The organism is Nocardia vaccinii NBRC 15922 (assembly GCF_001613305.1).
Classification (GTDB): domain Bacteria; phylum Actinomycetota; class Actinomycetes; order Mycobacteriales; family Mycobacteriaceae; genus Nocardia; species Nocardia vaccinii.
The window spans coordinates 1-57671 of the sequence record NZ_BDCC01000010.1 but is presented as its reverse complement, the minus strand read 5'-3'; the positions used below and the strand labels follow the sequence as shown (position 1 = coordinate 57671).

The window sequence follows — 57671 nt, the reverse complement described above, 5'->3', positions numbered from 1 at the left end:
CGGGCAGCTGACCGGCGATGATCGCGCTGAAAACAGAAGCCATGGTCTGCATTGTGCCCTGTCCTGTGCCGGTCACCTAAGCTGTGCTGCGTGCGCGTACTCGTCATCGGTTCCGGAGCTCGTGAACACGCCTTGGTAGTGGCCCTGCGCCGGGATCCGGGGGTGAGCGCGGTCTGCGCCGCGCCCGGCAACCCCGGCATCGCGCAGCAGGCCGATGTGCGGCCGGTCGATCCGTGCAGTGCGGAGGCCGTGGTCGCGCTGGCCACCGACTACGCCGCCGATCTGGTGGTGATCGGGCCCGAGGTGCCGCTGGTGCTCGGCATCGCCGACGCGGTGCGCGCGGCCGGTTTCGCCTGTTTCGGGCCGTCTGCCTCGGCCGCGCGGATCGAGGGGTCCAAGGCGTTCGCCAAGGATGTGATGGCCGCGGCCGGTGTGCGCACTGCCCACAGCGAGATCGTGGACCATCCAGGTGAGCTCGATGCCGCCCTGGACCGCTTCGGACCGATCTGGGTGGTCAAGGACGACGGCCTGGCCGCGGGCAAGGGCGTGGTGGTCACCGCCGATCGGTCCGCGGCCCGCGATCACGCCGCCGAACTGCTCGAGCAGGGCCATCCGGTGCTGTTGGAATCCTTCCTGGACGGGCCCGAGGTCTCGCTGTTCTGTCTGGTCGACGGTGAGACGGTGGTGCCGCTGCTGCCCGCGCAGGATCACAAGCGGGTCGGTGACGGCGATATCGGTCCCAACACCGGCGGCATGGGCGCGTACACGCCGCTGCCGTGGCTGCCCGCGGGCGCGGTCGGGGAGATCGTCGAGATGGTCGTGAAACCCGTTGCGGTGGAAATGGTTCGGCGCGAGGCGCCGTTCTCGGGGCTGTTGTACGCCGGGCTGGCGATGGGGCAGGCCGGGCCGGCGGTGGTCGAATTCAATTGCCGCTTCGGCGATCCCGAGACCCAGGCGGTGCTCGCCCTGCTGGACAGCCCCCTCGGTGCACTGCTGAACGCCACCGCGACCGGGACTCTCGCACAGGCCGAAGCCCCGCGCTGGAAGGACGGCGCTGCGATCACCGTGGTGCTGGCCGCCGAGAACTACCCCGCTCGCCCCCGTACCGGCGATGTGATCACCGGTACCGGTCCCGAGGCCGCCGAGCCGAATACCGAAGTGCTGCATGCCGGTACGTCGCTGCGCGCGGACGGCGCCCTGATCTCCGCCGGCGGCCGCGTCCTGAACGTCGTCGCCACCGGCGCCGACCTCGCCGAGGCCCGCGCCCACGCCTACGCCCGCATCGCCGCGATCAAACTCGCCGGCAGCCACTTCCGCACCGATATCGCGCTGGGCGCGGTCGAGAACCGCATCGTCATACCGTCCGAGGCGTAGTCGCAACCCGGCTGCCCGGCCGCGCTGTGACGGACTTCGTCGGTGCATACGTTGCGGCACATCGTGACTCGATTCCGCATCGCCACATCTGCCGGGGCAACATCCTCACCCGGGCGGTCGGCGAGCGCGTCATGGGCGATATGTATGCCGTGCGGGCCGTTTGGTCCGCTTTCCCGTGCTGGGTCGATCGGGACGACTTGTGCTGGGACAGCTTCGGCAGGCCGGATGTGAAACTAACCGACCCTGATGCCGTGCAGCGCGAGCCAGGGTTGCGGGTCGACGTGTCGGCCGTTGATCAGGATCTCGAAATGCAGGTGGGGCCCGGTGGAGTCGCCCCGGTTGCCGACGCGGGCGATCTGCTGACCGGCGCGGACGCGTTCGCCCACCGAGACCGAGAAGTCGTACATGTGGCCGTAGACGGAGATGGTTCCGTCGTCGTGCCGGATGCGCACCCACAGGCCGAAGCCGTCGGCGGGACCGGCGTCGATGACGGTGCCGTCGGCGACCGCGTAGATGGGCGAACCGATCGGCGCGGCGATATCGATGCCGTAATGGAAAGTGCCCCAGCGTGATCCGTATCCGGAGCTGAACACGCCGCGGGCGGGCAGCGCATATCCGCCGATACCGGCCTCGGGCCCGCCGGGCAGCGCGGTGCCGGGTCCGCTGAGCAGCGGTGAGGGTTGTCCGGCCGCCGCGGCGGCGGCCTCGGCCTTGGCCCGTTCCAGGGTGGCGCGGGCCGCGGCGGCCACCACATCCTGTTCGCGCAGTCGCTCGCCGTTGTCGATGGCGGCCAGATCGCGGGCGCTGGTCGCTGGATCGGCCTGCACCTGCAGCGGATAGGCCACCGGAATACGTTGCGCCACACCGGGAGCGGGCGTGGAGTCGACCGTGTGCGGTGCGATGGCGTCTCCGGCGGCGAGCAATCCGACGGTCACGACGCCCCCGACGAGCACCCGGTGCGTGCGGACGAAGCCGCGTCCCCGCCACCACGCTCCGCGCACCTCGCCGGGCCAGTCCCGGCGCAGGAATCCCCGCCAGTCGAGGCTCGCGATCATCCGGACCATCCGCCGGATCGCACCCCGGGCACGCGCGAAGCCGCGGCGAATCCGCGAGGGACGTTCCCGATGCAGGTCGGTACGCCAGTCGGGGCGGATCACCGTCCGGGAGCCCCCGGAAATCGTCGCGTGGCGTGCCTCATCGGGCATTCGCCGACGATAACAGGGCCGTGCTCGGGTCCACCGCTGACATGATCGACCGGCGTGGTCCGCTGCCGAGCTCGCAGGCGATATCGGCGGCGGTGCTCGTCGGCGGTCACGCCGCGTGTTCTACCGTCGTCGGGTGCGCAGTGAATCCCGCCGGTCGACCATTCCCGCCTTCTACGTCATGGATGTGTGGAAGGCGGCCGCCGAACGCGCCCGCACCCACGGCGACGTCCTGGTGCTGGCCGCGGGGCAGCCGTCCACCCCGGCGCCCGCGCCGGTCCTGCGGGCGACCAGGAATGCCCTGGACGCCGAACTGCTCGGCTACACCGAGACTTTCGGCACCCCCGAGCTGCGCGCGGCCATCGCCGCGTATCACCGCGACGGCTACGGCATCGAGGTCGACGCCGAGGACGTGGTGGTCACCACCGGATCCTCCGGTGCGTTCACGCTGATCTTCCTGGCCGCCTTCGATGTCGGCGACACCGTCGTGGTGGCCCGCCCGGGTTATCCGGCGTATCGGAACACGTTGTCGGCCTTGGGATGCCGCGTGGTGGAGCTGGACTGTGGTGCGCAGACCCGGTTCCAGCCGACGGTCGAGATGCTCGAGGCACTGCCCGAACCGCCCGCCGGGCTGATCGTGGCGAGTCCGGCCAATCCGACCGGGACCATGATCGCCCCGGCCGAACTGGCAGCCCTGGCCCGTTGGTGTGATGTGCACGGGACGCTGCTGATCTCCGACGAGATCTACCACGGGATCGTCTACGAGGGGGCCTCGGACTCGACCGCGACATCCTCGGCCTGGGAGACCTCCCGTGAATCGGTGGTCATCGGATCGGTCTCGAAGTACTTCTCCATGACCGGCTGGCGGCTGGGCTGGATGCTGGTGCCGGCGGGCCTGCGACCCGCCCTGCAGCGGCTGGCCTCGAATATGACCGTCTGCCCGCCCGCGATCTCGCAGTTCGCCGCGGCGCACGCCTTCGACGCCGAGTCGCGACGCGAGCTCGACGGCCACGTGCGCCGCTACGCGCGCAACCGCGAACTCCTGCTGGACGGCCTGCCCCGGCTGGGTATCGCCGATCTGGCCCCGGCCGACGGCGCGTTCTACGCCTACGCCGATATCGCACACCTCACCGACGACGCCACGCGCTGGTGTGCGGATCTCCTCGCGAGCACCGGCGTGGCCCTCGCGCCGGGCACCGACTTCGATACCCGCAACGGCAGTCATACGGTCCGGCTGTCCTTCGCCGGGGCCACCGCGGATATCGAGGAGGCGCTGGCCCGCATGGGCCGCTTCCTGGGCGTTTGACCAGGTGACCGAAGCGGATTGTGCCGCAAAGACTTTCCCCAGACATCCACCGCGACGACCGCGAACGGTGTAGAAAAGCCATGGTTGTATTTTCAACACCTGCACGTTTGCCCACTCGAACTGGATTCTCACAGATCGCACCGATTTGGCACGGATGAACCGATGATGACTGGCACGATGACACGGTGATCACCGCGACGACCCCGAAAGGTGAAAGGCGTCGCCAAGCGTTGGTCGCGGCTGCCGCCGAGTTGCTACTCGAGGGAGGATTCGACGCAGTGCGCCACCGCTCGGTGGCCACTCGCGCGGAACTTCCCCTCGCCTCGACAACCTACTATTTCGAGTCGCTCGAGGATCTGATCGCCCGAGCGGTCGAGTTCAGCGGTAACGCGGAGCTCGAGACGATGCGCCGCCGGGTCGGCGATGTCCCGCACCGCCGCCGCGGCACCGACGCGACCGTCGACCTGATCCTGGATCTGCTGGTCGGCGCGGACGTCTCCGACGAGTCGGCTCGGGGCCGGCTGATCGCCCGCTACGAGCGTTCGGTGGCCTCGGCCCGGCATCCGGAACTGCGCGACGTGCAGCTACGACTACGCACGCAGCTCGAGGAGTTGCTCGCCGAGGCGCTGCGCCGATCCGATCGGGTGGTGCGCGCCGAACAGCTGCGACGGCTGGTGGCCATGGTGGACGGTGCGGTCGTCGCGGCGCTGACCGAACTGGATCCGCAGCCGCGGCGCACGGCCCGCAGTGCCCTGCTCGAGCTGATCGATGTGATCGCCCCACCCGCGCCGCAGCATCCGATTCCGCCGCATCCGATGGCCGCGCACACGATCCCGCCGCATCAGGTCCCACAACACCAGGTCCCGCAACACCAGGTCCCGCAACACCAGGTCCCGCAACACCAGGTCCCGCAGCATCGGGCAGAGCCCCAGCAACTGGACAGGCACCGATCGCTGGACTGACGGCGAACATTAGACTGGACGGCCGTGACCATCGTTCCGAACGTCCTCGCCACTCGCTATGCCAGCCCGCAACTGGTGCGGCTGTGGTCGCCCGAGCGCAAGATCGTGCTGGAGCGCCGCCTGTGGCTCGAGGTGCTGCGGGCGCAGTCCGAGCTGGGAATCGAGCTGCCCGACGGGGTGCTCGCCGACTACGAGCGGGTGCTCGAGCAGGTCGACCTCGCCTCGATCGCCGAGCGTGAGCGGGTCACCCGGCACGATGTGAAGGCGCGGATCGAGGAGTTCAACGCCCTCGCCGGACACGAGCACATCCACAAGGGCATGACCAGCCGCGATCTCACCGAGAACGTCGAGCAGTTGCAGATCCGGCTCTCGCTCGAGCACGTTCACGCGCACGGTGTCGCCGTGGCCGCCCGGCTGGCCGAGCGGGCCGCGGAGTATCAGGCGCTGGTGATGGCCGGCCGCTCGCACAACGTGGCCGCCCAGGCCACCACGCTCGGCAAGCGATTCGCTTCCGCCGCAGACGAAGTGCTGATCGCGCTGACCCGAGTGCGGGAGCTGATCGACCGGTATCCGTTGCGCGGCATCAAGGGTCCGATGGGCACCGCGCAGGACATGCTCGATCTGCTCGGCGGTGATGCGGGCAAACTCGCGCAACTGGAACAGAAGGTCGCGCGGCACTTGGGGTTCGCCACGGTGCTCACCAGCGTCGGGCAGGTGTATCCGCGCTCGCTGGACCACGACGTGCTTTCCGCGCTGGTCCAGATCGGCGCGGGCCCTTCGTCTTTCGCGCACACCGTCCGGTTGATGGCGGGGAACGAACTGGTCACCGAGGGTTTCGCGCCGGGCCAGGTGGGCTCCTCGGCGATGCCGCACAAGATGAACACCCGATCCTGCGAGCGGGTCAACGGCCTGCAGGTGGTGCTGCGCGGGTACGCGTCCATGGCCGCGGAACTGGCTGGGGCGCAATGGAACGAGGGGGATGTGTTCTGTTCGGTGGTGCGCCGCGTCGCGCTGCCGGACGCGTTCTTCGCCGTCGACGGCATGATGGAGACCTTCCTGACGGTGCTCGCGGAATTCGGCGCGTACCCCGCGGTAATCGAGCGCGAGCTGAACCGCTACCTGCCGTTCCTGGCCACCACCCGCATCCTGATGGCCGCCGTGCGTGCCGGGGTCGGCCGCGAGAGTGCGCACGAGGTCATCAAGGAACACGCCGTCGCGGTCGCGCTGGCCATGCGCGAACAGGGTCGCGAACCCGATCTGCTGGACCGCCTGGCCGCCGATGACCGCATGCCGCTGGACCGCGCCGCCCTCGATGCGGCCCTGGCCGATCGCTCGGCCTTCATCGGCGCGGCCCAGGCCCAGGTCGCCGATGTCATCGCCCAGGTCGAGAAGCTGGTCGAGGCGAATCCGGAAGCCGCGCACTACGCCCCCGCGCCGATCCTGTAACCGGATCTCTCGCGGCCGATCCGGGATGCCCTATAAACGGATAATGGATCCCTACACGATTTTCGCCGATATCGTTGCCGGGCGTGCTCCCGCGTCCGTGGTCCACGAGGACCCGGATGTGCTGGCGTTCATGGATATTCGCCCGATGACGCCCGGGCATCTGCTGGTGGTGCCGAAGGTGCCCGCGCGGTCCCTGGCCGAGCTGGATCCCGAGATCGGCGGCAAGCTGTTCCAGGTGGGGCAGCGACTGGCGGCGGCGCTGCGGGACAGCGAGGTGAACTGCGCCGGGGTGAATTTCTTTCTCGCCGACGGGGTCACCGCCGGCCAGGAGGTGTTCCATGTGCATCTGCACGTCATTCCACGTACTCCCGGCGACGGGTTCGGGCTGCGCGGGCGGCCGCGGACCCCGCCGCGGGCGGATCTGGACTATCTGGCCGGGTCGATCCGCGGCGCGCTGCGGCGATCGGCGTCGGATTAGTTCGCCGGCGGGGCGGGAGCGTTCGCTCGGGCCGGATGGATTACCTGTAAGGAGCTGATCGGTCGAACCGCCCGTGAGCGTGTTCCGGGAGGTTATGTTGAATGCGCTGGTTTCATACGGCCGATGAAGGTGGGGATATGCGGCACGGCTCGATGGCTGCTGTGGTGCTTGCCATGGTTCTGGGGGTTTCGGCAACACTGATCGGACAAACGCGCGCCACCGCGGCCCGGGTGGTGGGGATCACCCAGCTGGGGTCGACCAGGTCCGCCCTGTTCATCGACTCGCCCGCGATGGGCCAGGTCATGCAGGTGCAGGTGCTGCATCCGGGCGGAGCGCACCCCCGCCCCTCCTACTATCTGCTCGACGGTCTGGATCCAGGCCGGGAGCAGAGCACCTGGACCAATGCCACCGACGCCGAACCGTTCTTCGCCGACAAGAACGTCAACGTGGTGCTGCCGATCGGCGGCGAGGCAAGCTACTACACGAACTGGCAGCGCGACGACCCGAATCTGGGCCATTACCAATGGGAGACCTTCCTGACCCGGGAGTTGCCGCCGATCATCGACAGCACGTTCGCGGGTAACGGCGTCAACGGGATCGGCGGACTGTCGATGGGCGGGATGGCGGCTTTCGTGCTGGCCGTGCGCAATCCGGCTCTGTACCGCGCGGTCGTCGGCTACAGCGCGTGCCCGGACATGGGGATGGCGCAGGGGCCGATCATGTTCTCCATCGCCAATCGCGGCGGTGATCCGGCCAATATGTGGGGCGCGCCCGGTAGCCCGGACTGGGGTGCGCACGATCCGGCGCTGCTGGCGAATCGCCTGCGCGGCAAGACCATCTACCTGTCCGCCGGTTCGGGAGTGCCCGGACCGCACGAGGGTGAGCTGAAACCCCAACTGGCGGAGAACATCCTGACCGGCGTTCCGATCGAGGCCGCGGTCGACATCTGCGTCACCGCGTTCGCACGACGCCTGCGCGCGTCGAACATTCCGGCGGATATCGTCCAGAGCCCGGTGGGCACGCATTCCTGGTCCTATTGGAAGGACGACCTGCACACCTCCTGGCCCACGGTATCGCGGGCGCTGGGCGTGTGAGCGGCGAGGCGTAGATCAGGCTCCGGGACGGTTGAATTCCCCGTCCTTGGCCCCGGCCACGAAGGCCCGCCACTCGCCGGGGGTGAAGATCAGCACCGGACCATCGGGATTCTTGGCATCGCGCAGGCCGATGTTGCCGGTGGCCAGGAATGCCACCTCCACGCCACCGGTCTCGCTGCTGCGGTGCCAGACGGCGTCGGGGTTGATCTCACGGTTCTTCGCTTCCACGGATACTCCTGTGCTGGTTCGTGACGCGGTGAAAGGTGATAGCTGCTAATCGCTTTCGCGGTGCCCGGCCGGTCGGGCCGACTCTCCTAGACCCTAGCGGGGGTGCGGCGCATCGTGAAACGAACCGATATGAACCGCAGGAAAATAGTGATGTTCAACACCTGAGACAAAAGCGTAATTCCCGATCGGAATATCCCGGTCAGGTTGGTCTGAACTACATCGGATTGGCGTTATTCCGATGTGAACGCGCACCTTCCGGAATAGCAGTACCCCCCGTGCGCCCGGGAAGTACGCGCCGATCGGCCCGGATGCGCCGCACCGCTCCCGCGCCGCGCCCGGCGGACGCGCGACGTGCGCCCAGGGCAAGCGATTCAGCAGGTAGCAATAGGTTTAGATGATCAGCGAGGTGGTATTCACACGCGCCTCGAAGGGTGACCGGCGCGCTGTGCGGAGTGGCCCAGGGGGTGTCCGATCTGTTCGGATTCGCCGCAAACCGGGCGGTCGAACTGGTATGTGGACGAAATTTGGGGTCGTTCCGTACGGCATTCGGTGGACGACGGGCATTTCTCCTGTGTTGTCCGGCTCGTTTGGTTTATCCGGCAAGCTGAGCGGAAACCCAGAACTTTGTGGCGGGAATACAGCGTCCACCGGCCCCCGGAGGACCGGCGCCCGCGCCGCTGCACAGCACGGCACGACAATGGATGGAGCACCGCATGGCACCCGTCTTCGACAGTTGCGCGGTAGTGCCCCGGCACCTTACCGTCGAGCAGGCTCACAACATCTTGCGTATCCACAACACTTGCCCCGCCGACCAGTGTCTGCGTCGCAAGGCAGCCCTGTACTTCCTGATGGATTCCCGCCGCGCGACTCGCGGCGTGGTCGGCCCGCGCCTGCCGGGGCCGACGCCGCGCGCCCAGGGGATGTCCTAGCGCGCCCAGGGGACGTCCTGGCCCAGAAATGTCCCAGCCCAGGGATGTCCCAGCGTCGACGCACCGCTTCCGGATGCGGCATCGGCCTGCCGCACCGGGCCCGACCGGCCCTGTCGGACCCGCCCACTACGGTGGAGCGTATGGCTCTCGACACTGGCACCGGCCCGATCCGCAACGCCGCCGATCCGTCCGTGGTGACGCCGCCGATCGCGAAGCGGGTCCCGGCGCAGCGCGTGTACCACGGCGACGTCGTCGTCGACGAGTACGAATGGCTGCGCGACAAGGAGGATCCGGAGGTCATCGCCTACCTCGAGGCAGAGAACGCCTACACCGAAGCCTGCACGGAGCAGCTACAGCCGTTGCGGGAGAAGATCTTCGACGAGATCAAATCCCGCACCCAGGAGACCGATCTGTCGGTACCGGTCCGGATGGGCGATTTCTGGTACTACTCGCGCAGCTTCGAGGGTAAGCAGTACGGCGCGCACTGCCGGTGCCCGATCGGCTCCGCGGACGACTGGACCCCGCCCACGCTCGATGCCGCCGCCGAGGTCCCCGGTGAGCAGGTGCTGCTGGACAGCAATGTACTGGCCGAGGGCCACGAGTACTTCGCTGTCGGCGCGTACTCGATCAGCCACGACGGCACCCTGCTCGCCTATTCGGTGGACACCGTCGGCGACGAGCGATACGTGCTGCGGTTCAAGGATCTGCGCACCGGCGTCGACCTCGCCGACGAGATCGCGGGCACCGTACCGGATGCGACCTGGTCGCTGGACGGTACGCACGTGTTCTATCAGACCTACGACGAGGCCTGGCGCTCGGACACCGTCTGGCGGCACCGGCTGGGCACGCCGAACGAGCAGGATGTCCAGGTGTTCCACGAGCCGGACGAGCGTTTCTCGGTGGGTATGGATACCACCCGTTCGGAGAAGTACCTGATGATCGGGGTGCATTCGAAGATCACCACCGAGATCCGGGTCCTGGAATCCGATGATCCCGAGGGTGAGTTCCGGGTGCTGCTGCCGCGCCGGGAGGGGGTGGAGTACGTGGCCGAGCACGGGGTCATCGGCGGGCGGGATCGATTCCTGATCCTGCACAACGGCGAGGTGCCCGCGCCCGGCGGCGGCACGGTCAAGGCGGAGAACTTCGTACTCGCCGAGGCGCCGGTGGACGACCCGGCCGCCATGACCACCCTGATCGAACATCGCGAGGATGTGCGACTGGACGGCGTGGACTGTTTCGCCGACCATCTGGCGCTGTCCTATCGTCGCGGCGCGCTGCCGCGAGTCGCCGTGTGGCCGTTGACCTCCGACGGTTACGGCGAACTGCGCGAGCTGGAGTTCGGGCTCGAACTGTTCTCCGCGGGCGTGCTGGGCAATCCGGAGTGGGCGCAGCCGACGTTGCGGGTCGGCGTGACCTCGTACATCACACCGGGACGGGTTTTCGACTACCTACCCGCCACCGGTGAGCTGCTGCTGCGCAAGGAGCAGCCGGTCCTGGGCGGCTACGACCCGAACGACTACGAGCAGCACCGTGATTGGGCCGTCGCCGCGGACGGCACCCGGATTCCGATCTCGCTGGTGCGCCGCAAGGATCTTCCGGCGAACGGGCCGAAACCGTTGCTGCTCTACGGATACGGCTCCTACGAGGCCAGTATGGATCCGGGTTTCTCGGTGGCTCGGTTGTCGCTGCTGGATCGCGGCATGGTGTTCGCGGTCGCGCACGTGCGCGGCGGCGGCGAGATGGGTCGGCTGTGGTACGAGCACGGCAAGACGCTGCGCAAGAAGAACACCTTCACCGATTTCGTCTCCTGCGCAAGGCATCTGATCGATACCGGCGTCAGCGCGCCGGACCGTCTGGTCGCCGACGGCGGCAGCGCGGGCGGCCTGCTGGTCGGCGCGGCCGCCAATCTGGCGCCCGAGCTGTTCGCCGGCATTCTGGCGGCCGTGCCGTTCGTGGACCCGCTGACCTCGATCCTGGATCCGTCCCTGCCGCTGACCGTGACCGAATGGGACGAGTGGGGCAATCCGCTGGAGGATCCGGCGGTGTACGAGTACATGAAGTCGTACTCGCCGTACGAGAACGTCCGGGCGGTCGACTACCCGGCGATTCTGGCCACCACCGGCCTCAACGACACCCGCGTGCTGTACGTCGAACCGGCGAAGTGGATCGCCAGGCTGCGGGCCACCGCGACCGGCCACTCGCGGCTGATGTTGAAAACCGAGATGAGCGCCGGTCACGGCGGCGTCAGCGGAAAGTACGAGAAGTGGAAGGAAGTGGCGTTCGAATACGCCTGGGTGCTGGACACGCTCGGCCTCGGCGACCGCTGAGGTAGCGGCGACGATGCGGCGCGCTCAGCGAATGCCGCAGGCGTGGATCAGTTGCAGTAGTTGCTGGTGCTGCCGGCCTTGGACGAGCTGGTAGCCGGGCACTTTCGCGGCCATCATCTGGTCGTAGCCGTCGGCGACCTGGTCCGGAGTGGCGTTCGGATGCTGTGCGCGCACCGTATTCACGATCTGCTGGGTGTTGTCGCACATCTGGTCGGGAGTCGGGTTCAGATTCGGGAGCAGGGGCGCCGCCTGCGCGAACGCGGGAGCGAAGCACAGGAGAGAGGCTGTCAGTGCGGTGAGTGCTGCGGCTTTCACAGGGGCGGAGCCTATTGAGGTGACGGAGCGTGTGTGGATCGGTTGCCATCAAAGAATGTGCGCTCCGTCACCTTCTCCAGGCTAGGCCAGGTGGCAGCTCGAGATGTGGTCCAGGATGTATTCGCGCTGGCGATCGCGGGCACTGGACGGGAGATTCTTGAACGCGCCCTTCTGGTCGAGGAACGTCATGTAGCCGTCGGTGATCTGCCGCGGAGTCGCATGCGGGTTCTGCTTGCGCTCCATGTCGACCACGGCCTTGGTCGCCTCGCACTCCTGCTGCGGAGTGAAGATGTGCGGTGGATCTGCTTGTGCCACAACAGGTATGGCGATGAACAACGGAACTGCCAGTGCGGTCAGTAATGCTGCTTTCACCCGGTCGATCCTAGGTGAGGCGGTGGCGGGCAGCCGCGATTACCGGACGGTATGTCATGCGACCGGACGGTATGCGCGCGAATCGGCTCGCGCACTGGTCATCCGATGATGGTCCGATTCGGTGGCGCGAATTCGTCGGCGCGTCACCGGGACTGCACGGTGCGGACACCTCCCGCGCGCATCGTAGGGCTATCAGCGGCATCGGCAGAGGGGCGCGGGTATGCGTGCACAATTGATCGTCTCGGTGTCCGGTATTCGGGATACCACCCGCGGGCAGGCGCAGGCTTTCGCCGCGGAGATGGACCAGCGCGGGATTCCGCTGTCACTGCTGGTCGCCCCGCGCCTGAAGGGGAAGTACCGGCTCACCGACGACGCCCGCACCCAGCAGTGGCTGCGGGAGCGTCGCGAGGGTGGCGACGCGATCGTGCTGCACGGGTACGACCAGGCCGCCACCAAGCGCCGCCGCGCCGAATTCGCCACGTTGCCCCGGCACGAGGCGCGGTTGCGGTTGATGGCCGCCGACCGCGTCATGGAGCAGGTGGGCCTGCGCACCCGGCTGTTCGCCGCGCCGCGCTGGAACGCTTCCGAGGGTGCGATGGCCGCACTGCCGGATGTCGGCTTCCGCCTCGCGCTGAGCCTGACGACCGTGCACGATCTGGAACGCGATGTGGCACAACGATCTTGGGTGCACGGCATGGGCGAGGGCTTCCGCGCCGAACCCTGGTGGTGCCACGCGCTGGTGATGAGCGCGGCCCGCACCGCACGCCGCGGCGGCGTGCTGCGGCTCGCGGTCTCGGCCGCCCAACTCGGCCGTCCCGGACCGCATCAGGCCGTGATCGATGCGGTCGATCTGGCGTTGTTCCACGACGCCCGGCCCGATGTGTACCGCTGGGAGCCGTACGCCACGGGCGCTACCCGCGCCGCCTGAATCCCGTTCGGCTACCGTGGCGCGGTCTGCCGACGCCGCAGTTCGCCGGTGGGCACCTCGGCCGTCGCGTTGTGGGTGAAGCCGCCGGACTCCTCGCGAGTCAGCGAGCTGCTGGGTGGGTGCTTGTCGAGTTGCGCCAGGGCGCGGTCCATATCCGCCAGCAGCAGATCGGCCATGTCGTGGCTGAAGCCGTGCCGGACCAGGACGCGCATGATCGTCTCGTCCTGGCGATCGGCGGGCAGCGGGTAGGCGGCGACCAGCCAGCCGCGGGTGCGCAGCCGGTCCGACAGGTCGTAGAGGTTGAAGGTCTGCTCGCCGGTCAGCCGCCACGACACCGCCGCGATACCCCGCAACGGGTCGCCGTCGTGGATGAGTTCGAACGGCCCGAGTTTGCGCACGCTCTCGGCCAGGCGCTGGGCCACCGCGTAGGTCGTGGACTGCACCCGGGTGTATCCCTCGCGGCCGAGCCGGATGAAGCCGTAGTACGAGGTGATGACCTGACCGCCGGGACGGGAGAAGTTCAGGTTGAACGTGGCCATATTGCCGCCGAGATAGTCGACGTTGAAGACCAGCTCGTCCGGCAGATCCGTGGCCTCGCGCCAGATCGCCCAGCCCACGCCGAGCGGCGCGAGACCCGTCTTGTGCCCGGAGGCGTTGATCGACTTGACCCGCGGCAGCCGGAAATCCCACACCAGATCGGGCGCGGTGAACGGCGCCATGAATCCGCCGCTGGCCGCGTCCACGTGGATCGGGATGTCGAGGCCGGTGCGTTCCTGCAGCTCGTCCAGCGCCCGGCTGATGCCCGCGACGTCCTCGAACAGGCCGGTGAAGGTCTGCCCGAAGGTCGGCACCACCATGATGGTGTTCTCGTCGCAGTGGTCGGCGATATCGTCCGGATGCAGGGTCAGCCGGTCGCCGCGCAGCGGAACCTGCCGGATCTCCACATCGAAATAGCGCGCGAACTTCTCCCAGCACACCTGCACCGGTCCGCAGACGAAATTCGGGATTCCGCGTCCGCCGCGCGCCCGCCAGCGGAATTTCGCGGCCAGTCCGCCGAGCATGGCGGCCTCGCTGGAACCGGTCGTCGAGGTGCCGCGGGTTCCGGTCGGGTCGGGGGAGTGCCACAGGTCGGCGAGCATCCGCGTGCACCGGGACTCCAGTTCGGCGGTCTGCGGATATTCGTCCTTGTCGACGATGTTCTTGTCCAGCGATTCGTCCATCAGCCGCCGCTCCTGATCCTCGACCCAGGTGGTACAGAAGGTCGCCAGATTCATTCGGGAGGCGCCGTCGAGCATCAGTTCGTCGTGTACGAGCTGATAGGCGGCCTGTGGAAGGATTTCCGACTGTGGGAATTGCGACTTCGGCGCACCGCCTCGGAGCGGGGATGTCGCGAACAAATCCTCGGAATCGGGTGATTCGGGCATCGTCATCTCCTGATCATCGCAACGTGACGAATTCGCGGACGGTCGCCAGCATCTCACAGCGCGGGGGGACCGCGGCGCAGGGGCGAATATCGGTCGCGGTCGGACGGGCAGTGCGCGTCACGTGACGACAACCTCGCGATCCGGCAGGTGGGGTGTCGTGGAAGAGTGATGACGACAATGGCGCTCGGCGGCGTAATCGTGGGCGCCCGACGGTGCAGAATTGCGATGAGAAGACGAAATGAGTTGATATGACGGACGATTCACCGACAGCTACGTTGCGCGCACAGGTGCGGGCGCTCATGGGCCGGGCGAAAGACGATCTGGCGGAACTGGTTTCGTATCGATCCGTGTACGATCCGCGGCAGTTTCCGGTGCAGGAGTGTCAGCGGGCCGCGCGGTGGGTGCTGAACGCCTTCGCCGAAGTCGGTCTGACCGATGCGGGGCTGCACGAGACCTCGGACGGAAGTCTGGCCGTGGTGGCCAGGCATCCGGCGCCGGCCGGTGCGCCGACGGTATTGCTGTACTGCCACTACGACGTTCAACCGCCGCTGGATGAAAATGCTTGGCGCACACCGGTGTGGGAGCTCACCGAGCGTGACGGCCGCTGGTACGGGCGCGGGGCGGCGGACTGCAAGGGTAACGTCCTGGCGCATTTGACCGCATTGCGTGCATTGCGGCAAAGCTTGGGCGGCAAGGAGTTTCCGGTCGGCATCACGTTGGTGTGCGAGGGCTCGGAGGAGCAGGGCACCGGTGGGCTCGAGGCATTCGTGCCGGAGCATGCGGATCTGTTGCGCGCCGATGCCCTCGTGATCGGCGACTGCGGCAACGCGGCGGTCGGCGTGCCGACCTTCACCCAGACCTTGCGCGGTACGGTCAATGTCATCGTCGCCGTGGAAACCCTTGCCGGACCGATGCATTCGGGCATGTTCGGTGGGCCCGCGCCCGATGCGCTCGCCGCGCTGATCCAGCTGCTGGCGACGTTGCGCGACGAGCACGGCAATACGACCGTCGCCGGTCTGCCCGCCGACCAGGTCTGGGACGGCGCGCAGTATCCGCCCGAGCGGTTCCGCGCCGACGCCGGTGTGCTGGACGGTGTCGACCTGCTCGGCGACGGTACCGTCGCCGATATGGTCTGGGCGCGGCCCGCGGTGACCGTGCTGGGCATCGATGCGCCGAGCGTGGTCGGCTCGGCCGCGGCCGTACAGGGTTCCGCTCGTGCGCGGATCAACCTGCGCATTCCGCCCGGTGTCGAGCCGGAGACGGCGTTGCGGGCCCTGACGTCACATCTGGAATCGAGAACGCCGTGGCACGCGCGGGTCACCGTGGAACCCGAGGCGGCGGGTGCGCCGTTCCGGTCGGGCACCGGCGGTCCGGCCCGCCGGGCGATGGAGGCCGCCCTCGCCGCGGCGTATGGCCGGGAGGCGACCACGCAGGGGCAGGGCGGTTCGATCCCGCTGTGCAACGTGTTCGCCGAGACCTACCCCGAGGCGGAGATCATGCTGATCGGCGTCGAGGAGCCGAGCTGCCTCATCCACGCGCCCAACGAGAGCGTGGATCCGAGCGAGATCGAGCACATCGCACTGGCCGAGGCGCTGTTCCTGGCCTCCTATGGTTCCTGACGCCGCCCGCGTCCCGGCGGCACACCCGCCGGGACACTCGGGAATCGCTTGGTGCGCACTGTAATGCGTCTCGCGGAGTCGGCGCGGAGAATGCGGCCGGAATCCGTTGCGGTGCTCCGGAATCCGAGGAGTGATGTGGATGTCCGCAGACGGTGAGCTGGAATCGATTGGAGTAGATCAGAATTCGGCGTCGGTTTCCGGTGCGACAACGGCGAGTTCGGTATCGGCCGGGCCCATCTCCTCGAGGCGGCCGAAGTAGATGCCGCGGGCCGCGGGTTCGATGATTCCGTAGTGAATGGGCATGGCGGTGCGCGGGGCGACCGCGCGCAGATAGTCCACCGCTTCGCTCAGGCGCATCCACGGGGCGGCCGCCGGTATGGCCAGCACACCGACCGGCGAGGGCGGAACCCACAGCGAATCGCCCGGGTGGACGAACCGCGCCGGATCCTGCGGGGTGCCCAGCTGGAAGACGGTGTTGTCGATGACCGGGATGTCCGGATGGATCACCGCGTGCCGCCCGCCGCCGCCGGTGATCTGCACCCCGCCGACGCTCAGCACGTTACCGGCGTGCACCGCCTCCCACGGTTCCTCGCGCAGTTGCGCGGTCTGCGGATCACTCAGCAACCGCGCCTGCGGATTGTTCTCCACCAGCGCTCCGATCCGCGCGGGATCGATGTGATCCGGATGCTGATGCGTGATCGCGATCGCGTCCAGCCCGGTGAGCCCCTCGAAACCGTGCGAGAAATTACCGGGATCGAACAGGATCTTCACTCCGTCGATCTCGACCAGGACACAGGAATGACCGAAGTGAGCAATGCGCATGCGGTAATTCTGCCTCCGCTTCGCTCCGGCGTGTTGGTGGCCCCTTCGGGTCTCGTCGCTCGGACCCGTGCCGGGCACTCGTCTTGCGCCCTGCGGCCTCCGCTTCGCTCCGACGGTTCGCGGCCCCCGAAGTCTCACCGCTCGGCCCCGTGTCGGGCACTCGTGCTTGCGCCCGTGGCCTCCGCTTCGCTCTGGCGGGTCCGCGGCCCCCGAAGTCTCACCGCTCGGCCCCGTGTCGGGCACTCGTTCCTCGCACCCGCCACGCGTCCGAGCGGCGAGACGGGCCGCGCACTGTGATGGAATGCTTTCGCTGCGCTCCGGCTGTCCGATTGCCTCCGCCGGGGCCGGAGGTCTCGAACCTGGTGTCGGTGTTCTACGGGTCGGCGGAACCAGGTGGGAGGGGCGCGGTTTCCCGCGCTTGGCGACCGGCTCGAGCGCGCCCCGGCGGGGCGTATGCGAGCTGCGGCGATTAGGCTGTGCGGGTAATCCCCCACCAGCCTGAGGAGTAGCGCGTGGCACGAGTCGTGGTCGAGGTGATGCCGAAGGCCGAGATCCTGGATCCGCAGGGTCAGGCCATCGTCGGCGCACTCGGGCGCCTGGATATTCCGGGCGTGTCGGATGTTCGGCAGGGCAAGCGATTCGAACTCGACGTAGACGACAGCGTCAGCGATGCGGAGCTCGAGAAGATCGCCGAATCACTGCTGGCCAACACCGTCATCGAGGACTGGAAAGTGGTGCGCCTGTAATGTCCGTGCGCATCGGTGTCATCACCTTCCCGGGAACGCTGGACGATGTGGATGCCGCCCGCGCGGTGCGGCTGGCCGGCGCCGAGGCGGTCGGCCTGTGGCATGCCGACGCCGATCTGAAGGGCGTCGACGCGGTGATCGTGCCCGGCGGCTTCTCCTACGGCGACTATCTGCGGGCCGGCGCCATCGCCCGGTTCGCGCCGGTGATGGGCGAGGTCGTCGAGGCCGCGCGCCAGGGTATGCCGACCCTCGGCATCTGCAACGGCTTCCAGGTGCTGTGTGAGGCCGGACTGCTGCCCGGCGCGCTGACCCGCAACGAGGGCCTGCACTTCGTCTGCCGCGATCAGTGGTTGCGCGTGGACGCGACCGACACCGCGTGGACGGCCCGTTACGAGCCCGGCGCGCAGATCCTGATCCCGGTCAAGAACGCCGAGGGCCGCTATCAGGCATCGCAGTCGGTGCTGGACGAACTCGAGGGTGAGGGCCGCGTGGTCTTCCGCTATGCCGGTGACAACCCGAACGGTTCGCAACGTGATATCGCCGGAATCGCCTCGGCCGACGGCCGCATCGTCGGGCTGATGCCACATCCCGAGCACGCCACCGAGCCACTCACCGGACCCAGCGACGACGGTTTGGGCATGTTCCTGTCGGTGGTGGACACGCTCGTCGCGGCCGCCTGAACCGACCGCGCACGGGTTCAGTTGGCCAGATTGTCGAGGACGTGCAACTGCACGCCCTCGGCGCGGGCGATCAGCCCATCCGCCCGCACTGCCCGATCTCCTTGGAAAACCTTTCCGCCGGAAGGGGTTTCGAGCCGCAGTCCGTCGGCGAGGGCCGCGCGCATGCGCGGCACCTCGAGTGAGCCGAGGGTCCGCGCCATCGAGCCGATCAGGTGGATCGCCTCGTAACCGGTATTGCTGAAGAAGGTCAGGGCGGGCGCGAACCGGCCGTGCATGCGGTGATACCGCGCCAGCCGATCCGGATCGCCGACCCGATCGGGGAAGAAGGCCGAGGCGACGTAGAGATTCTCGTTGGCCGTCGGACCGGCCGCGAGCAGGACGGTCTCATCGATCGCCGGACTCACCCGCACCTGATGCTCGGACCGGCCGGTATGTGCGAACTGCTGATTGAACCGCACGGCGTCCGTGCCGACCAGCAGCAGGACGACACCGTCGGCTCGATCCAGCCGGGGATCGTTCAGGAACGCCGAGAAATCCTCGGTGCCCAGCGGCACGAAGCGTTCCAGCACGACCGCACCCGGATACGCCGTCCGCACCGCCCGCGCGGTGGCCAGCGGCCAGATGTAGTCGTTGCCGATGATCGCCCAGCGCCGGGTGCCGAACTGGCGGTACAGCCAATCGATCGCGGGCAGGACGTTCCCGGCCGGACTCTCGCCGACCATCAGGACCCCGGGCGGCTCGTCGGGCAGATCCTCGTGAATGGTCGCGAACAGGTAGGGGACCCGGCCGTCGGCGGCGCGCGCGACCGCGCGGCGTACCGCGGAGATATGCCAGCCGGTGATGGCATCGATCATTCCGGTGGCCAGTAGCGCCGAGACCTCCGCGGCGACCTCGGCGGGGGCGCGGCCGCCGTCCACGGTGGTCACGCGGACCTCGCGTCCGAGAACTCCGTCGCCGTCGTTGATTTCCGCCACGGCCAGCGCGACGGCCGCCTCGCAGGAAGGGGCCACGATTCCACCGGAACCCTGCAGTGGAACGATATTGAGGACTTCTATCACATCGTCCGCGCCCTCGTGGAACGGCGGCATTCGGTACCCTTCTCCTCGTCGGAGGAAAATAGGAAATGGGCGGAAGAAATTACTATGTCGACCATTGTAAGCGGATTTTCCACGCTGCACGGCGCACTGCGCGCAGCGGAACGCGGTTGGCTGCGTCACCTCGAAACCGCCTTGTCCGCACGGCGTCTCTCGGCGGACCACTGGGCGATGCTGTCCAATTTATCCGATGAGGTCGGCATCACGATGACCGAATTGGCGTGCCGAGCCCAACTCCCGCCCTCCTCGGCCACCCGCCATGCCGACGCCCTGGCCGAACGTGGCCTGATTTTCCGTATCGCCGCCGAGGACGACCGCCGCCGAATTCTCATCGGCCTCAGCAAACGCGGTGTCGAGATCGTCGAGTCGCTCCGCGCGGAGGAACAACGCGCCGAGGAGCAATTGCGCAGGCGCATCGGCGCCCGCAATCAGGCCGAACTCCTGCGCCTGCTGGAACTGGTCGCGCAGGTGCCCGCGTGCGACCGCTGAGCTCGGCCGGATGACCTGCACCCGGTGACACCCACGAGCACCACCTCGCAGCTCATTCGGTCCCAGTGCTCCGCACCGAACGGGACACCCGGTTCCGCTTGCCTCGGAAGACATCGACTCCAAAGGCCGCGGCCCGGGTCGATTCCGGACTGACGGAGTGGAGGAGGGAAGAATCGACCCTTCGGGGGCCGCGGCCCGCCGGAGCGAAGCGGAGGCCGGAAACACCGCCCGTTAATATCGGGTGATGCCCGTTTCGACCACCGCTACGCCGTCCGGACTGTGCGCCTTCGTCGACGCCTCACCCTCGCCGTTCCATGTCGTGCACACTGTCGCGAACGAGTTGATCGCCAACGGATTCAGGGAACTGCCGGAGTCGCAGCCGTGGGATCTGCCCGCGCAGGGGCGGTATTTCGTGGTACGCGGAGGCTCGTTGGTGGCCTGGGCGGAAACCGGTGCGCCGCAACCATTTCGAGTAGTCGGAGCGCATACCGACAGTCCGAATCTGCGAGTCAAACAGCATCCGGATCTGGCCTCGGCCGGATGGCAGCTGGTCGGGCTGGAACCCTACGGCGGCGCATGGCTCAACTCCTGGCTGGACCGGGATCTGGGCATCTCCGGCCGGATCGCGGTCCGCGAGGGGAACGCGGTGTCCGAGAAGCTGATTCGGATCGACGAGCCGCTGCTGCGGGTGCCTCAGCTGGCGATCCACCTGTCCGAGGACCGGCGCGGGGTGAGCCTGGATCCGCAACGTCACGTCAACGCGGTTTGGGGCGTGGGCAGTTCGCCGCGTTCGTTCCTGGGGTATCTGGCCGAGCACGCCGGATTCGATCCGGACGCGGTGCTGGGCTGGGAATTGATGACCCACGATCTGACCCCGAGCGCGCCGGTCGGTCGCGATCTCGACCTGATCAGCGCACCCCGCCTGGACAATCAGGCCACCTGCTATGCCGGTCTGCGCGCCTTCGCGGCGGCGGTGGCCGGGCCCGGTGCGGCCGCGCCGGTGCTGGTGATGTTCGATCACGAGGAGGTCGGCAGTCAGTCCGATCGCGGCGCGCATTCGGATCTGCTGCCCTCGATCCTGGAGCGGATCGTGCTCGCCCGCGGCGGCGGGCGTTCGGAATACCTTGCGGCCCTGTCGGGTTCGATTCTGGCCTCGGGCGATATGGCACATGCGACGCATCCCAACTACCCGGAACGGCACGAACCCGCGCACTCGATCGAGGTCAACGGCGGCCCGGTGCTGAAGGTGAACCAGAATCTGCGCTACGCCACCGATGCGGTCGGCGCGGGGGCGTTCGCCCTGGCCTGCGCACAGGCGGAGGTTCCGTTGCAGCGCTATGTGCATCGCGCGGATCTGCCCTGCGGTTCCACCATCGGCCCGATGTCCGCGGCCCGCACCGGGATGACCACCGTCGACGTCGGCGCACCCCAGCTGGCCATGCATTCGGCCCGCGAGCTGATGGGCGCGCGCGATGTGTCCGCCTATTCGGCGGCGTTGGCGGCGTTCCTGACTCCGGCCGAGGTCACCGCGCGGTAGATCGGCCGATAGGCCACGACCGCGATGACCAGCATCGCTAACGTCACCAGCACATAGCTCGAACCGATCAGCTGCTCCCACAGCGCCCAGTGCTGTTCGTGATCGCCGCCGTGCGGCAGCAGCCATTGCGGCCCGACCATGAACATCACCGCGATCGCGGCGGTCGCGAGCAGATAGGGCCGGCCGCGACCGCCGCGCTCGACGGCGTCGGCGGCCACCAGCGCGGCCGGCGCCACCCACACCCAGTGATGCGACCAGGAGACCGGCGAAACCAGCAGTATCGCAGTCGCATTGACGGTCAGCGCGGCGAGATCCGCGGCGGCCGAGGCGGGTGCGGGTGCGTCCGGGAACTCGTGGCGGCGGGCGAACGCGGCGTCGTCGAAGAGTCGTTTCATCAGGATCGCGGCGAGCGCGAGCGCCACCAGCGAGGTCGCGAGCCATACGATCGTCGCATCGGGCGCATCGAGTCCCAACCGGAAGGCGAGACCCTTGAGCGACTGGTTACCGGCGTAGTACGGCGGCCCGATCCGACCGGTGTCGAGCAGCGTGTGGAACCAGTACTGGGCCGATTCGCGCGGGAACAGCGCGAAACCCACCGCGATCGCACCCATCGCCGAGAGCGCCACGGTCAGCGCCGAACGCCAATCGCGGCGCAGCAGGAAGTACAGCAGGAATCCGCCCGGCGTCAGTTTGATCGCCACCGCGATGCCGATGAGCATGCCGCGTGGCCAGAATGGCTTGCGCACCAACAGGTCCAGCGAGATCGCCGCCATCAGCAACAGATTGATCTGTCCGAAGTTGTAGGTCTGGCGGATCGGCTCGGACAGTCCCAACAGCCCCGTCGCGCCGATCACCAGGGACAGGGTGAGTGTGCGGTCCAGCCGCGGCCGCAACCGCCGCAGCACCAGCCACACGGTCAGCGCCAGGGCGGCGATGTTCAATGCGAGTACCAGCCATTCGGCGGGCAGCAGCGGCAGGAGCGCGAGCGGGGTGAACAGCAATGCGGCCAGCGGGGGATAGGTGAACGGCAGACCGAGCCCGCCCACCTTCGGCATCGGTCCGTACAGATCGCCGCCCTCGAGCCAGACGTGCGCGCCGTTGCGATAGACCTGCAGATCGATGTAGCCGCGCCATAGTCCGGCCGCCATGCAGACGATCGCGGACACCACGAACAAGGCGATCGCGATCGCCACCATGCGCCGTCGTCCGGTCACCTGATCAGGACGCGACTGGTCCACCGAGTTATTCGGGGGCAATTCGTCCGGATCCGCGACCTGGGATCGCTCGTTCACGCGCCAACAATATCCGGTGGGCCGAAGTGCGCAGCGCAACACGGTGCGCGGCGTCGTTTCGGCACGCATTAGACTCGCGGGGTATCCGCCTTTTCTCCTGCATTGGGGCTCATGGCACTCGCATGCCCGCCGAAAGGACCCTGGTACTCACCGTGACTGTCCACGTCGACACCGTCAGCGCCGCCGCGGCAACCCCGGAAACCCCGCAGCCGTACAAGGAGCTGGGTCTCAAGGACGACGAGTACACCCGGATCCGGGAGATCCTGGGCCGTCGTCCCACCGACGCCGAGCTCGCGATGTACTCGGTGATGTGGAGTGAGCACTGCTCGTACAAGTCCTCGAAGGTGCATCTGCGGTATTTCGGGCAGACCACCACCGACGAGATGCGCGCGTCCATGCTGGCCGGTATCGGCGAGAACGCGGGCGTGGTCGACATCGGCGAGGGCTGGGCGGTCACCTTCAAGGTGGAGAGCCACAATCACCCGTCCTATGTGGAGCCTTATCAGGGTGCGGCGACCGGCGTCGGCGGCATCGTGCGCGACATCATGGCGATGGGTGCGCGGCCGATCGCGGTGATGGATCAGCTGCGATTCGGCGCGGCCGATCATCCCGACACCCGCCGCGTGGTGGACGGCGTGGTCCGCGGTGTCGGCGGCTACGGCAACTCGCTGGGCCTGCCGAATGTGGGCGGCGAGACGGTATTCGATCCGTCCTATCAGGGCAATCCGCTGGTGAACGCGCTGTGTGCGGGTGTGATGCGGGTGGAGGATCTGCATCTGGCCTTCGCCTCGGGCGCCGGTAACAAGATCATTCTGTTCGGCGCGCGCACGGGCCTGGACGGTATCGGCGGCGTCTCGGTCCTGGCCTCGGACACCTTCTCCGGTGACGAATCCGGTACCGGACGCAAGAAGCTGCCGAGTGTGCAGGTGGGCGACCCGTTCACCGAGAAGGTGCTCATCGAGTGCTGTCTCGAGCTGTACGCGGCCGGTCTGGTGGTCGGCATCCAGGACCTCGGCGGTGCCGGATTGTCCTGTGCCACTTCCGAACTCGCGGCCGCAGGCGACGGCGGCATGCACATCGAACTGGATCAGGTGCCGTTGCGCGCGGCGAATATGACGCCCGCGGAGATCCTGTCCAGCGAATCGCAGGAGCGCATGTGCGCGGTGGTGACGCCGGAGAACGTGGACGCGTTCATGGCCGTCTGCCGCAAGTGGGACACCCTGGCGACGGTGATCGGCGAGGTCACCGGCGGTGACCACCTGGTCATCACCTGGCACGGCGAAACCGTGGTGGACGTTCCGCCGCGCACCGTCGCGCACGAGGGCCCGGTCTACGAGCGTCCGGTGCGGCGCCCGGACTTCCAGGACGCGCTCGTCGCCGACACCACCGCGAGCCTGACCCGCCCGAAGACCGGTGAGGAATTGCGCGCGACGCTGCTGAAGATGATTGCCAGCCCGCAGCTGAGCAGCCGCCGCTGGATCACCGAGCAGTACGACCGCTACGTGCGCGGCAACACCGTGCTGGCCGAACACGCCGACGCCGGTGTGATCCGCATCGATGAGTCCTCGGGCCGCGGTATCGCGCTGGCCACCGACGCCTCGGGCCGCTACACGAAACTCGATCCGTACACCGGCGCGCAGCTCGCGCTGGCGGAGGCGTTCCGCAATGTCGCGACCACCGGCGCCACCCCGAAGGCGGTCACCAACTGCCTGAATTTCGGTTCGCCGGAGGATCCGGGCGTGATGTGGCAGTTCCAGCAGGCCGTGCGCGGACTCGCGGATGGCTGTGCGGCACTGGGTATTCCGGTCACCGGCGGCAATGTGAGCTTCTACAACCAGACCGGGCAGACCGCGATCCTGCCGACGCCGGTGGTCGGTGTGCTCGGCGTCATCGATGACGTGCACCGCCGCATCCCGACCGGCCTGGGCCTCGAGCCCGGTGAGACGCTCATCCTGCTCGGCGACACCCGCGACGAGTTCGATGGTTCCATCTGGGCGCAGGTCGAGCACGACCATCTCGGCGGCGTCCCGCCCCGGGTCGACCTGGCTCGCGAACAGTTGCTGGCCGAGGTGCTCACGTCCGGATCACGGGACGGATTGATCAGTGCCGCACACGATCTCAGCGAGGGTGGCCTGGCGCAGACCGTCGTGGAGGCCGCGCTGGCGGGCGAGACCGGCTGCCGCATCCTGCTGCCGGAGGGCTTCCAGGAAGGCACAGGTCCGTTCGTCTTTCTCTTCTCCGAATCCGCCGGCCGCGTCCTGGTCGCGGTCCCCCGCTCGGAGGAGACCCGATTCACCAAGATGTGCGACGCTCGCGGATTGCCGTGGGTGCGTATCGGTGTCGTGGATCAGGGCTCGGATTCGGTCGAGGTGCAGGGCCAGTTCACCGTCACCATGACCGAGCTGCGCGCGGCCCACGAAGCCACCCTGCCCCGTCTGTTCGGTTCGTCCGGCCACTGAGTTTCCCTGCGCCCCAGGCGATGTCAGCGGATATCGCCTGGGCGGGAGGTCGTCCGACCCGCTGAATCGTCCGTACTCGCCGCTGAACTCTCGCCCATTGATGCGGCGACCGGGTGTCGTTCGGGAAGAAGAGTGTCTGCGTTGCCCGCTCGCCGAAGATTCAGCACCTGGGTGATCGCGGTCGATGTGAAGCGGTGTCCGAGACCCGCGTCGATCCGGCCGACGAAAAGGAATCGGTCTCGTTCGATACGGTCCGCCATGTGTTCGGCAGCGGGCCGTGAGCAGTGGCGGGCCGCGGGTTCAGGCCGCGCGGAACGGGTCGTGTTCGGCCATCAGCTTTTCCAGGCGGGCCTCGTCGATACGGTGGTGGACGCGCGCGGCCTCGTGTTGGTCGCGGACGACCTTGGCGAGCGTGAACGTGCTGCTGACCAGGAACAGCATGGTCATCAGGAGGAAGCCGCGCTGCCAGATGTCCAGCGGGAGGTAGATGATGCCCGCGGCGGTGGCGACGAAGGCGACGCCGAAGGCGATGGCGGCCTGGGCCAGGAAGGCCGAGGTGCTCTTGCTCGTGGTTTCGGGATTGCTCATGGATCGAGTGTGCCGACCGGCGGCGCGACGGACCTGCGTACAACTACTCGAGACGGGCAGGTAGTTCTCGCCTACGGTGCGCCTCCTCCCATGATTTCGGTGAGCCGACGGCCATACTTGAGGAGTGCTCGACACCGCCGAGACTCTGACGACGCTACGTTCGCGCGGCGTCGACATCGCTCGCCGGGGGTCCACGCTGCTGCACCGCCTGGAGAAGGACGTCATCGATCTCAACTACGCCGGGCTGGTCGTCGCGACGGTGTTCTTCGGCTGGTCGGTGACGCCGTCGCTGCTGCCGCGCGACTGGCTTTTCCAGGGCTTGATCAGCGGTTTCAACGCCGTCATCGGATACGGCGTCGGCTGCGTGTTCGACTGGGCCTTCCGCCGGTGGATCCGGCCGAAACTGCCGTGGCCGCCGCCACCGCTTCGGGTGCGGTACGCGGTCAAAGTCACCGTACTGGTGCTGTGCGTCCTGACCGCGGGATACATGCTGGTGCTCTCGGCGGACTGGCAGCGGCAGATCTACGCGCTGATGAATATGACCGGCACCACCACCTCGGGTTATCTGCGTACCGGTGGGCTGAGTCTGCTGGTGGGCACGGTGGTGGTCACGGTGTACCGGACGTTGCGGATCATCGTGCGGTTGCTGGCGCGGCTGCTGAGCCGCTGGGTGCGGATCCCGCCCAGGTTCGCGCCGACGGTGGGTACCGCGCTGCTCGCCGTGCTGACCGTGTCGCTGTTCAACGGCGTTGCGACGCGAGTGTTCTTCACGGCGGCCAATTCTGCGTTCAGTGTGCGCAACGACAAGATGACTCCCTATGCGGTGCAGCCGCAGGAGCCGGAACGTTCCGGCAGCCCGCAGTCGCTGGCCGCCTGGGACACCCTCGGCTCGGAGGGGCGCTGGTTCGTCTCGCACGGGCCCGACGCCTTCCGGATCGCCGCCGTCACGGGAAAGCCCGCGCTGGAGCCGATTCGCGCCTATATCGGGCTGGCCTCGACGAAAAACGATGAGACTCAACAGGATCTGGCCGTGGCCGAACTCGAGCGGACCCATGCGTTCGATCGCAAGGTGCTGGTGGTGGTCACCACGACCGGTACCGGCTGGGTGAATTCCATGACGGCCAACGCGATCGAGTACATGTACGGTGGCGACACCGCGATCGTGGCCTCGCAGTATTCGTATCTGCCCAGCATGCTGTCCTTCCTGGCGGACCGGCAGAAGGTGGCCGATTCCGGGCGTGCGATGTTCGACGCGGTCTATCGGGTGTGGTCGCAGCGCTCACCGCAGTCCCGGCCGAAACTGCTGGTCTACGGCGAATCACTGGGGTCGCAGGGCTCCGAGGCCGCCTTCTCCGGGCTGGCCGATCTGCGTGCGCGGGTGGACGGGGCGCTGTGGGTGGGGCCGCCGAATTCGAATCGGTTGTGGAGCCAGTTCGTCACTCGGCGTGATCCGGGATCGCGCGAGGTCGAACCGGTCTACGCCGACGGACTCGTGGTGCGTTTCGCCTCGAACGCCGCCGATCTGTCCAAACCCTCGCCCGACTGGCGGCGGCCGCATATCGCCTATCTGCAACACGCGTCGGATCCGATCGTGTGGTGGTCGCCGGATCTGATCTTCTCCCGGCCGAATTGGCTCTCCGAACGTCGCGGTTCGGATGTGTCCACGCAGATGCGCTGGTGGCCTTTCGTCACCTTCTGGCAGGTCGCCGCCGACCTCACCAATGCCCAGGGCGTCAGCGACGGCCACGGACACAACTACGGCACCCTGGTCCTGGACGGCTGGGCCGCGGTGCTGCCGCCGCCGGACTGGAATCCGGACCTCGAAAACCGCATCCGTACTCAACTCGAACTGTCCGAAGCCCTCGAACGCGCTGTCAAATGACCGTGCGAATCCTTGTCGCCATGGCCCTTCCGATGCTGTGGAACAGTTGGCTGCTCCCGCGTCTGCGTCTCGGGGTGCGCGGGCGCACCGTCGCGAATGCCGCTTTCGCTACGGTCTATGCCGCCGGATTCGGTGTTCGCGGGTGTCACGGCCCGCGGAGGCTGCCCGATCGCCGATCGGGCAGCAGAGCTCACGTTGCTGGTGAATTATTCTGGGGCTCGCTACTTTTCTGCGGTGTCACCGCGGGATATGCGGTCGCACTGCGCATTCCGCCGACGCGCAGCGCCTTGTCCGAACTCGGCGCTCGCGGCCCGGAAGTCGGCATATTCGAATGGGTGGGCGTGCACATCCCGATCGGGACCGTGTACAGCGAGGAACTGATCTTCCGGTGTTCCCTGGACGCGCTGCTGGACGAGACGGCCGGCTCGGGCGGGATCTGGCTCGGCGCAGCATCTTTCGGCCTCTGGCATATCGGTCCCGCTCGTGCGTCCGGTGACGGTGTGCTCGCGACGGTCGCCGCGACTGCCGTGGGCGGCCTGGCGCTGGGCTGGTTGCGCCGTCGCACAGGAGGTGTGGTCGCACCGGCACTGCTGCACCTGGCCCTCAATGCGGTCGGCGCGATCGCGTCCCGGTCGGCGCGGCGGTCCGTTCCGCGCTTCGGGCCGCAGTGGACGGGAACGGGGGCGGGCCGATCCGGGACCGCGGGCGACAATCTTTCGTGAACATTCTCGCCGAGGGTTCCCAAGGGATGGAAATGGGCTCGGGCCGGATTGTCTGAATTCGGGTACAGTACCGGCGTTCCTCGCATTTCCGATCCTCGTGCCGACGAAAGGTTGCCGATGGTGTTGTCTGCCTGCTAGGTGATTCGTCGTATCCGGCTGAGAAAATTCGGCGAATTCCACGGGAGCAAATCGCGTGATGTGGCCGACTGATCGAATTCGGAGCGCTCTGGCCGGGCTGACGTGCGGGGAATTGGCAGTGACCGGATGCGGTATCGCGGTGGCCGCGGTATTCGTGTCCGGTGGTTCGCGCGTATTCCGCTGTCCTGGGATCCGATTTCGAATTCCGTCCGGACCGGAGAATTATCCGCTCTCCTGCGCAATTCTGGGTTGCGTCGGACGGTGGTATTCCGTAGGCATCCGCTCCGGCGGTGCGGATTTCAGGATGCCGCGCGCGGATTTGTCGTCATCTCCCTCCCTACCAGCATTTTCGTTCGTCAACCGATTCGTGCAGGAGAACGTCCGATGAAGACCATGAAGAAGTTCGCCGCCACCGCCACGCTCGCGATCGCGACGCTCACCGTCGCAGCGGGCACCGCGTACGCCGACACTCCGGCCGCGAACGCCCCGGCCCCCACCGGGCCCGGCACGACCGTGAGCACCGATGTGCTGCCCGGCATCCACTACACGGCGAATGTGGTGGACCACTCGGTGGTGCTGCGCACCGATGCGGGCCGGCTGGTCACCCGCGGCAATCAGTTCGAGATCCTGGACGGCAGTGGCCGTCTCGCATTCGGTATGCCGCTCACGTATCAGCTCGACCGGAAGGACTGGCCGATCGCCGCGAAGATCGACGCCGACGGCCGAACCGTGACGCTCACGCCCAGCCGCGACCCCGCCGACGCGATCACCTCCACCCAGCCGGACCTGAAGCCGGTCTTCTCCCAGGACGAGTTCAACGACGCCGTCGGCGTGGCCGCGAATCAGGTCGGCCTCGCAACCGGCATCGGCGTCCTGGTCGGCACCGCGCTCGGGCTGGTGGGTGGATGTGTGGCCGGAGCGGTCGTCGGCACGGCGCTGATGCCGCCGCTGTTCCTCGCCGGCGCCCCGGGCGGCTGCCTCGCGGGAGCCGTCGCCGGCGCCGCATTGGGCGTGGCTGCCGGCACGGTGATCGTCGGCGGCCCGGTCGCGGTGGTCTCGGTCATCCAGTTGTTCAACACCGTCACCGCGGGCCACAAGTGACCAACCTCCCGCCGTCCCCGTCCATCGCGGCGGGGTCGGCGGGTCGGAGGTCACTCGCACGTCCTCGAATCGGCCACGCGCCCACCGCTCTCGCGCCGCGGGCGATGTGGGCCGGTCGCCCGGGTGATATCGCTGGGTAGGCTCGCAATCGTGGCGCGACGAGGTGCGGTGGATCCGGCGGAGGTGCGGGCGGCGGTGGTGGCCGTGAGCGAATGGCTGCGCGAGGAGATATCGGCTCCGGCTCGGTCCGAGCTGGCCGCGGCGGTGCGCGGGACGGCGCGCACACTCGCGGCCAACGCGCCGGGCGCATCGGTCGAGGTGCGGGTGCCGCCGTACGTTGCGGTGCAGTGCATCGAGGGGCCCAGGCATACCCGGGGTACCCCGCCGAACGTCGTCGAGACCGATCCGCGCACCTGGTTGCTGCTGGCGACGGGTCTGCTCACCTATCAGCAGGCCGTCGATTCCGGGGCGTTGAGCGTGTCCGGGATCCGCGCCGCCGAACTCGCACACTGGCTTCCGCTCATCCCGCTCTGACGCCGTGCGTTCGTCAGACGGGCTGCGCGGTGCGGTTCACCGGCTTGCGCTCGAGTCCCTTGTGGTCGTAGTACCGGGTGATGCACAGCCCCAGCACCAGTCCGATGGCCAGTCCCAGCGCGGCCATCCAGAATCCGCGCGCGAGTCCGGCATCCGCGCTGCCGTTGAAGTAGAGGATCGAGCGGGTGCCCAGGAATACCTGGTGCATCGGCTCGAACTCGGCCAGCCAGCCGAAGTACCTCGGAGTCGCCTCGATCGGGATGGTGCCGCCGGAGGACGGCAGACCCAGGATGATGAACACGATCATGTTGACGATCAGGCCCGAGGTGCCGATCGCGGCGAGCACCGCGGTACAGGTGAAGCCGACCGCGATCATCACGAACGCCCCGTAGAGGAACAGCGTCAGCGGCTCGTCGATCTGCATGCCCAGCGCCTCGCTGATCCCCATCAGCACCGCCGAGACGATCACCGACATGGTCGTCACGGCAGCCCATTTGAGCAGCAGCGTATGCGTCCGGGAGATGCTCGCGCGCGGATAGTGCAGGTACCACGGACCCCATTCGGTCGGCAGGAAGCCCAGTGCGGAGTCGATCAGCTGATGCACGATCATCGCGCCGATCATGCCGACCAACAGCAGCAGCAAACCGTAGAAGAAGGCGGTCAGGCCCTGGCCGGAACCGCCGGGCAGCGGGCGGAACTGGTCGGTCACGATATTCAGCGGATGGGCCAGCACGATGCGCGTCGCACCGGACAGCGCGGGCGCCGTGCCGCCGCCGGGCGGGGTGAGCTGGGCCTGCACCTGTTCGGTCAGCTGTTTGCCGACGGTGTCGTCCACCTGCGTCAGCGCCTGATTGCCGAAACGCTGCACGATCTGCGTGGCGAACGCGCCGGTGCGCGGATTGGTCTGCAGGGTGATGATCGGACGTTCGATATCGCCCGGGACGACACTGCCGGCACCGAGGATGCCCAGACGTTTGGTGAAGTCGCTGGGGATGATGACCGTCCCGTACACCTGCCCGGCCTGCATCTGCAGCTGCGCCTCGTTCAGGCCCAGCACCCGCAGGTCGATCTCCTTCGCGGGTACGGCCTTGCGCAGTCCGTCCTCGACCTGATCGCCGAAATCGACGTGCTTGCCGCCGATGGTGTCGCCGACGTCCTGGTTGACCAGTGCGATCGGGAAGTCGTGCAGGTTCTTCTCCGGGTCGATCACGTAGTCGAGATACATCACACCCAGCAGCGCGCCCAGCAGGGTCATCACGATGATCGGAACAGCCCATCTGACCGGGCTCAGCCGCCGGGGGTTCTTCGGCACTTCCGCACTGTCCGTAGACGCCACTCGTGGCACGGTAGCAGCAAACCGCGTGCCATCCGGGTGATCCCGGCGGAGGTTTCGTGCGGATGACCCGTAGAATGATGGAAGCCACCAGCCCGCCGAACTTGGAGCAAACGGTGACCAACGACGATCTGTCGGTCGAGAGCCAGAATCCACCCGTCGAACCCGACTCGGATCGGCCCGAGAACGAGCCGCGCGAGGAGTGCGGCGTCTTCGGTGTCTGGGCTCCGGGCGAGGATGTGGCCAAGCTCACCTATTACGGTCTGTATGCATTGCAGCACCGCGGTCAGGAGGCGGCGGGCATCGCGGTCTCCGATGGTTCGCAGGTACTGGTGTTCAAGGATCTGGGCCTGGTGAGTCAGGTGTTCGACGAGCAGACGCTGGCGGCCATGCCCGGTCACGTCGCGGTCGGTCACTGCAGGTATTCCACCACCGGCGCGGTCACCTGGGAGAACGCGCAGCCGATCTTCCGCACCACCTCCGTCGGTACCGGAATCGCTCTGGGGCACAACGGAAATCTGGTCAACACTGCCGAACTGGCTTCTCGCGCACGAGAATTCGGCCTGATCAACCGGATGCCGGGCTCGGTCGCGGCCACCTCGGATTCGGACGTGATGACCGCCCTGCTGGCGCACGCGGCCACCGACAAGAGCATCGAACAGGCCGCGATGGAACTGCTGCCGACCCTGCGCGGCGCGTTCTGCCTGACCTTCATGGATGAGCACACCCTCTATGCCGCCCGCGATCCGCACGGTGTGCGGCCGCTGTGCCTGGGCCGGCTGGATCGTGGCTGGGTGGTTGCCAGTGAAACCGCCGCACTGGATATCGTCGGCGCGTCCTTCGTGCGTGAAATCGAGCCGGGCGAACTGCTGGCGATCGACGCGGACGGGGTGCGTTCCTCGCGCTTCGCCAATCCCGAGCCGAAGGGCTGCGTTTTCGAATACGTCTACCTGGCCCGTCCGGACAGCACCATCTCCGGACGTTCGGTGCACGCCACGCGCGTGGAGATCGGCCGCCGCCTCGCCGGTGAACATCCGGTCGAGGCCGATCTGGTCATCCCCGTCCCCGAATCCGGCACCCCGGCCGCGGTCGGGTACGCCCAGGGATCGGGCACGCCCTACGGCCAGGGGCTGATGAAGAACGCTTATGTCGGGCGGACGTTCATCCAGCCCAGCCAGACCATCCGCCAACTCGGCATCCGGCTCAAGCTCAACCCGCTGCGCGAGGTGATCCGCGGTAAGCGGCTCGTCGTGGTGGACGATTCGATCGTGCGCGGCAACACCCAGCGCGCGCTGATCCGCATGCTGCGCGAGGCCGGGGCGTTGGAGATCCACGTCCGCATCGCCTCACCGCCGGTGAAGTGGCCGTGCTTCTACGGCATCGACTTCGCCTCGCGCGCGGAGCTGATCGCCAACGGGGCCGAGTGCGAGGGTTCGGTCGAAGAGATGGTCGAGAACGTGCGCCGCTCGATCGGCGCGGACACTCTGGGCTACATCTCGCTCGACGGGATGGTCGCGGCCACCGAACAGCCGCGGTCGCGGCTGTGCTGCGCGTGCTTCGACGGCCAGTACCCGATTCCGCTGCCGACCGAGGCCGCGATCGGAAAGAATGTCCTGGAGACGCTTCTCGGCGACAAGTCCGAGTCACAGCTGCTGGGCGAGAACGCGAATGCGAGCGCCCTGAGCCGACCGTAGGTCCGCGGGATTTTCGCGCAGACGACTAATTGTTGCGAAACGCAACATATCCGCAACGCCCTGGCGGTACTGTCCCGCCATATCGAAGTTGGCGCGGCCGCACCCGTCCCGTGACCCGGGACGGAGCGCGTCGCGTGTGCGAGATGAGGGACAGTCATGCGGTTAACGGCGACACAGGCGTCGGCGGCCCGATCGGGTCGAGTGAAAACTATTGCGGCAGTAGGAATGGCGGGACTCGCGCTGGTCGCGGTCGCCGGGTGCGGTGCCGGCCGCACCAACGGCGGCGGCAGCGGCAGCGGGCTGGTCATCGGGACCACGGACAAGATCTTCTCGCTGGATCCCGCCGCGGCCTACGACCAGGGCTCGTATGTGCCCGAAACGCAGGTCTACCAGCACTTGCTGAACTTCGCCCCGGGGGCGACCAATCCGACCCCCGATGCGGCGCAGAAATGCGAGTTCGCCACGCCCACCACGTATTCCTGCACGTTGAAGCCTGGACTGAAGTTCGCCAACGGCGATCCGCTGACCTCGGCCAGCGTGAAGTTCTCCTTCGACCGGATGGTGAAGATCAACGATCCGAACGGACCGGCCTCACTGCTGGGCAATCTGGATCACACCGACGCCCCCGATGCGAATACGGTGACCTTCACCCTGAAGAACGCCAACGACCAGACCTTCCCGGCGATCCTGCCGACCCAGGCGGGCCCGATCGTGGACGAGAAGGTGTTCCCGGCGGACAAGGTCATGGACGACGACGCGATCGTCAAGGCGAAACCGTTCTCCGGGCCGTACACGATCACCAGCTACGACAAGAACAAACTCGTTCAGTACCAGGCGAATTCGGCGTACAACGGGATTCTGGGCACCCCGAAGACGGCGACGGTTTCGGCCAAGTACTACGCCTCGGCCGATAATCTCAAGCTCGACATCCAGAACGGCAACATCGACGTCGCCTATCGCAGCCTGAGCCCGACCGATCTGGAGTCGCTGCGCAAGAACGACAAGGTCGAGGTGCACGAGGGACTGGGCGGCGAGCTGCGCTACATCGTGTTCAACCTGAACACCATGCCGGGCGGCACCCCCGAGCAGAAGCTCGCGGTGCGCAAGGCCGTGGCCTCCAGCGTCGATCGTGACGCGTTGTCCACCGGCGTGTACAAGGGGATGTACCAGCCCGCGTATTCGACGGTGCCGCAAGGCTATGCGGGCGCCACCGAACCGTTCAAGGATATCTATGGGGCGAAGCCGAACAAGGCCGAGGCCGCCAAGTTCCTCGCCGACGCCGGAGTGCAGACGCCGGTGCAGTTGAATCTGCAGTACAACCCGGATCACTACGGCAGCAGCAGTTCCGAGGAGTACGCGGCGATCAAGAACCAGCTCGAGGCGACCGGGCTGTTCACGGTGAACCTGCAGTCCACCGAGTGGGTGACGTATCAGAAGGAGCGTGCCCGCGACGGCTACCCGGAGTATCAGATGGGCTGGTTCCCGGACTTCCCGGATCCGGACGACTACCTGACCCCGTTCTTCGCGCCGAACAACTTCCTGCAGAACCACTTCGAGGATCCGAGCATCACCGCACAGCTGACCGCCGAAATCACTCAGCCGGACAAGACTCAGCGCGCCGCGATCCTGCAGCAGATCCAGTCCGATATCGCGCAGAAGTTCATTCCGGTACTGCCGTTGCTGTCCGGTAAGCAGATCGCGGTGTCGGTCAAGGGCGTACAAGGTGTGGAGAGCACGCTGGATCCGTCCACCAAGTTCCGCTACAGCGTGCTGAGCAAGTGACGAGCACGGCGACCGAGCGGGAGCCGGACGCCCCGGCTCCCGCCTCGAATACGCAGCGCCGCAACGGGTCTCGCTATGGCGTGCTGCTGCGCTATCTGGGTGTTCGGCTACTGCTGATCGTGCCGACGGCCTGGATCCTGGTGACGGTCGTATTCTTCCTGATGCGAGTGGTGGGAGATCCGATCAGCGCCGCGCTGGGCGGACGGCTTCCTCCGGAACAGATCGCCGAGCGCAAGCGCGCGGCCGGATTCGACCGGCCCATCCTGACCCAGTACTGGGACTACATCTCCGGGCTGGTGCGCGGGGATTTCGGCCGCTCCCAGGACAACCGGGCGATCAGTGACATCATCACCAGTTACGGCGCGGCCACGCTGGAACTGGTGGTGTGGGCGCTGATCGTGGCCTTCCTGGTCGGGATTCCGCTGGGGCGGCTGGCGGCCAAGCGACGGGACAAACCGGTCGACGTCGGGTTGCGGCTGTTCGCGATCCTGGTCTACGCCGCGCCGGTGTTCTTCGTCGGACTGCTGCTCAAACTGGTTTTCGCGATCGAGCTGGGCTGGCTGCCGGTGGCCGGGCGGGCGAGTACCAATGTGGAGCTCGCGCTGCAGAACGTCTCGCCGAAGACCAACATCCTGTTCCTCGACGCAATCCTCTACGGCGACAGCGGATATCTGCTCGACGTGGTGAAACACGCCATCCTGCCCGCCATCGCGCTCGGGCTGCTGACCGCGGGAATCTTCCTGCGGCTGGTGCGGATCAATCTGATCCAGACCCTGCGCAGCGATTTCGTGGACGCGGCGCGGGCGCGCGGTCTGTCGGATCGGGTGGTGACGGGACGACACGCGTTCCGCAACGCCATGATTCCGATCGTCACGGTGATGGGAATGCAGATCGCGATGATGCTCGGCGGCGCGGTGCTGACCGAGATCACCTTCGAATGGAAGGGCCTGGGCTATCAGCTCGCGCAGTATCTGCAGGCCCGGGATTTCGTCGCGGTACAGGGGATCGTGGCATTCCTGGCCTTGGTCGTCGCGGTGATGAGCTTCCTGGTGGATATCGTTGTGGCGCTTGTTGATCCGAGGGTGAGGTTCTAGGTGACCGCTCCTGAACTGATGGCCGATCCGGTGGTCGTCCCGCCGGTGCCGCGCCGTGGCATTCCGGGTATGCGGCTGTTCTCGCTGACGTCGGGACTACAGCGCGTGACGTTGATCGCCGGACTCGCGTTGATCGGGTTGTTCGTGGTCGTCGCGGTGTTAGCACCGCTGATCGCGCCCTACGGATTCGCCCAGATCTCGGATCACGGTGTGGATTTCGTGCGGCAACAGGCGCCCTCGGCGCAGCACTGGTTCGGCACCTCGGTGCGCGGGGAGGATGTGTTCTCCCGGGTGGTCTACGGTGCTCGCACCGCGCTGATCGTCATCGCGATCTCGCTGGTGTTGTCGCTGTTCGTCGGTGTGCCACTGGGTTTGGTGTCCGGATATGTCGGGCGCTGGGTGGACCGAGTGCTGGTGTTGTTCATGGACGCGATGTACGCGTTCCCGACGCTGCTGCTGGCGATCGTGGTGTCGATCGTGGTGGCGGGCGGCAATTCGTCGAGTTTCGGCGGTGTGCTGTCCGCGGCCGTCGCGATCACGGTGATCTATGTGCCGCAATACTTCCGGGTGGTGCGCAACGCGACGGTCGCGGTGAAGACCGAGCCGTATGTCGATGCCGCCCGGGTGACGGGGGCGCCGATCGGGCGAATCCTGTTCCGGCACATCTTCCCCAACGTCACGCAGTCGCTGCCGGTGATCATCACACTCAACGGCTCGGAGGCGATTCTGACGCTGGCGGCGCTGGGATTCCTCGGTTACGGCATCGAGCCGACCCAGGCCGCGGAATGGGGTTACGACCTGAACAAGGCGTTGTCCGATGTCTCCGACGGGATCTGGTGGACCGGGATTTTCCCGGGTGTGGCCATCGTGCTGGTCGTGCTGGGGATGACGATGGTCGGAGAGAGCCTGAACGAGGTACTCAACCCGCTGTTGCGGACGCGCCGGGCGGCCTCGGGTGCGGGCGGAGCGGCCGATGGGGTCGTGGACGGGCAGGGGGCCGAGGAAGAGTCGGGAGTCGACGCGATACCGGCCGGCGCGCCCGAGAGCGCTTCCGCCGCGAACCGCACCGGAGGCGGGAATGACTGAAATATCCGAACGTACCGCGGCCCTGTCGATTACCTCGCTCTCGGTCACCTTCAGCACCGATGCCGGAGCGGTCGATGCGGTGCGCGACGTGTCGTACGAGGTGTTCCCCGGTGAGGTGCTGGCGATCGTCGGCGAGTCGGGTTCGGGCAAATCGGTGAGTTCGCGCACCGCGATCGGACTGCTGCCGCACACCGCACAGGTGCGCGGCACGGTCACCGTCGGCGCGCACGCGATCACCGCGATGTCGGACAAGCAGCTGACCGCGATCCGCGGCGGTGAGATCTCGATGGTGTTCCAGGAACCCGGCGCGGCCCTGGACCCGCTGTTCACCGTCGGCTTCCAGATCGCCGAAGCCGTTCGCGCCCACACGAATACGAGTCGCCGAGCGGCCAAGGCCCGCGCGGTCGAATTGCTGCGAACGGTCGGCCTGCCCGATCCGGAGCACCGGGTCGACTTCTATCCCCACCAACTCTCCGGCGGCCAGAAGCAGCGCGTGATGATCGCCATCGCCATCGCGTGCGAGCCGAAGGTGATCATCGCCGACGAACCCACCACCGCGCTGGATGTCACCGTCCAGGCCGAAATCCTGGAACTGCTCCGCGATCTGCGCGATCGCACCGGCAGCGCCATCGTCCTGATCACCCACAACATGGGCGTGGTCGCCGATCTCGCCGACCGAGTCGTGGTGATGCGTTCGGGTCGGGTGGTGGAAACCGCACCGGTCGACGAACTCTTCGCCGCCCCGAAAGAGCAGTACACCCGGGACCTCCTCGCCGCCGTCCCGCACCTGGGCGCGGGCCTCGAACCCACCGCCGGGCCGGTGTCCCCGATTGCGCCGCAACCGGATTCGGCAGCGATCCGTCCGGCATCGGACAGGTCGGTGAGCATTCCGGAGCCGGGTGGATCCGGGGCGTCCGAGCGCTCCGCTGCTGCGGCATCCGGGCATGTGGCCGTCGAGAGCGCGATGACCGGGGACGCCTCGGATGCGGGGGCGGTCGAGCACGGGGCTGCGGGTGAGGTCTCGGGTGCCGGGTCGGTCGCGGCTGGGGAAAGCGCGGTGGTCGCGGGAGCCGGGGCTGTGGGGTCGGCCGAAGATCGGGCGGCCACCGAAACCGTACTCGAGGTGCGGGACCTGGTCGTGGAGTTCCCGGGTGCGCTGGGGCGGGCGGCATTTCGCGCGGTCGACGCGGTCAGCTTCAGCATCGCGCGCGGTGCGACCCTGGGGCTGGTAGGGGAATCCGGGTCGGGAAAGACGACGATCGGCCGGTGTGTGGCGGCGCTGCAACGACCTTCGTCGGGGGTGATCCGGGTGCAGGGGCAGGAGCTGACCGGCTTGTCCGAGCGGCGGTTGCGGCCGGTGCGCAGGCGGCTGGGGTTCGTCTTCCAGGACCCGGCGACGTCATTGAATCCGCGATTGACCGTGGGGCAGTGCGTCGCCGAGCCGCTGGTGGTGCATCGCGCGGCCGGCGGAGCCCAACTGCGTTCGCGGGTGCGGCACATGCTGGATGCGGTGCAGCTTCCCGAGGGTGCCGAAAAGCGTTATCCCCATGAGCTTTCCGGTGGCCAGCGGCAGCGGGCGAGTCTGGCGCGAGCGCTGGTGCTGAATCCGGATCTGCTGGTCGCGGACGAGCCGACCAGTGCCCTGGACGTCTCGGTGCAGGCGCGGGTACTCGAGTTGTTCGCCGATCTGCAACGCGAATTCGGCTGGGCTTGCCTGTTCGTCAGCCACGATCTCGCGGTGGTGGATCAGCTCGCCGAACGGATCATGGTGTTGCGCAACGGTTCTGTCGTCGAACAGGGCACCCGTGACGAGATTTTGCGGCACCCGTCCCAGGAGTACACCCAGCGCCTGGTCGCGGCCGTACCCGTCCCGGACCCGGTCGAACAGCGCCGTCGCCGCGCCGCCTCGGCCGCCCTGTTCGCCGCCGACCGCGCCGGGTGACCCGCCGGGTGCGGTGCGCGGGCCGTCCTCCCTCGACGGAATCCGCTGCACCGCATCCTTTCCGGGCGGACGCTGGGCCGGTGGTAGGTACCGGCCGAGTGTTCACCGATCCGGGGCGGCGGCCGGTGCCGGACTGCCGCCGCCCCGAATCGGGTCCAGGACTGAAGCCGTTCGCCGTCCGCCCAGCTGCTGCTGTCGCCTCACCTCGGTAGCCGGTTCCATGGCGGTATCGCCCGCACGGCGTGACCCGATCGGTGCGGTTACGAGCCGACATCGGTGGCGCGCTGAAAAAGCCATCGGCCCCGACAGGTTCAGCGCTGTGCTCGCGGCCCTGTAGCCGGGAAGTGCGACTGCGGCGGTACGCGGGGCTATGCCTCGGGTGAACGCAGCAGGCCGCTCATCATCAGCAGGATGCATTGCTCCGCTTCCGCGCGTTCGGTTTCCGGGTCTTCGGCGTTGGCAACGAGCATGCCCGCCTCGGTGACCGCGCTGAGGATCAGGTGAGCCAGGACTCGGACGGGCGCGTCCACCGTCAACCCCGCCGCGACCGCGCGCTCGAGCAGGTCGGTGATCAGGCCGAGGCCGTGGCGGCTCTCCATCTCGCGCCAGCCCGCCCAGCCCAGGACGGCCGGGCCGTCGGCCATCGCGATGCGTACCGTTTCCGCGCGGCTGCACATGTCCAGGAAGGTGCGCAGGCCGACGGCCATCGCGGCCATCAGATCGTTCGGATCGGGCAGAGCCGCCACGGCCCGCTCGATCTCGGCGGTGTTGTCGGCCTCGAGTTGTTCGAGCACGGCCAGGAACAATCCCCTCTTGTCGCCGTAGTGATGGTGCAGCGCACCCCGGGTGACCCCGGCCTCGGAGACGATCTCCTCGGCCGAGACGCCCGCGTAGCCGCGCTCGGCGAACAGTCGGTAGCCGGCCTGTTCCAGTGCGCTGCGGGTGGTGCGGGAGCGGTCCTCCTGACTACGGCGTGGCATGCAGCCGAGTGAACTCCACGATCAACTCGGTGAGCAACTCGGGCTGATCCTCGGCGATGAAGGTGTAGGAATCCTCGATGGTCTTCAGGGTCGCGTTGGGCAGCTCGCCCGCGAGCCGTTGTGCGAAGGACAGTTTGAACGCCTTGTCCTCGGTCGCCCACGCCAGCAGTATCGGCAGGTCCAACTCGGGGAACCGCTCTGCGGCGGCCAGGGTGTAGCGGTTGTGCACCCCGCGCACGAAGCGGCGCAGGTCCGCCCGCACCGCGGCCGAATCGCGACTGGGCCGCAGATAGGAATCGGTGATCTCCGCGGGCGGCTGCCGCTTGGTGACCAGGCCGAAGGCGATCGGCAGCCGCAGGGCGGGCCGAAAGCGCATGAGTTCGAGCATCGAGCGCAACAGGCCCGGGACCGCGGCGAGCCGGGGCAGCGGGGTGAACGGCTGCGGGAAGAACTTCTCGTAGGCGTCGCAATTGGTGAGGACCACACGCGCGACCCGGGATCGGTTGCGCGTCAACAGAATTTGCGTGATCGCCCCACCTGTGTCGTTGGCCACCAGCGTCACGTCCCGCAGATCGAGCCGCTCCAGGAAGGCGGCGATGAGATCGGCCGCACCGGTGGGGGACAGGTCCGCGTCGGGCACCGCGATGGTGTGCGCGCCGAACGGCCAGTCCGGGGTGATGCATCGATGTCCCGCCGCGGCCACACCGGGCACGACCTTGCGCCACAGATCGGCGTTGACGAGCAGTCCGTGCACGAACACCACCGGGTCGCCGGAGCCGGTGCCGTGATAGCGGATCCGGGCGCCGGGCAGGTCCACATGATCGATCGGTCCGAGTGCGGTACTGGTTGCCATGATTCCTCCGGGGCTCGAGGGTGGATGTCCGCTCAGATTCACATACATACGGTATGTATGTCAATAGCCGATGTGGCCCGCCGTACAGTGCGACAGCGGCCCGAATGACCGATGGCGCGGATATGTCGCATCCGGATAAGGGGCCTGGACAGCGGCATCATCGCGATGGCGAAATTTTGTCGATCTGCCAAGCCAATACCGGTGCATGCCCGTTACTCCGCTCCGGTAGCGTGATCAGGCATCTATCCGCCGATTCGGTTTGGAGCTTTCCCCGAAAATGACTGAGCAGACCCCGAGTGGTGCCGGTATGGACGGCCGGGGCGGCGCTTCGTACGCTGCCGCCGGTGTGGATATCGAGGCGGGTGACCGCGCAGTCGAGCTGTTCGCGCCCCTGGCGCGCAAGGCCACCCGGCCCGAGGTACAGGGCGGCCTCGGTGGATTCGCCGGACTGTTCGCGCTCAAGGGCGGCTACCGCGAACCGGTGCTCGCCTCCTCGACCGACGGCGTCGGCACCAAACTCGCGGTCGCGCAGGCCATGGACAAGCACGACACCGTCGGACTGGACCTGGTCGCCATGGTCGTGGACGATCTGGTCGTCTGCGGCGCCGAACCGCTGTTCCTGCAGGACTACATCGCGGTCGGCAAGGTCGTCCCGGAGCGGGTGGCGCAGATCGTGTCCGGCATCGCGGAGGGCTGCATCCAGGCCGGATGCGCACTGCTCGGCGGTGAGACGGCCGAGCACCCCGGCCTGATGGAGGACGACCACTACGACATCTCGGCCACCGGCGTCGGCGTGGTCGAGGCCGATGCGGTGCTGGGTCCGGATCGGGTGCGTCCCGGTGACGTGGTCATCGCCATGGGTTCCTCGGGCCTGCACTCCAACGGCTACAGCCTGGCCCGCAAGGTGCTGCTCGACATCGACCGGATGTCCCTGGCCGGACACGTCGAGGAGTTCGGCCGCACCCTCGGCGAGGAATTGCTCGAACCCACCAGGATCTACGCCAAGGACTGCCTGGCGCTGGTCGCCGAGACCGATGTGCGCACCTTCGCGCACGTCACCGGCGGCGGGCTGGCCGGCAACCTGTCCCGAGTGCTGCCCGCGGGCCTGGTCGCCGAACTCGACCGCGGGACCTGGAACCCGGCGCCGGTGTTCAAGCTGATCGCCCAGCGCGGCCGGGTCGAGCGGTCCGAGATGGAGAAGACCTTCAACATGGGCGTCGGCATGGTCGCCATCGTCGCCCCGGAGGACGCCGATCGCGCACTCGCCGTCCTGACCGCCCGCCACATCGCCTGCTGGACGCTGGGCACGGTGAAGAAGGCCAAGGACGCCGACGCCGACCGCGTCACCCTCGAGGGCGAACACCCTCGCTTCTGACGACATGAACCACCCCGGACGGGACGGTCGGCTGGCCGCGACGAACCGTCCGGGGGTCACGGTGTCCGGGTAACTCATCGGGTACGCCGAAGTAGCTCGGCACTTACCGCCTGCCCGAAACGCAAAATTCCCCGCACCGCACGACATGCTGAAGTCGCGGGAAAGCGGGGAGGCACCGAAGTCCCGGTAGGAAAAACGGGACGTCGATGCGAAATGAGCCCATCAGCTGGTGAGGCGAATCTTCCAACCGGGCCGGAGACAGTACTGACGTGTGAAGGGGGAGGCCGGTATAGCCTCCCCCTTCACACGTCGGTCCAGGTCAGCGGCGCCAGTTGTCGTAGTCGTCGTCGGTGTCGTTCCAGCGTGACAGCGAATCGTCGCCGTCGTGCTCGTCGGACAGCACATCACCGCGCTGCGAGTTGTGGGAGTGTCCCGACAGCTCGCGCTGAAGGCTCGTGAAGTCGGTCGATGGCGAGCTGTACTTGAGCTCGCGAGCGACCTTGGTCTGCTTTGCCTTAGCCCGGCCACGGCCCATGGCTGACCCCCTCACGTCACTGCGGAGCGGCCTGGGGTGGTTTGGCGGCCCCGTTCGAATTAATACTCTTCCTGACAGACACTTTAGCGTGTGTCGCGCGGTCGCGCTTCCAGGAGTGGTCGAAGACTCCCGATCCATCCGCGTTTGCCGGGTTGTCGCCCTCGGCCAGGAGTTATCCGAACAGTCCGGGTACCGCGCGGATCACCCCGACCCGCGCACCCCCGCCGAGCACCGCGGGAGTCGCCAGATCCGCGTGCGCATCGGTCCACGCCACCCCCATCCGGCGCAGAATTGCCTGCGTCAGGGGCATGCGGGCACGATCGTGACCGTCGTCGATCTTGTAGGCGAACGCGCGTCCGTCCGGCAGCGCACCCGCGTGCAGACCGTCCGCGCCGATCTTGCAGACCAGTCCGGGGGTGGCGCGCATGGTCAGCAGGTCCGGGCCGTCCGTGCCGGAAATCACTCGCGGATTCTCTCGGATCGCCTCGGCGACGCGCCGCTGCGGCGTCCCGGGCTCGCCGGTCGTCATCGCGGCGTAGGCGCGGGCCAGGTTCACCAGCGAGACCGGCACGATCGGCAGACCGCAGCCATCGATGCCCAGATCCGTCTCCGGCTCTCCGGTGATCTCGGCGATCGTCGCGGACACCGCCTGCTGCAGCGGGTGCGCCGAATTCAGGTATCCGGTCGTCGGCCAGTCGTTGATCTTGCAGGTCGCGAGCATGGCGGCGTGCTTGCCCGAGCAGTTCATGTAGATCTTGCGCGCGGCCTTCGCGCGGTCCTGTCCGGCCAGGGCGTGAGCTCGGGCGAGTTCGTCGGAGGGCAGATCCGGCGGGCACTCGAGCTGATCCTCCTGGAATCCGAACCGGTCCAGCAGGCGCCGCACGAGCGCCACATGATCCGGCTCGCCGAAATGCGACGCGGTCGAGATGGCCAGCTCGGCCTGGTCCACGGGCTCGAAACCGTTGCGCAGCAGGGTGATCGCCTGCATCGGCTTATTGGTCGATCGCGGGAAGATGGGCAGATGCACCTCGCCGAGTGCGATTTCCGGCTCCCCGTCACCGTTCAGGATCACCACCGAACCGCGATGCACGCACTCGCGGAATCCGGACCGGACCACTTCGACGAGGTCGACGCTCACGACCGCGCCTCGCCGGCGCTCGGCTCCGTCGCAAGCGTCGCGCGCCGTATCGATGCTTCACTCCGCCGCGCTGTGTTCATCGCCCGCGCAACCTCTCCACCGCGAGGCGACCGGCCTGCGGTTCGTCGTCCGCCGGAATCGAATCCGGATCTATCGCCGCGGCCATCGGCCCCGCCTCCAGCCTGGCGTCGGCGGGGACCGCGCGTTTGAGCAGGGCCAGGGCAATGGGGCCGAGTTCGTAGTGGTCGACGAGGGTGCCCAGGCGGCCCACCGCGCGCCCGCCCGCGGTCACCGGATCGCCGGCCTCCGGACGGGAGTCGGCCGATCCGTCCAGATGCAGCAGAACCAGACGACGTGGCGGCTTGCCGAGATTCTGCACCCGCGCGACCGTCTCCTGACCGCGATAGCAACCCTTGTTCAGGTGGACCGCACCGAATTCGCCGACGCCGCCGATCCAGCGAACCTCGTGCGGGATGGTGCGGTCGTCGGTGTCCACGCCGACGCGCGGTCGCACGGACGCCACCCGCAGCGCCTCGAAGGCCCACAGCCCGGCCGGAACCGCACCCGCGGCGGTCAGCCGGGACCACCAGGAGGTCAGGTCCTCGCGCGGGACGAGCAGATCGAAACTGTCACCGGTGGGCCACGGCATACGTCGCAGGAATCCGCCGGCCGGTAGCGCAATTGCGCCATATGCCGGAGGTAGCTGTTCCACGCCGAGCGTTTCGGTGAGTGCGGCGATTCCGGGGCCGAGCAGGGTGAGCACGGCGTGATCGGGCGCGGCCTCGGGCTTCGCGTCGGCCCAGAACACCATCTTGCGCAGGTAGTCCAGCAGAGCCTGGCCGCGCTCGCCCTCGGTGTCGATCCACAGCGTGCCGTCCAGATCGGTGAGCACGAAATGGTGCAGCACCCGTCCGTTCAGGTCCAGGTCCAGGTCCTCGGCGGATTCACCGTCGCCGAGGTCGGCGATGTGCTGGCTGGAGATGGTGTGCAGCCAGGACAGCCGCTCCGCGCCGGTGATGGTGAACACGAACCGATGCGACCGATCGACCACGACCGCGCGCTCGACCGCGGCTCGCTGTTCTCCGAACGGATCGCCGTAATGCCAGGCGACCGCGGCGTCGGGGGTTCCGGGCGGGCCCGCGACGGCCCCCGGAACGGTCAGCAGCGGACTGGGCGGGAGATCCACGGACACGTCATCCACAATAGGCGACTTCGGACTCCGGGGTCGGCGCGCGCCGCGCAGCGAGATTTCACGACCTGTTTGCTGTGGGGTTCCTCACCGGTTGCCGGGTGATCCAGGTGCGTGTGAAGGTGGCCGACGGCAGTTCGGTATCCTCTCGCGCGGGCGTCCGTTCGCCTAGGCTGCTGCCCATGGTGGATCGAGTTCTGGTGACACTCGACGGCGCGGTCCAGGACCCGGACGCGCCGTTGCTCTCTGCGGACGACTTCGGCGCACTGCGCGGTGACGGCGTCTTCGAAACGGTTCTGGTACGCGAGGGCAAGCCCTGTGCGTTGGAACTGCATCTGGCCCGGTTGCGGCGTTCGGCGCAGATTCTGGATCTACCGGAACCCGATCTCGGCCAATGGCGTTCGACGGTCGAGATCGCGGCCAAGGAGTGGGGCGCCGAGCGCGAGGGTCAGCTGCGTATGGTGCTGACCCGCGGTCGCGAAAGCGACGGTCCCGCATCGCGAGTCACCTCCGGCGTCCTGTCCGAGACACCGGACTCGACCGCGTACGTTCTCGTCGTCGCGGTCCCCGAACGGGTGAACAAGGCGCGCACCGAAGGGGTGTCGGTGATCACCCTGGCGCGCGGCATCTCGGTCGATCTGGCGCAGAGCGCGCCGTGGCTGCTGATGGGCGCGAAATCCCTGTCGTACGCGACGAATATGTCCGCGCTGCGCTTCGCCGCCCGCCAGGACGCGGACGACGTCATCTTCACCAGCACCGAGCACCGAGTGCTGGAGGGGCCGCGTTCGACCGTGGTGATCCAGCGCGACAAGCAGTTGCTCACCCCGCCCGCGAAACACGGTGTGCTGCCGGGTATCACCCAGCGAGCGCTGTTCGCCGAGGCCGAGCGCGCGGGCTGGAAATGCGAGTACAAATCCTTCTTCGTCGCGGATCTGATCACCGCGGAGAGCGTGTGGATGTTGGGGAGCATCACACTGGCGGCGCGGGTGGCATCGCTCGACGGGTTGCGGATGTCCGCTCCGGACTGTGCGCCGGAGATCAGTGAACTGGTCGATCGGGGGGTCGCACGATCCTGGCAGCTCGCCGATTGGTGAGGTAGGTCGTGTGCGTGTCGTGACCTAGGACTCGTTGTTTCCCAGGGTATCCGGCGTAGCCTTTACTACGATATGTAGTAGGGGTAGGAGGCCGGATGAGCGTTGTCGACATATCGCGGTGGCAGTTCGGTATCACCACCGTCTATCACTTCATATTCGTTCCGCTGACCATCGGTCTGGCGCCGCTGGTCGCGGGCATGCAGACCGCCTGGGCGGTGACCGGCAAGGAACACTGGTACCGGCTGACGAAGTTCTTCGGCAAGCTGTTCCTGATCAACTTCGCCCTGGGAGTCGCGACCGGCATCGTGCAGGAATTCCAGTTCGGCATGAACTGGAGCGAATACTCGCGATTCGTCGGTGACGTCTTCGGCGCGCCGCTGGCGATGGAGGGCCTGGTCGCCTTCTTCTTGGAGTCGACATTCCTCGGGCTGTGGATCTTCGGCTGGACCCGGCTGCCCAAACTGGTGCATCTGGCCACGATCTGGTTGGTCGCGATCGGGGTGAACGCCTCGGCGTACTTCATCATCGCGGCCAACTCGTTCATGCAGCATCCGGTCGGCGCGGTCTACAATCCGCAGACCAAACGCGCTGAGCTGCACAGCATTTCGCAGCTACTCGGCAACAACACCGCGCTGGCGGCATTTCCGCACGTGGTCGCCGGGGCATTCCTCACCGCGGCGACTTTCGTCGCCGGGATCGGCTGCTGGTGGATGGTGCGCGAGGCACGCAGGGGCAACGTCGACCTCGCCCGCGACCTGTGGCGCCCGGCCGCGCGAATGGGTATGTGGGTGATCATCATCGCGGGAGTCGTCCTGGTTTTCACCGGTGACGTGCAGGGCAAGCTCATGTTCAAACAGCAGCCGATGAAGATGGCCTCGGCCGAATCGCTGTGCCACGGGCAGACCGATCCGGACTTCTCGGTGCTCACCGTCGGCACGCACAACAACTGCGACAGTGTCACCCACCTCATCGAGGTGCCGGGCGTGCTCCCCTGGCTGGCCGAGGGCAAATTCAGCGGCGTGACCCTCGGTGGGGTGAAGGACCTGCAGGTCAGCTACAACGAGAAGTACGGACCGGGCGACTACCGGCCGAATCTGTTCGTGACCTACTGGACGTTCCGCGCCATGATCACCTGGGCCGGCGGTTCCGCGCTGATCGCCCTGCTCGGCCTGTGGCTCACCCGGCGCGGGCGGATCCCCGGACAACGCTGGTTCGGCTGGCTGAGCCTGCTGGTCATCCCGACGCCCTTCCTGGGCAACAGCGCCGGCTGGGTGTTCACCGAGATGGGACGTCAGCCGTGGGTGGTCGCACCGAACCCGACCGGCGATCCGCACATCCGGATGACGGTGCAGCAGGCGGTATCCGGCAACGCCGCGGGTACCGTGCTGACCTCGCTGATCGTGTTCACCGCACTGTACGGGGCGCTCGCGGTCGTCTGGTTCTTCCTGATGCGCCGGTACGTCGTCGAAGGGCCCGAGGAGGTCGCTGCCGCCGCGCACGCGGAAGACGGTGCCGTCGAGAAGCTTTCGTTCGCCTACTGAGGGAGTCGCGGCAATGAGTCTGCCGGAATTCTGGTTTCTGCTCATCGGTGTGCTGTTCACCGGCTATTTCGTGCTGGAGGGCTTCGACTTCGGCGTCGGTATGCTGATGCCGATTCTCGGCCGGGGATCGGAAACGCGAAAGCGCGTGGTGCTCAACACGATCGGGCCGGTATGGGACGGCAACGAGGTGTGGTTGATCACCGCGGGCGGTGCGCTGTTCGCGGCTTTCCCGGAGTGGTACGCGAGTCTGTTCTCCGGGTTCTATCTCGCGCTGCTGCTGATTCTGGTGGCGCTGATCGTGCGGATCGTCGGCATCGAATACCGCAGCAAGATCGACGATCCGCGCTGGCGGGCGGCTTGCGATGCGGCGATCGTCTTCGGATCCTGGGTGCCCGCCCTGGCCTGGGGACTGGCCTTCGCGAACATGGTGCACGGCGTGAAACTGAACGAGCACAAGCGAATCGCCGGAAATCTGCTCGATCTGCTCGGCCCCTACGCACTGCTCGGCGCGCTCACCACGGCACTGCTGTTTCTGCTGCACGGCGCGGTGTTCATCGCGCTCAAGACCGGTGGAGAGGTGCGCGAGAGCGTGCGCCGGATCGCACGGATCGTGATCGTCCCGACCGTGGCCGTGGTGGCGGCCTTCGGACTCTGGACGCAGCTCGCCCACGGCAAGGGCTGGACGTGGATTCCCTTGGCGCTGGCGGTGGTCGGGCTGGCGCTCGCGGCAGCGGCGACATTGCGCGGGCGGGACGGCTGGGCGTTCACCGGGACCGCGCTCACCATCGTGGCGGCGATCGTGTTGCTGTTCGGTGCGCTGTTCCCGTATGTGCTGCCGTCGACTGTCGATCCGGCGTTCGGGCTGAGCGTGGACGGCCGGGTGGTGGACGGTCATCGGACCGTGAGCGCCTCCTCGACCCATTACACGCTCATGGTGATGAGTTGGTGCGCGCTGATCGTGACCCCCGTCGTGCTGCTGTACCAGGGCTGGACGTACTGGGTGTTCCGCAAGCGGCTGACCGTCGAGCAGATCCCATCGGCGACCGGGCTGCCGCTACAGCGCAGCGCCGTGGGTTGAGCCATGGCCGGACCCGTCGACCCGCGCCTGTGGCGGCACGCTCGTTCCGCCCGCCGGTATCTCCTGCTCAGCGTAGGGCTCTCGCTGGTGACGACCGGATGCATCGTGGTGGCCGCCTCGATGCTGGCGCGGGTGCTGGCCGGGGTGATCACCGATCCGGGACGTCGCACCCTCGGCTCGTGGGCCGTGCAGATCGCGGTGTTCGCCGCCGCGGTCGGCTGCCGGGGCCTGGCGACCTGGTGGCAGTCCAGGCTGGCGCATCGGGCCGGGGCGCAGGTCGTGGCCGAGTTGGAGCAGGCCGTGCTGGTGCGCGGGGCCGAGCTCGAGCCGCGCGAGCTGGATTCGCGCCGAACGGAATTGGCGGTGGTGGTCGGCAGTGCGCTGAGCGGGCTGCGGGCCTATCTGACCGGCTACCTGCCCGCGCTGCTGCTGGCCGCATTGGTGCCGCCGATCGTGCTGGCGGTCATCGCGCTGCATGATCCGACCGCCGGGGTGATCATCCTGGTCACGTTGCCGCTGATCCCGGTGTTCATGGTGCTGATCGGGTTGATGACCCAGGGGCGGTCCGCCGCGACGCTGGCCGCTGCCACGCGGCTGTCCGATCAGTTGCTCGACCTGTTCGCGGGAATGCCGACGCTGCGTGCACTCGGGCGTGAAACTGCCGGTGACGCAGCGGATTCCGGGATGACCATGCGTCATCGGGTGCGCGCGCTGGGTGAATCCCTGCAGGCGCGGACGATGTCGGCGTTGCGGGTGGCGTTCCTGTCCTCGATGGTGCTGGAGATGCTGGCCACCCTGTGTGTCGCACTGGTGGCGGTATCGATCGGAATGCGGCTGGTATTCGGGCATATGAGCCTGTACGCGGGTTTGCTCGGGCTGATTCTCGCGCCGGAGGTGTATCTGCCGCTGCGGGCGGTGGGGGAGCGTTTCCACGCCGCGCAGGACGGTATGGCCGCGGCCGAGAAAGCTTTCGCGGTATTGGAATCCGATGATCGCGAGGTCGGCGCCACCGGCGCGCGGGCGATCCCGGATTTCCGCGGCGTGATCGAGATTCGCGACCTTTCGGTGGGCTCGCGTGCCGGATTCGCGCCCGCCGGGCTGTCCGCGGCGCTGCGACCCGGTGCCATCACGGTGCTGGCCGGACCGAACGGATGCGGTAAATCGACTGTGCTGCAGTCGATTCTGGGGCTCATTCGACCCGATGGCGGAACGGTTCTGGTGGACGGCGTGCCGGTGCCGGAACTGGACCCCACGTCGTGGTGGGCACACGTCGCCTGGTTACTGCAGCGTCCGGTACTGCTGCCCGGCACCCTGCGTGAGAACCTCGAACTGCTCGGCGCGAGCGCCCGCGCCGATCTTCTGGAATCAGCCTGCGCCGCAACCGGATTCGACAGCGTTCTGAACGAACTCCCCGACGGCTGGAACGCCGTCGTCGGCTCCGGCGGCCGCGGCCTGTCCCTGGGCCAGCGGCAGCGTCTCGCGCTGACCCGAGTCCTGGCCGCCGACCGTCCGATCCTGCTGCTGGACGAGCCCACCGCCCACCTCGACGACGCGGGCGCCGCCACGGTCCTGGCCGCCCTCACCGCCCGAGCCCGCGCCGGCGCCACGGTCGTCGTCGTGGCACACCGCCCGGACCTCCTGGCCGTCGCCGACCACGTCGTCGAGGTCCGTGCCTCTTACGGCGATCGGCTCGAAATCCCGGCCGCACCGGATGATCACGCTCCGGAGTTCGCACCGCCGCCGCGCCCCGCTGCAGGACCGGCCGCGAACGCTCGCCCCGCTGCCGCCGACGGCGCTGTCGAGGAGCGCGGCGTGCGGATTGCCCGGAAACATCAGGGGGCCGTCCGATGAGTGGCGCGTGGGCCGACTTCCGTCGGATGCGGACGATGCTGGGGCTGTCGGGGTGGCGGGTTGCGGTCTCGATCGGTTGGGGGGTGCTCGCGCTGGGCAGCGGGCTGGGGTTGGCGGGGCTGGCGGCCTGGTTGATCGCGCGGGCCTGGGAGATGCCGCCCGTGCTGGATTTGAGTGTTGCGGTGGTGGCCGTTCGGGCGCTGGGGATTTCGCGGGGATTGTGCCGCTATCTGGAGCGGCTGGCCACTCACGATGTGGCGTTGCGCGCGATGACGACCGCGCGGACCGGGGTCTACACCGCGTTGGCTCGGGCCGACATCTGGACCCCGCGCTCGCGGGCTGACGCCGAACCGACTGCGGCCCAGGATGATCCGATGCGCCTGCGGCGGGGAGATCTGCTGACCCGGATCGCCGGCGATATCGATGATCTCGGCGCGGTGGTGGTACGGGCGGTGGTGCCGATCTCGGTCGCGCTGGTGTTGTCGATCGCCGCCGTCGCCGTGCTGGCGCCCGTATCTCTCGCTGCCGCAGTAATTCTCGCCCTCGCGCTGGCCGTCGCCGGAATCTTCGCGCCGTGGTTGTCCGCGCGGGCCGCCCGCGAGGCCGAACTCGCTGTCCGGGAGGACCGCGCCGAATTCACCGCCGCCGCGATGACGGTGCTGGATCACGCGCCCGAACTGCGGGTCGCCGGACGTCTGGACACGGCCCTGGAGACGGCCTCGACCGCGAGCCGCCGAGCGGTAGCGGCCGAGGATCGTGCCGCCGCGCACAGTGCGTGGGCCGCCGCGGCGACCCCGATCTCGATCGGCGCGAGCGTTCTGGGCGCGCTGCTGATCGGCATCGTGCTCTACGGAGGTCCGGGAGTGGCGTCGATGCCCGCCGGTGCACTGCAATCCGTGCCGCCGGGCGCGATCACGCCGATGGCCCTGGCCGTGCTCGTACTGCTGCCGCTGTCCGCGTTCGAGGCCGTGGGCGTACTTCCCGCGGCGGCTCGGGCGCTGACCAGTGGTCGTGCCGCGCTGCATCGGATCACCGCCGCCGAGAAGGCGAAAGACGCTCGCGCACAACAGGATCGACTGCGGGACCTGCCCGCCCTGCCCGCGGGCCGCCGGATCGCGGTCCTCGGCCCGAGTGGCGCGGGGAAGACCACGCTGCTCATGGCCTGGGCCGGGTTGTTCGACACCCCGCGTCCGGGGGTCACCTTCTTCGCCGAGGACGCTCACCTGTTCGGCACCACCGTGCTGGAGAATCTGCGGGTCGCCCGTGGCGATATCACCGGGGACGAGGCTCGCACGGCCCTGCACGCGGTCGGCGCGGGTGACTGGCTGGACGGCCTCCCCGAGGGCCTGCACACCGAGCTGATCGGCGGCGCGGCAGCGGTATCGGGCGGTCAGCGCCGCCGCATCCTGCTCGCCCGCGCCCTGCTCTCCCCGGCCCGGGTGCTACTGCTGGACGAACCCACCGAACATCTGGAAGCCGACACCGGCGCTGATCTCCTTCGCGCTCTGCTCGATGACACCAGCGGCCTGATCACCCCCGATCGCACGGTCGTGGTCGTCACCCACCAGCTGCCCCAGGACCACCGCGCCGACACGATCGTCCGGGTGGCCCCCGGCGGCCGGATCTCGATCCGGCCCGCCCTCACCCATCTCACCAGCGGTTTCGCCCCGCGCGAAAATACGTTGCCGAGCGGCGGAACCATTCGTTAGATTCGTGGTACACGGGAAGGAGGTGGTTCGAAGAATGAGTATTCATAGGACACGTGAGGTGGCTGTCAGCTGAGCGCCACCGCTGCGACGGGTTGACCGTCCGCGCGAGCGCGCGGCGAATCCCAGGCAGTCACCCGGCCCCCGAGTCCCCGGCACGTCCGACCGGGACCGTGAGATGAAAATCCGCGGTAAGGCTCGGGGGTCGTTCTATTCCGTCTCCCGAAACCGGCAGAGCCGTTGACGGTGGACCGTTACGCCCGGATCTGTGGGAGCCCAGGGGGAGATCCCCCCGGGCCACCCGTGCCTCAGACGTAGGTGTACGCCACGCTATTGCTGGGCCCACCGGAACCGGTCACGGTGATCTGTACCGCACCGGCCGACCCGCGAGGGGCGACCGCCGTGATCTGGGTTGCCGAGTCGATGGTGAATGTTGTTGAGGTACTACCGAACTGCACTGTCAGCGGGCCGGTGAACCCGGTGCCGGTGATTGTGACGCTGTTGCCGCCGGCGGCGGGACCGGAGGTTGGGGAGATGGCGGTGATGGTGGGGACCACCATATAGATGAACGGGATCCCGCCGCTGGTGCCACCCGGGCCGGTGACGACCACCGACACGATTCCTGTTCCAGCGGGACTGACAGCTGTGATCTGTGTGTCGGAGTCGACTGTGAATGATGTCGCCGGTGTGGTACCGAAATCGACCGTGGCGACGCCCGTCAGGCCCGACCCCGTGAGCGTGACCGTCGTCCCGCCGGCAGTGGTCCCCTGGCCGGGATCGATGCTGTGCAATGCGGGAACCGCGAGGTAGGTGTAGGAGATCCCGTTGCTGACACCGTCGGGGGTGGTGACGGTGACCTGTACCGCGCCGGTGCCGGCGGGTGCGACGGCGGTGATCTGGGTGGCGGAGTCGATCGTGAAAGTGGTTGCCGTCCCGCCGAACTGGACAGTTGCCGGGCCGCTGAAGCCGGTACCCGTGATCGTGACACTCGTACCCCCTGTCGTGGGTCCCGAGGTGGGAGACAGGGACGTGATAGTGGGCATGGAGCCTCCCTCTGTTGCTGTGCTGATCGTTTCTGTCGATAGTGCGTATTGCCGAATTGTTCTGGCGGCCCGCTACTTTCAGTAACGCTCCGAGACGGGCTGCCTGGCAATGCATTTGCCGTCCGTTTTGGTTCGGTTCTCGGATATCCGCTGTGTCGTGTTCCCGTTGTCGAGAAGCCCCCGAGTCTTCGAATACCATCCGGTTGGTTCTCGGTCTGCCCTACTGCCCCCACGCCCCGGGAACCGCATTGGGGTCGGAGCCGAGCCTTGTGCCCACGTTCGGGAAGGGTGAATGAGGCTCGGCTCCGCCGGTTCCGCGTGCGTCATCAGGCGTAGGTGAAAGGTGTTCCGGTGCTCGTGCCGACGGCGGTGGTGACGGTGACCTGCACCGTGCCTGTTCCGGGTGGAGTGACCGCGAGAATCAGCGTGTCCGACAACACGAGATAGAAGGTCGCCGGGGCGGTGCCGAAGGTCACCGCGGTGGCGCCGGTGAATCCGGTGCCGGAAAGAGAAACGAACGTACCTCCGGTTACCGGGCCGGTGTTCGGGCTGATCGAGGTGATGGCGGGGATACCCAGATACGTGTACGGCAGGCCGTTACTCGACCCTGCCGGGGCGGTGACGGTGATGGGTACCGTGCCTGTCCCGGCCGGAGCCACCGCGGTGATCTGGGTGTCCGACACGATCGTGAACGACGTTGCCGGTGTGGCACCGAAGTTGACTCCGGTGACACCGGACAGGCCCAGACCGGTGATGGTCACCGTGGTTCCGCCGGCTTGTGGTCCCACCGCCGGAATCGAGAACAGCAGGATCGGTGCCAGCACGTAGCTGAAGCCGAGCCCACTGGCCGTGCCGGCCGGGGTGATGACCGTGACCGGTACCGTCCCCAGACCCGGCGGAGCGACGGCGGTGATCTGTGTATCGGAGTTGACGGTGAACGAGGTCGCCGGAAGGATGCCGAAAAACACCGCGGTAGCGCCGGTGAACCCGGTACCGGTCACGACGACGGTAGTGCCCCCGGTGACCGGTCCCGAAGCCGGACTGATCGAAGTCAGCGTCGGTACCGGCAGATATGTGAACGGTACGCCGGCGCTTGTTCCGGCCGCGGTGGTGACCGTGACCTGCACGGTTCCCGTAGCCGCCGGAGCGATCGCGAGGATCTTGGTGTCCGACAACACGAAATACAAGGTTGCCGGGGTGGCGCCGAAATTCACAGCGGTGGCGCCCGTGAACCCGGTGCCGGTCACGGTGACCACGGTACCTCCGGTCACCGGCCCTGAATTCGGGCTGACCGAGATCACGGTGGGTACTCCCACGTAGGTGAACGGCAGCCCGTTACTCGAACCCGCCGCGCTGGTGACCGTGACCGGCACGGTGCCGACCCCGGCGGGAGCGATCGCCGTGATCTGCGTGTTCGAGACGATCGTGAACGAAGTCGCCGGTACGGCACCGAAATTGACGCCGGTGGCGCCGGACAGACCGGTACCGATCAGCGTGACGGTCGTCCCCCCGGCGGCCGGTCCGGTGGTGGGAGCGAGCGACGTCAACGACGGAACCGTCACGTAGGTGTAGGAAGCGCCGTTGCTTGTTCCGCCGGCATTGGAGACGGTCACCTGTACCGTTCCCGCTCCCGGCGGCGCGATCGCGGTGATCTGGGTATCGGAATCGATGGTGAAAACCGTTGCGGTGGTGCCGAACTGGACCGTGGTCGGCCCGGTGAACCCGCTACCGGTGATAACCACGGGATTACCCCCGGAGGCAGGCCCCGAGGACGGTGAGATGGCGGTGATGGTAGGCATGATGGTGCCTCCTTTTCGGTCGAGCGGATAACTCGAGTGCAGTAGGTTGCTCTGCGGTTGTTTGCCGACTCTCGCCATGGCACGGCAATATCAGTAACACCTCTGAACCCACACTGGCGCAAGGCATCTCACGATCCGCTTTGGTCCGCTTTCCGGATGCGGCGTTCGGCAACCGAAGCCGGCGCAGTGCTGTTCGGCAACCCGCATGCAAACCGGACGAAAGCGGAGCGGAGATGCGTTGCCCGGCAACCGGTCCAGGGGGGTTAATGAAAGAGCCGGGCCTTCGGTAGGAGTGGTGCCCTCGGGTGCGGGGCAACGATCGAGCAGAACAGCGAGGAGGCGAGCATCATGCCTGTCATGGCGTCGCTCTCTCCGGCCCCGGGATCCGTCGACGAAACGGCGACGATCAGCCTGCCGAACGAAAACGGTTGGCCAGGGCATCGTCTCGTCCGACATCTACGGCGTGATCCTCGCGCGCTCGTCGCGGCGAGCGCCCCGGCAGTCGAATCCGTACGCAGCGGAGTCGATCCAGCCGCTCCCGCGGACACCGGTGAATCCGGATGAGAAGCCCGAAGTCGCCGGAGCGCTACGACCCCTTCGAGGTCGTCCTGTGCGCTGTGTTCGGCATTTCGGTACTGCTGCAGTGCTTCTACGGTTCGCCGGCGAACTCCGCCGTCGCCACTTTGCCACCGGGTTTGCGGAAGCTGTGGCTGGGGCTGACGCTGACCGGCTGTCTTACGACACTGGTCGGCGTTTTCGCCCGGCGGGTATGGGGCTATCTGATCGAGCAGATCGGTTTGGGGGCGCTGGGCTGGTCACTGGTCGCCTTCGGTACGCAACTGCTGATGATGCAGATCCATCAGCAAACCATCAGTGCGGCTACGATTCTGGGCGGTCCACTGCCTATCGCGTTGGGTATCGCGTTCCTGTGGAAGCGCCGACAGGTGTCACAGGAGCTGAAGACGCTACGTGCGATCCGAACGAGGAGGACCGCATCGTGAACAGTCTTACGTCCTCACCGCTGTTTTCCGCACTCGTGCTGCTCGCCAGCTCCTCAGCGTTCTCGGCCGCGGTCACCGCATGGTTCAAGCGAGGCGACGTCGACGCCACCATGACGAAGAAGAAAGCCGACGCCGCCAAAGTGCTCAGCGATCTCGCCATCTCCGAAACCCAACGGATGTCCGAACAAATGGGCGAATTCCGGATGGCGCTGCGCGTGCATCGTGAGTGGGACCGCAAAATGGTCACCCGGGCACGCCAAGCAGGCATCGAAATCGATGACCCCCCTGAGCTGTACCTATAACCCGAGCCACGGATACGGACGGCCATGGGGATCAACGCTGCGCGCGGGGCCGGACCGATTCCGGCCGGCATGAGTGCGACCCACCGCACCGCGCCGGAGCGACCGGTCCGCGGATTTTACGTTGTGGGTATGAGTGCCTTTGTCGAGCTCAGCCGATGTAGCGCTGCAGGCGAGCCGACAGGCGGGGTTCCAGGGCGCCGTCGGCTACCACGCGCTCCTCGACGTAGCCGAGGTCGCCGCCTTCGACGATGCCGTAGAGTCGCTTGGCGCCGCCCACCACCGCGCCGGATTGGCTGCGGATGACCACGTCGGTGGCGAGTTCCCAGGAGGATTGAGTGAGGGCCTGGCCGTAGAACAGTTCGACGATGCCGGAGCTGTGTGTGAGCAGCAGTTCGATGACCTCGTCGTCGCCGTCGACGCCGACCCGCCAGAAACCGCTCTCGCGCAGGTCGGGGCCGTCGTACCTGCCTTCGGCGTCGATCACCCAGGAACGGGACTGCCAGGTCAGATAGTCGCCGCCGTCGTGCGAGACGATGATCTGCTGGCCGAAGTGGTAGTCCCCGCGCTCGGGATCGTTCCCCTCGCCTTCACCGCGCCACACGCCGACCAGCGGCAGCAGCGCGAGCATGGAGGAACTCAGATCCGGGCCCAACCGCAGATTCGCGGTGTCCTCAGGGAGCGGTAGGTCCGGCAGCTGCGGAATGTTGCGCGCGCCGGTGGACTTGGCCCGCTCGGCGGCCTCGTTCACCGCGGCATCGCCACTGCGATGCGCGGGCTCGGCTCCGTTGCCCTTCGCGGACGCGGAACCGTTCTTTGTCGAGTTCTCGGCGTGCTCGGCCTCGGTCACGACTCGGTGAAGAGCCGGTAGAGGACGTACAGACCGAACCAGGCGATCAGCACGGAAACGAGAACCAGCAAAATCTCGAAGGTAAGGACCACACCGGAAGTCTATCGACCCGCAATCCGGAGAGGAAAACGGGGACGTTGTGACAATCCGCATGCAACCGCATCCCGACGTCGACCCGTCTTCCCCCCGATGCCGTAGGCGAGCCCCCGGATACGCAAGATGCTTCGCCGCTGACCACGTCGAAACGTGCCCAGCGGCGAAGCATCTTTGTACGCCGGAAGTCGCCCGCGAAACGAAAGGTTCAGCAACGCCAAACCCCA

Annotated in this window: 50 protein-coding genes and 1 pseudogene (1 of these 51 running past the window's edge); 32 read left to right on the top strand and 19 right to left on the bottom strand. The window is 67.5% G+C overall.

The window, feature by feature from the left end; all coding sequences use genetic code 11:
* Positions 1-43: the start of an HIT family protein gene (locus NV1_RS07435; RefSeq protein ID WP_067887240.1), read on the bottom strand. Its footprint begins 383 nt before the window's first position; 43 of the gene's 426 nt are visible here — the first part of the coding sequence; the start codon lies at positions 41-43; the stop codon falls past the left edge of the window.
* Positions 44-90: 47 nt separating this feature from the next.
* On the opposite strand from NV1_RS07435, the gene purD reads away from it, so the two are divergent.
* Positions 91-1374, top strand: coding sequence for a phosphoribosylamine--glycine ligase (purD, locus tag NV1_RS07430; protein ID WP_067886949.1), 1284 nt, complete (start codon positions 91-93; stop codon positions 1372-1374).
* Positions 1375-1607: 233 nt separating this feature from the next.
* Here the strand turns inward: purD and NV1_RS07425 are convergent, their stop codons facing one another.
* Entirely contained in the window at positions 1608-2579 is a 972-nt protein-coding gene (locus NV1_RS07425) for a M23 family metallopeptidase (RefSeq protein WP_067886946.1), read from the bottom strand.
* Between the two features lie 133 nt (positions 2580-2712).
* Here NV1_RS07425 and NV1_RS07420 point away from each other — a divergent pair, with 133 nt between their 5' ends.
* From NV1_RS07420 to NV1_RS07400, 5 genes and pseudogenes are all read left to right on the top strand, one after another.
* Positions 2713-3882, top strand: coding sequence for a pyridoxal phosphate-dependent aminotransferase (locus tag NV1_RS07420; protein ID WP_067887236.1), 1170 nt, complete (start codon positions 2713-2715; stop codon positions 3880-3882).
* 185 nt (positions 3883-4067) lie between these two features.
* Positions 4068-4664, top strand: a pseudogene (locus NV1_RS07415) (TetR/AcrR family transcriptional regulator); the annotation flags it as partial.
* Between the two features lie 204 nt (positions 4665-4868).
* A complete protein-coding gene (gene purB, locus NV1_RS07410) occupies positions 4869-6290 on the top strand; it encodes an adenylosuccinate lyase (protein WP_067886942.1) in 1422 nt (473 codons plus the stop codon).
* A 43-nt stretch (positions 6291-6333) separates the two neighbouring features.
* A complete protein-coding gene (locus NV1_RS07405) occupies positions 6334-6768 on the top strand; it encodes an HIT family protein (RefSeq protein ID WP_067886939.1) in 435 nt (144 codons plus the stop codon).
* Between the two features lie 137 nt (positions 6769-6905).
* The gene (locus tag NV1_RS07400; RefSeq protein WP_067887233.1) at positions 6906-7862 is read left to right on the top strand and encodes an alpha/beta hydrolase; all 957 of its coding nucleotides are present in this window, start codon (positions 6906-6908) and stop codon (positions 7860-7862) included.
* Positions 7863-7877: 15 nt separating this feature from the next.
* Here NV1_RS07400 and NV1_RS07395 read toward each other — a convergent pair whose 3' ends face one another.
* Positions 7878-8090, bottom strand: a complete 213-nt coding sequence (locus NV1_RS07395) for a DUF397 domain-containing protein (protein WP_067886937.1) — start codon at positions 8088-8090, stop codon at positions 7878-7880.
* A 713-nt stretch (positions 8091-8803) separates the two neighbouring features.
* Here NV1_RS07395 and NV1_RS07390 point away from each other — a divergent pair.
* Both NV1_RS07390 and NV1_RS07385 read left to right on the top strand, forming a co-directional pair.
* The gene (locus tag NV1_RS07390; RefSeq protein ID WP_157116662.1) at positions 8804-9019 is read left to right on the top strand and encodes a hypothetical protein; all 216 of its coding nucleotides are present in this window, start codon (positions 8804-8806) and stop codon (positions 9017-9019) included.
* A 140-nt stretch (positions 9020-9159) separates the two neighbouring features.
* Complete coding sequence (locus NV1_RS07385; RefSeq protein ID WP_067886931.1) at positions 9160-11346, top strand: S9 family peptidase; 2187 nt, start codon at positions 9160-9162, stop codon at positions 11344-11346.
* 24 nt (positions 11347-11370) lie between these two features.
* Here NV1_RS07385 and NV1_RS07380 read toward each other — a convergent pair whose 3' ends face one another.
* Together NV1_RS07380 and NV1_RS07375 are read right to left on the bottom strand one after the other, a co-directional pair.
* Positions 11371-11661: a hypothetical protein gene (locus tag NV1_RS07380; RefSeq protein ID WP_067886928.1), complete on the bottom strand. Its 291-nt coding sequence runs from the start codon at positions 11659-11661 to the stop codon at positions 11371-11373.
* Between the two features lie 81 nt (positions 11662-11742).
* Positions 11743-12033: a hypothetical protein gene (locus NV1_RS07375; RefSeq protein WP_067886925.1), complete on the bottom strand. Its 291-nt coding sequence runs from the start codon at positions 12031-12033 to the stop codon at positions 11743-11745.
* A gap of 220 nt (positions 12034-12253) precedes the next feature.
* On the opposite strand from NV1_RS07375, the gene NV1_RS07370 reads away from it, so the two are divergent.
* On the top strand, positions 12254-12961 hold the full coding sequence (locus NV1_RS07370) for a DUF2334 domain-containing protein (protein ID WP_067886922.1): 708 nt from the start codon (positions 12254-12256) through the stop codon (positions 12959-12961).
* 11 nt (positions 12962-12972) lie between these two features.
* Here NV1_RS07370 and gad read toward each other — a convergent pair whose 3' ends face one another.
* Complete coding sequence (gene gad, locus NV1_RS07365; RefSeq protein WP_084525187.1) at positions 12973-14385, bottom strand: glutamate decarboxylase; 1413 nt, start codon at positions 14383-14385, stop codon at positions 12973-12975.
* 248 nt (positions 14386-14633) lie between these two features.
* Here gad and NV1_RS07360 point away from each other — a divergent pair, with 248 nt between their 5' ends.
* Positions 14634-16004, top strand: a complete 1371-nt coding sequence (locus NV1_RS07360; protein WP_067886914.1) for a dipeptidase — start codon at positions 14634-14636, stop codon at positions 16002-16004.
* 177 nt (positions 16005-16181) lie between these two features.
* Here NV1_RS07360 and NV1_RS07355 read toward each other — a convergent pair whose 3' ends face one another.
* Entirely contained in the window at positions 16182-16826 is a 645-nt protein-coding gene (locus NV1_RS07355; protein ID WP_067886911.1) for an MBL fold metallo-hydrolase, read from the bottom strand.
* Between the two features lie 512 nt (positions 16827-17338).
* Here NV1_RS07355 and purS point away from each other — a divergent pair.
* Entirely contained in the window at positions 17339-17572 is a 234-nt protein-coding gene (gene purS, locus NV1_RS07350; protein WP_040818162.1) for a phosphoribosylformylglycinamidine synthase subunit PurS, read from the top strand.
* Positions 17572-18252: a phosphoribosylformylglycinamidine synthase subunit PurQ gene (gene purQ, locus NV1_RS07345; RefSeq protein WP_067886908.1), complete on the top strand. Its 681-nt coding sequence runs from the start codon at positions 17572-17574 to the stop codon at positions 18250-18252. Before purS ends, purQ begins: the two co-directional genes overlap by 1 nt.
* 17 nt (positions 18253-18269) lie before the next feature.
* Here the strand turns inward: purQ and NV1_RS07340 are convergent, their stop codons facing one another.
* On the bottom strand, positions 18270-19340 hold the full coding sequence (locus NV1_RS07340) for a substrate-binding domain-containing protein (protein WP_067886905.1): 1071 nt from the start codon (positions 19338-19340) through the stop codon (positions 18270-18272).
* A gap of 54 nt (positions 19341-19394) precedes the next feature.
* Between NV1_RS07340 and NV1_RS07335 the strand changes: the two genes are divergently transcribed.
* Both NV1_RS07335 and NV1_RS07330 read left to right on the top strand, forming a co-directional pair.
* Positions 19395-19835: a MarR family winged helix-turn-helix transcriptional regulator gene (locus tag NV1_RS07335; RefSeq protein WP_067886902.1), complete on the top strand. Its 441-nt coding sequence runs from the start codon at positions 19395-19397 to the stop codon at positions 19833-19835.
* A 244-nt stretch (positions 19836-20079) separates the two neighbouring features.
* Positions 20080-21372, top strand: coding sequence for a M18 family aminopeptidase (locus NV1_RS07330; RefSeq protein ID WP_067886899.1), 1293 nt, complete (start codon positions 20080-20082; stop codon positions 21370-21372).
* Here NV1_RS07330 and NV1_RS07325 read toward each other — a convergent pair.
* The gene (locus NV1_RS07325) at positions 21318-22664 is read right to left on the bottom strand and encodes a glycosyltransferase family 87 protein (RefSeq protein ID WP_245713603.1); all 1347 of its coding nucleotides are present in this window, start codon (positions 22662-22664) and stop codon (positions 21318-21320) included. The two genes, NV1_RS07330 and NV1_RS07325, sit on opposite strands and share 55 nt — an antisense overlap.
* 152 nt (positions 22665-22816) lie before the next feature.
* Between NV1_RS07325 and purL the strand changes: the two genes are divergently transcribed.
* Positions 22817-25123: a phosphoribosylformylglycinamidine synthase subunit PurL gene (purL, locus tag NV1_RS07320; protein WP_067887227.1), complete on the top strand. Its 2307-nt coding sequence runs from the start codon at positions 22817-22819 to the stop codon at positions 25121-25123.
* Between the two features lie 300 nt (positions 25124-25423).
* On the opposite strand, the gene NV1_RS07315 is transcribed toward purL, so the two are convergent.
* Entirely contained in the window at positions 25424-25711 is a 288-nt protein-coding gene (locus tag NV1_RS07315; protein WP_067886896.1) for a YiaA/YiaB family inner membrane protein, read from the bottom strand.
* A 124-nt stretch (positions 25712-25835) separates the two neighbouring features.
* On the opposite strand from NV1_RS07315, the gene NV1_RS07310 reads away from it, so the two are divergent.
* The 4 genes from NV1_RS07310 (at position 25836) to NV1_RS07295 (ending at position 30088) form a co-directional block, all read left to right on the top strand.
* On the top strand, positions 25836-27593 hold the full coding sequence (locus NV1_RS07310; protein WP_084525173.1) for an alpha/beta hydrolase: 1758 nt from the start codon (positions 25836-25838) through the stop codon (positions 27591-27593).
* Positions 27594-27613: 20 nt separating this feature from the next.
* Positions 27614-28315, top strand: coding sequence for a CPBP family intramembrane glutamic endopeptidase (locus NV1_RS07305; RefSeq protein WP_245713602.1), 702 nt, complete (start codon positions 27614-27616; stop codon positions 28313-28315).
* Between the two features lie 522 nt (positions 28316-28837).
* Positions 28838-29554: a DUF8020 domain-containing protein gene (locus NV1_RS07300; protein ID WP_084525172.1), complete on the top strand. Its 717-nt coding sequence runs from the start codon at positions 28838-28840 to the stop codon at positions 29552-29554.
* A gap of 150 nt (positions 29555-29704) precedes the next feature.
* Complete coding sequence (locus NV1_RS07295; protein WP_157116660.1) at positions 29705-30088, top strand: sterol carrier family protein; 384 nt, start codon at positions 29705-29707, stop codon at positions 30086-30088.
* A 13-nt stretch (positions 30089-30101) separates the two neighbouring features.
* Here NV1_RS07295 and NV1_RS07290 read toward each other — a convergent pair whose 3' ends face one another.
* Complete coding sequence (locus NV1_RS07290) at positions 30102-31400, bottom strand: YhgE/Pip domain-containing protein (protein WP_281181800.1); 1299 nt, start codon at positions 31398-31400, stop codon at positions 30102-30104.
* Between the two features lie 137 nt (positions 31401-31537).
* Between NV1_RS07290 and purF the strand changes: the two genes are divergently transcribed.
* The 5 genes from purF to NV1_RS45045 all read left to right on the top strand — a co-directional run bounded on the left by purF (position 31538) and on the right by NV1_RS45045 (position 39019).
* A complete protein-coding gene (gene purF / locus NV1_RS07285; RefSeq protein WP_067887215.1) occupies positions 31538-33115 on the top strand; it encodes an amidophosphoribosyltransferase in 1578 nt (525 codons plus the stop codon).
* Positions 33116-33340: 225 nt separating this feature from the next.
* Positions 33341-34897 carry an ABC transporter substrate-binding protein gene (locus NV1_RS07280; protein WP_084525171.1) on the top strand — a complete coding sequence of 519 codons (1557 nt, stop codon included), beginning with the start codon at positions 33341-33343 and terminating at the stop codon, positions 34895-34897.
* Between the two features lie 80 nt (positions 34898-34977).
* Positions 34978-35991, top strand: coding sequence for an ABC transporter permease (locus NV1_RS07275; RefSeq protein WP_174557412.1), 1014 nt, complete (start codon positions 34978-34980; stop codon positions 35989-35991).
* A gap of 18 nt (positions 35992-36009) precedes the next feature.
* A complete protein-coding gene (locus NV1_RS07270; RefSeq protein ID WP_084525186.1) occupies positions 36010-37077 on the top strand; it encodes an ABC transporter permease in 1068 nt (355 codons plus the stop codon).
* Entirely contained in the window at positions 37070-39019 is a 1950-nt protein-coding gene (locus NV1_RS45045) for a dipeptide ABC transporter ATP-binding protein (protein WP_067886884.1), read from the top strand. The genes NV1_RS07270 and NV1_RS45045 overlap by 8 nt, the downstream gene beginning before the upstream one ends.
* A gap of 368 nt (positions 39020-39387) precedes the next feature.
* On the opposite strand, the gene NV1_RS07260 is transcribed toward NV1_RS45045, so the two are convergent.
* Both NV1_RS07260 and NV1_RS07255 read right to left on the bottom strand, forming a co-directional pair.
* Complete coding sequence (locus tag NV1_RS07260; protein ID WP_067886881.1) at positions 39388-39999, bottom strand: TetR/AcrR family transcriptional regulator; 612 nt, start codon at positions 39997-39999, stop codon at positions 39388-39390.
* A complete protein-coding gene (locus tag NV1_RS07255) occupies positions 39986-40852 on the bottom strand; it encodes an alpha/beta fold hydrolase (protein ID WP_067887210.1) in 867 nt (288 codons plus the stop codon). The genes NV1_RS07260 and NV1_RS07255 overlap by 14 nt, the downstream gene beginning before the upstream one ends.
* A gap of 277 nt (positions 40853-41129) precedes the next feature.
* Here NV1_RS07255 and purM point away from each other — a divergent pair, with 277 nt between their 5' ends.
* A complete protein-coding gene (purM, locus tag NV1_RS07250) occupies positions 41130-42227 on the top strand; it encodes a phosphoribosylformylglycinamidine cyclo-ligase (RefSeq protein ID WP_067886878.1) in 1098 nt (365 codons plus the stop codon).
* 319 nt (positions 42228-42546) lie between these two features.
* Here purM and NV1_RS07245 read toward each other — a convergent pair whose 3' ends face one another.
* From NV1_RS07245 to ygfZ, 3 genes are all read right to left on the bottom strand, one after another.
* Complete coding sequence (locus tag NV1_RS07245; RefSeq protein WP_067886875.1) at positions 42547-42762, bottom strand: DUF3073 domain-containing protein; 216 nt, start codon at positions 42760-42762, stop codon at positions 42547-42549.
* 172 nt (positions 42763-42934) lie between these two features.
* Entirely contained in the window at positions 42935-43900 is a 966-nt protein-coding gene (locus NV1_RS07240; RefSeq protein WP_067886872.1) for an asparaginase, read from the bottom strand.
* A 76-nt stretch (positions 43901-43976) separates the two neighbouring features.
* On the bottom strand, positions 43977-45104 hold the full coding sequence (ygfZ, locus tag NV1_RS07235; protein WP_067886868.1) for a CAF17-like 4Fe-4S cluster assembly/insertion protein YgfZ: 1128 nt from the start codon (positions 45102-45104) through the stop codon (positions 43977-43979).
* Between the two features lie 167 nt (positions 45105-45271).
* Between ygfZ and NV1_RS07230 the strand changes: the two genes are divergently transcribed.
* The 5 genes from NV1_RS07230 (at position 45272) to NV1_RS07210 (ending at position 52362) form a co-directional block, all read left to right on the top strand.
* On the top strand, positions 45272-46183 hold the full coding sequence (locus tag NV1_RS07230; RefSeq protein ID WP_067886865.1) for an aminodeoxychorismate lyase: 912 nt from the start codon (positions 45272-45274) through the stop codon (positions 46181-46183).
* 95 nt (positions 46184-46278) lie between these two features.
* Positions 46279-47724 (top strand): cytochrome ubiquinol oxidase subunit I, encoded by a 1446-nt coding sequence (locus tag NV1_RS07225; RefSeq protein WP_067886862.1) that lies wholly within the window; start codon positions 46279-46281, stop codon positions 47722-47724.
* 13 nt (positions 47725-47737) lie between these two features.
* Entirely contained in the window at positions 47738-48802 is a 1065-nt protein-coding gene (cydB, locus tag NV1_RS07220; RefSeq protein ID WP_067886859.1) for a cytochrome d ubiquinol oxidase subunit II, read from the top strand.
* Positions 48803-48805: 3 nt separating this feature from the next.
* Positions 48806-50653, top strand: coding sequence for a thiol reductant ABC exporter subunit CydD (cydD, locus tag NV1_RS07215; RefSeq protein ID WP_084525170.1), 1848 nt, complete (start codon positions 48806-48808; stop codon positions 50651-50653).
* Positions 50650-52362, top strand: coding sequence for an ATP-binding cassette domain-containing protein (locus NV1_RS07210; protein WP_067886857.1), 1713 nt, complete (start codon positions 50650-50652; stop codon positions 52360-52362). The genes cydD and NV1_RS07210 overlap by 4 nt, the downstream gene beginning before the upstream one ends.
* A 305-nt stretch (positions 52363-52667) precedes the next feature.
* Here NV1_RS07210 and NV1_RS07205 read toward each other — a convergent pair whose 3' ends face one another.
* Both NV1_RS07205 and NV1_RS07200 read right to left on the bottom strand, forming a co-directional pair.
* A complete protein-coding gene (locus tag NV1_RS07205) occupies positions 52668-53402 on the bottom strand; it encodes an IPT/TIG domain-containing protein (RefSeq protein ID WP_067886854.1) in 735 nt (244 codons plus the stop codon).
* Positions 53403-53728: 326 nt separating this feature from the next.
* Positions 53729-55201, bottom strand: coding sequence for an IPT/TIG domain-containing protein (locus tag NV1_RS07200; protein WP_084525185.1), 1473 nt, complete (start codon positions 55199-55201; stop codon positions 53729-53731).
* Positions 55202-55761: 560 nt separating this feature from the next.
* Between NV1_RS07200 and NV1_RS07190 the strand changes: the two genes are divergently transcribed.
* Together NV1_RS07190 and NV1_RS07185 are read left to right on the top strand one after the other, a co-directional pair.
* Positions 55762-56202 carry a hypothetical protein gene (locus tag NV1_RS07190; RefSeq protein WP_067886848.1) on the top strand — a complete coding sequence of 147 codons (441 nt, stop codon included), beginning with the start codon at positions 55762-55764 and terminating at the stop codon, positions 56200-56202.
* Positions 56199-56504, top strand: a complete 306-nt coding sequence (locus NV1_RS07185; protein ID WP_067886845.1) for a hypothetical protein — start codon at positions 56199-56201, stop codon at positions 56502-56504. Before NV1_RS07190 ends, NV1_RS07185 begins: the two co-directional genes overlap by 4 nt.
* A gap of 148 nt (positions 56505-56652) precedes the next feature.
* Here the strand turns inward: NV1_RS07185 and NV1_RS07180 are convergent, their stop codons facing one another.
* Positions 56653-57252, bottom strand: coding sequence for a heme-binding beta-barrel domain-containing protein (locus NV1_RS07180; RefSeq protein WP_373864594.1), 600 nt, complete (start codon positions 57250-57252; stop codon positions 56653-56655).
* Positions 57253-57671 lie beyond the last annotated feature (419 nt).

Coding starts and splice junctions, on each gene's coding strand:
- NV1_RS07425 (WP_067886946.1), bottom strand. CDS start 2,579: ATGCCCGATGAGGCACGCCACGCGACGATTTCCGGGGGCTCCCGGACG.
- NV1_RS07405 (WP_067886939.1), top strand. CDS start 6,334: ATGGATCCCTACACGATTTTCGCCGATATCGTTGCCGGGCGTGCTCCC.
- NV1_RS07400 (WP_067887233.1), top strand. CDS start 6,906: ATGCGGCACGGCTCGATGGCTGCTGTGGTGCTTGCCATGGTTCTGGGG.
- NV1_RS07390 (WP_157116662.1), top strand. CDS start 8,804: ATGGCACCCGTCTTCGACAGTTGCGCGGTAGTGCCCCGGCACCTTACC.
- NV1_RS07385 (WP_067886931.1), top strand. CDS start 9,160: ATGGCTCTCGACACTGGCACCGGCCCGATCCGCAACGCCGCCGATCCG.
- NV1_RS07370 (WP_067886922.1), top strand. CDS start 12,254: ATGCGTGCACAATTGATCGTCTCGGTGTCCGGTATTCGGGATACCACC.
- gad (WP_084525187.1), bottom strand. CDS start 14,385: ATGCCCGAATCACCCGATTCCGAGGATTTGTTCGCGACATCCCCGCTC.
- NV1_RS07360 (WP_067886914.1), top strand. CDS start 14,634: ATGACGGACGATTCACCGACAGCTACGTTGCGCGCACAGGTGCGGGCG.
- NV1_RS07355 (WP_067886911.1), bottom strand. CDS start 16,826: ATGCGCATTGCTCACTTCGGTCATTCCTGTGTCCTGGTCGAGATCGAC.
- purQ (WP_067886908.1), top strand. CDS start 17,572: ATGTCCGTGCGCATCGGTGTCATCACCTTCCCGGGAACGCTGGACGAT.
- NV1_RS07340 (WP_067886905.1), bottom strand. CDS start 19,340: ATGCCGCCGTTCCACGAGGGCGCGGACGATGTGATAGAAGTCCTCAAT.
- NV1_RS07335 (WP_067886902.1), top strand. CDS start 19,395: ATGTCGACCATTGTAAGCGGATTTTCCACGCTGCACGGCGCACTGCGC.
- NV1_RS07330 (WP_067886899.1), top strand. CDS start 20,080: ATGCCCGTTTCGACCACCGCTACGCCGTCCGGACTGTGCGCCTTCGTC.
- NV1_RS07315 (WP_067886896.1), bottom strand. CDS start 25,711: ATGAGCAATCCCGAAACCACGAGCAAGAGCACCTCGGCCTTCCTGGCC.
- NV1_RS07305 (WP_245713602.1), top strand. CDS start 27,614: ATGGCCCTTCCGATGCTGTGGAACAGTTGGCTGCTCCCGCGTCTGCGT.
- NV1_RS07300 (WP_084525172.1), top strand. CDS start 28,838: ATGAAGACCATGAAGAAGTTCGCCGCCACCGCCACGCTCGCGATCGCG.
- NV1_RS07280 (WP_084525171.1), top strand. CDS start 33,341: ATGGCGGGACTCGCGCTGGTCGCGGTCGCCGGGTGCGGTGCCGGCCGC.
- NV1_RS07270 (WP_084525186.1), top strand. CDS start 36,010: ATGGCCGATCCGGTGGTCGTCCCGCCGGTGCCGCGCCGTGGCATTCCG.
- NV1_RS45045 (WP_067886884.1), top strand. CDS start 37,070: ATGACTGAAATATCCGAACGTACCGCGGCCCTGTCGATTACCTCGCTC.
- NV1_RS07260 (WP_067886881.1), bottom strand. CDS start 39,999: ATGCCACGCCGTAGTCAGGAGGACCGCTCCCGCACCACCCGCAGCGCA.
- NV1_RS07255 (WP_067887210.1), bottom strand. CDS start 40,852: ATGGCAACCAGTACCGCACTCGGACCGATCGATCATGTGGACCTGCCC.
- purM (WP_067886878.1), top strand. CDS start 41,130: ATGACTGAGCAGACCCCGAGTGGTGCCGGTATGGACGGCCGGGGCGGC.
- NV1_RS07245 (WP_067886875.1), bottom strand. CDS start 42,762: ATGGGCCGTGGCCGGGCTAAGGCAAAGCAGACCAAGGTCGCTCGCGAG.
- NV1_RS07230 (WP_067886865.1), top strand. CDS start 45,272: ATGGTGGATCGAGTTCTGGTGACACTCGACGGCGCGGTCCAGGACCCG.
- NV1_RS07225 (WP_067886862.1), top strand. CDS start 46,279: ATGAGCGTTGTCGACATATCGCGGTGGCAGTTCGGTATCACCACCGTC.
- cydB (WP_067886859.1), top strand. CDS start 47,738: ATGAGTCTGCCGGAATTCTGGTTTCTGCTCATCGGTGTGCTGTTCACC.
- cydD (WP_084525170.1), top strand. CDS start 48,806: ATGGCCGGACCCGTCGACCCGCGCCTGTGGCGGCACGCTCGTTCCGCC.
- NV1_RS07210 (WP_067886857.1), top strand. CDS start 50,650: ATGAGTGGCGCGTGGGCCGACTTCCGTCGGATGCGGACGATGCTGGGG.
- NV1_RS07205 (WP_067886854.1), bottom strand. CDS start 53,402: ATGCCCACTATCACGTCCCTGTCTCCCACCTCGGGACCCACGACAGGG.
- NV1_RS07200 (WP_084525185.1), bottom strand. CDS start 55,201: ATGCCTACCATCACCGCCATCTCACCGTCCTCGGGGCCTGCCTCCGGG.
- NV1_RS07190 (WP_067886848.1), top strand. CDS start 55,762: ATGAGAAGCCCGAAGTCGCCGGAGCGCTACGACCCCTTCGAGGTCGTC.